This window comes from Pedococcus cremeus, assembly GCF_900111375.1.
GTDB lineage: Bacteria > Actinomycetota > Actinomycetes > Actinomycetales > Dermatophilaceae > Pedococcus_A > Pedococcus_A cremeus.
Map to the genome: position 1 here is coordinate 55,520 of NZ_FOHB01000002.1, position 57,015 is coordinate 112,534.

A 57,015-nucleotide genomic window follows, 5' to 3' on the forward strand; every position below is an offset into this window, starting at 1 on the left:
GCCAGCAGGCCGCCGGTCACGTGCATCGCGTGGAAGCCGGTGGTCAGGTAGAAGACCGAGCCGTAGGCGTCGGAGGCCAGCGTGACGCCCTCGTGGACCAGCTCGGAGTACTCGAGCACCTGCCCGGAGACGAAGATCGCGCCGAAGATGTAGGTGAGCACGTACCACTCGCGCATGCCCCACGAGCTGACGTTGAACAGCTTGGCGTCGCCCCGGTGGGCCTTGCCGTGCTCGGCCGCGTGCACGCCGAGCTGGCACCACACCGAGGAGATCACGAGGACCAAGGTGTTCACGGTGGCGAACGGGACGTTGAGGATGGTCGTCTTCTCGGCCCAGAGGTCGTGCGAGACACCGCGGATCGTGAAGTACATCGCGAACAGGCCCGCGAAGAACATCAGCTCGCTGGAGAGCCACACGATCGTGCCGACCGACACCATGTTCGGTCGGGTCACGGGACCGTGACCGGGGATCGACCCTACGGGGCCGGGGGTACCTGAATGCACTGCGGATGCTGTCGCCACGTGCGCCATTATTGCCACATCGGCATCGCGGCACACCCTCGACCCCCCGTTGGTCGCCGCCCCTGCGCCGGGAATGTGCGGGGAAGGCGCCGAGAACGTGACGAGAACGTGATGCTGAGCCTGCCGGGACGGTGTCCCGGAGCGCCTGGGGGAGGCCGTCCGGGGCCGGCCCGGGCCCCCGCTAGGATTCACCGCATGACCGCTCCGCACGCGTCCGCAGCCTCGTCCGCATCCTCGACGACGGCCCGTGACGGTTCCGCCGTCCGGCAGATCTCGGTGCTGCTCTACAGCGACGACGTCACCACCCGCGACGCCGTGCGCGTCAACGTCGGCCGCCGCCCGGCCCGCGACGTGGAGGTCGCCTCCTGGCGTGAGTGCGCCACCGCCGCCGCGGTCATCGAGGCGGTCGAGAACGGACACTTCGACGTGCTGGTGCTCGACGGCGAGGCCGCCCCGACCGGTGGCCTGGGCCTGTGCCGGCAGCTGAAGAACGAGATCTACAGCTGCCCCCCGATCCTCGTGCTGACAGGACGCCCGCAGGACGGGTGGCTGGCCACCTGGTCGCAGGCCGACCTCGCCGTGCCTCACCCGCTCGACCCGATCGCCCTCGCCTCCGCGGTCGCCGAGCTCGGGCGCCGCGGGCACGCGGCCACGGCCTGACGTCGATGGGTTCAGCGGCGCCGGCCACCTTCACGTGGCCGGACCTGCTCACCTCGCTGCTCGCAGGCACCGACCTCAGCACCGAGGCCGCTGCCTGGGCCATGGACCAGATCATGTCCGGCGAGGCCTCGCCCGTGCAGCAGGCGGGTTTCCTGGTGGCGCTGCGCGCCAAGGGTGAGAGTGTCGACGAGGTGCGCGGGCTGGCGGACGTGATGATCGCCCACGCACGGCCGATCACGGTGGCCGAGCCGAGCCTCGACATCGTCGGCACCGGCGGCGACCGGGCCCACACGGTCAACATCTCGACGATGGCGTCGATCGTCATCGCCGCGAGCGGCATCAAGGTGGTCAAGCACGGAAACCGGGCGGCGTCCTCGTCGTCCGGATCCGCCGACGTGCTGGAGGCCCTCGGGGTCAACCTCACCTTGACCCCCGACGAGGTCGCCCGCGTCGCCGAGCTCGCGGGCATCACCTTCTGCTTCGCCCAGACGTTCCACCCGTCCATGCGCCATGCGGCCGAGGCGCGGCGTGACCTGGGCATCGGCACCGCGTTCAACCTGCTCGGGCCGCTCACCAACCCGGCGCGACCGACGTATGCCGCGGTCGGCGTCGCCGACACCCGCCTCGCCCCACTGATGGCCGGGGTCTTCGCCGGCCGCAAGAAGGACGCCGCCGTGTTTCGGGGCGACGACGGGCTCGACGAGCTCACCATCAGCACCACGTCCCACGTGTGGTGGGTGCGCGACGGCGAGGTTCGCGAGCACGTGCTGGACCCGCGCGGCCTCGGCCTCGAGCTGCACCCCCTGGAGACGCTGCGCGGCGCCGATGCCGCGCACAACGCCGGGGTGGCGCGGGAGGTGTTCGCCGGCCAGCGGTCGCCCGTGCGCGACGCCGTGGTGCTCAACGCCGGCATCGCGCTGGCCCTCACCGAGCCCGACACCGGCACCACCGACGCCGACTTCCTGGCGGGGGTGCGGCGCGGGATGGACCGCGCCGAGCAGGCCCTCGACTCCGGTGAGGCGCTGCGCCGCCTCGACGCCTGGGCGCGGGCCAGCCAGCGCGACGACCTCTGAGCCTGCGCCCAGCCGCTCAGTGCAAGTGGGCGGCTCAGTGCAGGTGGGCCAGCCAGTGCGCCACCCGCACGGCGTCCCGGCGCCGCCGTTCGTAGCGCGCCCCCAGAGCGAGCAGCAGCGCGCCCGTCAGCCCCAGCGTGAGCCAGCGGGGGAGCCCGACGGCATACGGCGCGACCTGGCTCACCGCCACCACGACGGCAGCGACGGCACCCACCACGACGAGCGCCTGCTGGCGCAGGGCGACCCCGAGGGCGAGCACCGCGGAGGCGGCGACCAGGGTGAGCAGGGGCCGCACCGGGCTCGCGTCGTCGACGGAGGCCAGGGCCGACGGCAGCAGCCCGATGGCCGCGGCGGGCCCGAGGGTCACCCACGACGACAGACCCGGCGTCGTCCACCCCAGCCACAGGCCCGCCGCGAGCGCGAACGCGGCCGCGGGCACGGAGTAGGCCTCCGGCGTCGTGACGCCGGAGTCGGCGGCGAGCACCCACACGGCAGCCGACCAGGCCAGCGCACCCAGCACGACGACGTGACGGCGGTGCAGCAGCACGGCATACGCGACGGCGACCGCTCCCTCGAGGGCGAGCAGCAGCGAGAGGGTGCCCGCCCAGCCGTCCCCGAGTGCCCAGACCTGGGCGGAGGTCACCGTCAGCACGGCTGCCACCTCCAGGGAGACCTCCTCCGGACGACCGCGACGCCAGGCGGCGAGCGAGGCCAGGGCCAGCCCAACCGCTGACAGAGCGGCGACCAGCCACCCGTCGCCCAGCAGCTGGGCCGCCAGCCCGACGCTCGTGGCGCCGGAGAGCGCGGCGACGGCGCTGCCGACCGGCCGGACGTCGACTCGCACCACCGAGAGCACGGTCGCGGCCGCCGCGATCCCCGCCACCGCGACGGTCGCTGCCGTCTGTGAGCTCCAGTGCGCGGCCGCTGCGACGAGCCCGGCCAGGGCGAGCCCGCCCATCGCCAGCACCGCCCACCGGGTGCACGACCACCCCGCGCCGGGCCGTGCAGCGACCACCCCGAACCCGGTCGCCACCACCACCGAGACGGCGGCCGTGGTGGCGGGCCCGGCCTGCCCACCGATCGCGGTCACGGCCGCGGGACCGGCGAGGCCGACGGCGGCGGCGAGCGCAGTGACAGGCCACCAGTCCCACGACAGGGGCGCGGCCACCCAGGCAGCGGCTGCGCTGCCACGGCCGAGCCCGCGGTCACGAGCGCTGAGGACCTCGCGCAGGAGGGCCCAGCCACCGCCGCACAGGACTGCCAGCACCAGCACCGCCTCGGCGTCCGGTCGGGTCAGGCCGTCGAGGTAGAGGTCGTCGAAGGCGGCGGCGACGGCGACCACGAGGCCGAGCAGGAGGTACAGGACCGCGGGCACCACTGCGCCGGAGCGGACCACGCCGAGCCGCGAGGGCAGCCGCACCGCCGCGGCTGCGAAGACGGCGGCCCCGGTCAGGGCGACGGCGGCGAACAGGGCGGGGGGTTCGGTGGCCCAACCCAGGACAGCCGCCCAGGCCGCGGTGGCCGCCACGAGCGCGCCGACCCCGAAGAACGCCACGCGGCGGTCGCGGGCGTGCAGTGCGGCGAGGACCACCGCGACGCCCGTGGCGGTCACGGCCGTGTAGCCCCGCAGGTCGACCTGCTCCAGCCCGGCCAGCCCGAGAGCCCGCGCCGCCGCCACGTCGACCAGCAGCAGGCCGGCGGTGAGCGCTGCGAGCGCCTCGGCGCTGCTGCGCAGCCCCTGCCGTGACAGCCGCAGCGAACCGTATGCCGTCAGGCCGGTGAGCAGCGCCATGGCCAGCACCTGCCCGCCCACCCCGATGAGCTCCCAGGCGACCGCGAGGAAGACGAGCGCGGCGACGAGCACCAGCAGCACGCCCACCCCGAGCAGCACCTGCTGCCCGCTCCACCGCGGGCGGGACGCCGTGCGGACCGGGTGGCCGACCGGCGCCGGGGCAGGCGCTGAGAGGACCGGCCCGCCGAGGCGCTGGGAGCGCAGCGTCGTCAGCAGCTGCTCGCGCTCACGCGTCAGGTCTGCCAGCCTCTGGTCGACCTCCCAGAGCCGACCGGCGAGCGGACCCCGCAGGGGCAGGTGACAGGTGGGGCACTGATCGGACCCCTCGGGTGGAAGCGGGGTCCCGCAGGACGGGCAGGGGACTGCGGGTGTCATCGACGTTCCTCCTGGCTCACGGGCGTCACGCCCTCTGGCAGGAGTGTCGGGCCACCGGGTCTGCCCGGCATGAGGCTTTCTACTCAGATCCCCCGATCGGCCGGGGACCAGGTGCGGCCCTACGCGTCGTCCAGGCCGAGGCTGAACGCTGCCTCGAGGTCGTGGCGGGAGTAGGTGCGGAAGGCGATGTGGGTCGAGGTGCCGGTCACGCCGTCGACCTTGTTGAGCCGGTCGGCGATGACGTCGGCGAGGTCCTCGTGGGCTCGGACCCGCACCATGGCGATGAGGTCGACGTCGCCGGCCACCGAGTAGACCTCGCTCACGCCGTCGAGCTCGGCGATGGCCTGGGCCACCTCGGGGATGCGGTCGACTTCAGCGTTGATGAGGACGATGGCGGAGATCACGGGGCCCACAGTAGTGGGGAGGTGAGCGCGGGTGCTCAGGACGCGGCGACGAACCCGGCCGCCTCGTGTCGCGAGACCGCCTGCGGCTCGAGCTGGGCCCGGGCCGCGCCCGCGCCGCCGACGGGGCAGGTCCACTGCCCCTCGAGGTCGACGAGGCGCACGCCGGGGGTCTCCAGCCAGCGCAGGATCTTCTCCGACTCCTCCGCCGTGGCGGCGGGAGCCGGTGAGGGTGCCGGGCGGACCGCCTCCGCACTGGCGCGCAGGGCCTCGACGTAGGGCATCGGGTCGGCGCCGCGAGGCGCGATGCTGCTGCCGGCCAGGCGGCCGTGGCGGATGCAGACGAGCTCCCACCCGCCGAGGACGGCGGGCCGGGCGGCGACGATCTCGGCGCTGGAGGCCAGCGGGGCGATCCGCTGGGTGCGCGCCATGCCGCGCACCAGCGACAGCAGTCGGTCGCGCAGCATGCCGGCGTCCTCGAACCTCTCCTGCTCGGCGAGCGCCACCATGCGCCCCCGCAGGGCTGTGACGACGTCGCGGCTGTCGCCGCCGAGGGCGGCCGCCGCGCGGGCCGCCACCGCGGCATACGCCTCCACGCTCTGCGCGCCGGTGCACGGCGCTCCGCAGCGGCCCATGTCGGCGAGGGCGCACGCGCTGACCGGCTTGGTGGGGGAGAGCCGCTGCACGCACTGGCGCAGGGGGATGACCTCGTGCACCGCGGCGATCGCCGCCTCGGCGGATGCCCGGTTGGAGAAGGGCCCGACGTAGCGGGCCCCGTCGGCGCGCACCTCGCGCACCATGCTCAGACGCGGGAACGACTCGACGGTGAGCTTGACCCACACCCCTCGCTCGGGGGCCTTGGAGCGGCGGTTGTAGCGCGGCTTGTGCTCGGCGATGAGGCGTAGCTCGCGCACCTCGGCCTCGAGGGTGGTGGCGCAGACCACCGGCGTGACGCTCTCGGCGAGCCGGACCATCTCGGCCATCCGGGTGCGCTGCTCGGAGGCCGTGAAGTAGCTGCGCACGCGGGTGCGGATGTTGACCGACGTGCCGACGTAGAGCACCCGGCCGTTGCCGTCCTTGAACAGGTAGACGCCCGGCGCGGAGGGCAGGTCCTGGGCGAGGTAGCGCTTGCGACGGGTCGCCGGCGACACCCGCGAGGTGTAGCTGCCGAGCTCCTCGAGGGTGTGCACGCCGAGGTTGCCCACCCGGCCGATGAGGGCGTGCAGCACGTCGACGGTGGCGCGGGCGTCGTGCAGCGCCCGGTGGTCGGGCGTGGTGGGGGAGCCGAAGAGGGCTGCCAGCGTCGAGAGCTTGTGGTTGCGGGCCTCGTCGCGGGGCACCAGCTGACGGGCGAGGGTCACGGTGTCGAGCACCTCGAAGCCGGGCCAGCGGTTGCCGGTGCGGGCGGCGGCCGCCTTGAGGAAGGAGATGTCGAAGCCCGCGTTGTGCGCCACCAGCACCGTGCCCCGGGCGAACTCGAGGAAGGCGGGCAGGGCGGTCTCGATGCGCGGGGCCGTCGCGACCATGGAGTCGGTGATGCCGGTGAGCACCTGGATGAACGCCGGGATGGGGGCGCCGGGGTTGACCAGGGACTGGAACTCGCCGAGCACCTCGCCGCCGCGCACCTTGACGGCGCCGATCTCGGTGATCGACGACTCGGCGGGGCTGCCGCCGGTGGTCTCGAGGTCGACGACGACGAACGTGACACCCGAGAGCGGGGTGCCGAGGTCGTCGAACGTGCCCTGGACCATCTGCATGCGCCAGACGGTATGCCGCGGCGCCGACAGCCCGTCGCAGGCGCGCCACGACCGCTCCGGAGAGGGACGGAAGCGGTGCGCGACCGCCGGCGGGGACCGTTGTCGGGCATGTGTCGGGCACTGTGCCGGGCAACGGGCCGGGCACCGTTGTCGGTGGTCGTCCCTACGGTGGTGGGCAGTCACAAGGAAGGGGTGATCACGGTGATCATCGACTGCACGTCCTGCCCGGTCCCCGAGCTCCACTGCGGTGACTGCATGGTGACGGCCCTGCTGGAGCCGCCGGCCGCCGACCTGCCGCTCGACGCCTCGGAGCGCGCTGCGGTGACCCTGTTCGTCGCGTCGGGTCTCGTGAGCCCCGAGGAGGCCGCCGGCCTGCGGGCGCGGCGCGAGCCCTACAGCGGGGTGCGCGCCGTCGGCTGACCCCCACCCGCTGCCTACGATGGCCGCGTGACGACGACGGGCGGCCGCTGCCGCAGCAGGGTGGCCGCCGCCGTGGCGGTCACCGCGCTGGCTGCGAGCGTTCTTGCCGGGTGCACGGGGACCGTCGTCGAGCGCGAGCGCACCACGGCGTCCCCGAGCGCGACCGCGACCTCAGCGGCCGGCACCCCGTCGGTCGACCCGGAGGCCGCCCGCGTCGAGGCGCTCACGCAGCTGCTCGACGAGCGCGCCGCGGCCGTCCTCGCCCATGACCGGGCCCGCTTCACCGCCACCCTCGACGACCCAGGGTCCGGCTTCGGGCTGCGCCAGCTCCAGGTGTTCGACAACCTCGTGCGCCTGCCGCTCGGCACCTTCGCCTACGGCACCCCCGAGGCAGCCGCGGCCCTCGGCACCGACCGGGCCGCAGAGGTCGGCCCCGACGCGTGGGTGGCCCGCGTCGAGGGCCGCTACACCCTCAGGGGCTGGGACCGCCGGCCGCGCACCTACGAGACGCACCTGACCGTGGTCCACCGGCCCGACGGCTGGAGGCTCGCCGACGACTCCGACGGCGGCACGCAGGCGCAGCTGTGGGACCTGCCCGACCTGAAGGTGGTCTCCAGCCGGCGCACGCTCGTGGTGGCCAGCGGGAAGGTGCGCGACCTCGAGAGCTACCTGCGCCTCGGCGACCGTGCGGTGCGGGCCGTCGAGCAGGTCTGGACGCGCCCGTGGGGCGCCAGGCTCGTGGTCGTCGTGCCCGCCACCGCCGCCGAGATGGCCGACCAGCTGGGCCAGTCCACCGGCAGCGTCGAGCAGGTGGCCGCCGTCACGGACGGAGCCCTCGACAGCGACGGCCGGGCGGGGTCGGACCGGGTCGTGGTGAACCCGCAGGCGTTCGCCCGGCTGCAGGCCACCGGACAGCAGGTCGTCCTCAGCCACGAGACGACGCACGTGGCCGTGCGCGCCTCGACCACCAGGCCGGTGCCCCTGTGGCTCTCGGAGGGCCTGGCCGACTACGTCGGCTACCGGGCGGTCGACCTGCCCCGCACCACCATCGCCGCGCCGCTGCTCGAGCGGGTGCGGCACAGGAACGGCCCGCGGGCCCTGCCCACGGAGCGCGACTTCGACCCGTCGACCTCCACCATCGCCCCGAGCTACAACGCCGCCTGGCTGGCGGTCTGCCGCATCGTCGACCAGCACGGGGAGAAGGCGCTGGTCCGGTTCTACCTCAACGCCGCCAGCCGCCCGAGCGCGTCGGCGCCGCCGGGTGACCCGGAGCAGAACACCCGCAAGGCCTTCACCGCCGTCCTCGGCACCACCGAGCCGGCCTTCACGCGTGGGTGGCTGTCCTACCTGCGGAGTCTGGCGCGGACCTGACCGCCGGCCGAGCCGCGAGCGCCAGCGAGACGACGACCAGGGCGCCCGCGAGCCAGAACTGGTTGTAGAACGCCTGCTTGTTCACGAGGTTGGCGACGAGCAGCACCAGGGCCAGCCACCGCAGCACCTCGGCCAGCGGCGGCTGCCGGCGCCACACGACGGCGACCACGGCGCCGAGGGTGCCGAGCACCACGAGCCCGGTGACCCAGAAGGGCAGCGTGACGCCGAAGCTGTTGAGGGCGAGCAGGTAGAGGGTGTTGGCGAACTTCAGCGGCGGGAACGAGACGAGCAGGGTCACGGTGTCGTGCAGGAAGTCCGGCGGACTGGCGAGGAACCACGGCGCGATGAAGAGGCCGGTCAGCGCCCCGGTCGCCAGCGTCCGGCGCACACCGAACGGTCGCCACACGAGCAGCACCGGCAGGAGCACGGCGAGGTGCTGCTTGCTCGCGCAGGCGAGGGCCAGTGGGACCACCGCCCACCACGCCGACCGCTTCGTGCCCCGGTCGACCAGCACGGCCCACCACACCAGCCCGGCGAGCAGCAGCGGCTCGGTCCACGCCTGGTCGAGCTGGGTGAGCGTCCCGGGCGCGAGGAGCAGCAGCGCGACGACCGCCGCGCCCCGCCACCGCGGGCCGGGAAGCGAGGAGTATGCCGCGTGGCCGCGGGGGAGCCGGGTGGCCAGCACCCACGCGCCGGCTGCCGCGACGAGGGTCCACGCCAGCAGCGCCCAGCGCACGTCGCCGGCCAGCCACCTGCCGGGGGCGAGCAGCACGGTGGTGAACGGCAGGTAGGTGAAGGCGTCCTGGATGCCGGGGGAGCCGGTCCAGGTCATGTCGTAGAAGTTCTCGCCGCGGGCCAGGGCGTCGCTGGCCTGCTGCAGGGTGACCCACACGTCGATCTTCGGCGCCGGGTCGCCGACGACCGCGGTGGCGCCGGCCACGGCATACGCGGTCACGCTCGCGACGAGGGCCGGCACGGCCGCCCGCGCCCGGCCCGACCACAGCAGGGCCCCGGCCGCCAGGGCGCCGACCACCAGCGCGGTGGTGGCGACGGCGAGGGCGGTGTCACCGAGGTAGGAGAACAGCGGTACCACGAGGGTGGCGAGCGCGCTGCCGGCCAGCATGCCGGTGACGGCCGGCGGGGTGGGCTCGACCGTGGAGCGGCGCCACTGCCACGCGGCGAGCGCCAGCGCACACGCCGTCAGCACCAGCACGATGGGCACGCGGAAGCGCACCACGCTCCACTGCAGGACCACGAAGTACGCGAGCCAGGCCACCGCGAAGGCGGCGGCCCGGCTCTGCGAGGGGCGGGAGGGCATGGCTAGACCGTAGAGGTCGGCAGGCGAGGTCGCTCCGGTGGCCTCGACGCGTCGGTCAGGCGTAGATGGCCTCGACGTCGTCGTGGAAGTCCTTCAGCACGATGTTGCGCTTGAGCTTCATCGACGGCGTCAGGTAGCCGTTCTCCTCGGTGAAGTCGCCCTCGAGGATGGCGAACTTGCGGATCGACTCGGCCTTGGAGACCGCCTTGTTGGCGTCGTCGACGGCGCGCTGGATCTCGGCGCGGACCACGTCGTTGGTGCGCGCCTGCTCGAGCGTGACGCCCTCGACGCCGTTGTTCTTCGCCCACGCCGGGTACATCTCCGGGTCGAGGGTGACCAGCGCCGCGATGAACGGCTTCTGGTCGCCCACGACGATGCACTGCGAGACCAGCGGGTGGGCGCGGAGCCGGTCCTCGAGGACCGCGGGCGCGACGTTCTTGCCGCCGGCGGTGACGAGCAGCTCCTTCTTGCGGCCGGTGATCCGCAGGTAGCCGTCCTCGTCGAGCTCGCCGATGTCGCCGGTGTGGAACCAGCCGTCCTGGATCGCGGCCGAGGTCGCGTCGTCGTTGTTGTGGTAGCTGGCGAAGACGTTGTTGCCCCGGATCAGCACCTCGCCGTCGTCGGCGATGCGGATGCCGACGCCGGGCAGCGGCGGGCCCACCGTGCCGATCTTCACCCGCTCCGGGATGTTCACGGTCGCGGGCGCGGTGGTCTCGGTGAGCCCGTAGCCCTCGAGCACGGTGACCCCGATGCCACGGAAGAAGTGGCCGAGCCGGGTGCCGAGCGGGGCGCCGCCGGACACGGCATACAGCACCTGGCCGCCCATGGCGGCGCGGAGCTTGCCGTAGACGAGCCGGTCGAAGACCGCGTGCCGCAGCCGCAGGCCCAGCCCGGCGCCGCCGTTGTCGAGGGCGGTCGACCACGCGATGGCGGTGTCGGCCGCGGTGGCGAAGATCTTGCCCTTGCCCTCGGCGGTCGCCTTCTGCTCCGCCGAGTTGTAGATCTTCTCGAACACGCGGGGCACCGACAGGATGAAGGTCGGCTTGAAGTTCGCGAAGTCGGTCAGCAGGTTCTTGATGTCGGCGCTGTGGCCCATCCGGGCCTCGCCGTCGACGCACAGCACCTCGATGAAGCGCGCGAACACGTGGGCCAGCGGGAGGAACAGCAGGGTTGAGGCGCCCTCGCGCCGCACGACCTGCTCGAGGCGTCGAACGGCGTTCTCCGACAGCGCCATGAAGTTGTCGTGGGTCAGCTGGCAGCCCTTGGGCCGGCCCGTGGTGCCCGAGGTGTAGATGATCGTGGCGACCGAGGTGCGGTCGACGCCCTCGCGGGCCGCCTCGAGGGCGGCGTCGTCCACGCCGGCACCGGCCTGCGCCAGTGCGTGGATCCCGCCGGCGTCGACCTGCCAGACGTGCTCGAGCTCGGGGAGGTCGTCACGCACCTCTGCGATGGTGGCCTCGTGGGCAGGGGTCTCGACGACGATTCCCCTGGCCCCGGAGTCCTTGAGGATCCAGAGCACCTGCTCGGCGGAGGAGGTCTCGTAGATGGGGACGGGCACGGCGCCCGCGGTCCAGGCGGCGAAGTCGACGACGGTCCACTCGTAGCGGGTCTTGCACATGATGCCGACCCGGTCACCGGTGCGGACCCCCGCGGCGACCAGGCCCTTGGCCACCGCCCGGACCTCGTCGTGGAACTGTGCGGCCGTCACGTCGACCCAGCGGCCGTCGGCCTTCTTGGAGAAGGCCACACGGTGAGGGTTGCGGGCCGCGTTGCGGGCCGGCAGGTCGGCGAGGCTCCCCTCGGTCGTGGGCTCGACGAGAGGGGGGACGACGTGGTCCTGCACTGGGTCTCCTTCGACGTGGTGGCGGCCTGCACCGCACTGTACCCACCGGTAGGGTCCGGGTGGGAGCCCACGTCCCCGTGTCCCGGGCCAACCCCCCGCCAGCCTCGGCCGGTCCGGCCGCTGCCCCGCGTGGCACCCTGCAGGCATGACAGCCGCCCGCGTCGACATCGTCGACGACACCTACCTGCGCGTCGCTCCGGCCGTCGTGCGCGGCTGGTTCGACGACGAGGAGCGGTTGATGCGGCTGTGGCCCCACCTCCAGCGCACCCTCGTGCGCGACCGGGGGGTCAAGGGGCTGCGCTGGACGGTCGACGGAGCGGTCGTCGGCGAGATGGAGGTGTGGATCGAGCCGTGGTGGGACGGCGTGATCCTGCACCACTATGTGCGGGGCACGCGCGGTCGCGGGGCCCCTGCCGATGTGGCCCGTCGTCACCAGCTGCGCTGGAAGAGAGCGGTCCACGCACTCAAGGACCGCCTCGAGGAGGCCACGCTGTAGCCTTCCGGCCATGGCCGACCGCACAGAGTCCAGCATCGAGATCGCCGCCAAGCCGGGCGAGGTGCTCGACGTCATCGCCGACTTCGAGAGCTACCCGGACTGGGCTGCCGAGGTCAAGCAGGTGACCGTGCTGTCGGAGGAGGGTGACGGCTGGGCCGACCAGGTGCGGTTCACCCTCGACGCCGGGGTCATCAAGGACACCTACGTGCTCGACTACGAGTGGGACATCCGCAAGAACGGCACCGGCGTGCTCTCGTGGCAGCTCATCGAGGGCACGGTCCTCAAGGCGATGAACGGCTCCTACACGCTGACGGCTGCCGCCAAGGAGCTGACCACGGTGACCTACCGGCTCGCGGTCGACGTCAAGGTCCCGATGCTCGGCATGCTCAAGCGCAAGGCGGAGAAGGTCATCATCGACACCGCCCTGAAGGAGCTCAAGAAGCGCGTCGAGGGCTGAGGCGCCGGGTACCAGGCTCGTCGCCACCGGCTCCCATCGACCACCAGGGTCCACCACATGCGCGTCATCCTCTTCACCGGCAAGGGCGGGGTGGGCAAGACCACCACGGCCGCGGCCACCGCCGTGCGTGCGGCACGCGCCGGCATCAAGACCCTCGTCATGTCGACCGACGCGGCCCACTCGCTCGGTGACGCCCTCGACGTCGACCTGGCCCACCACGGCGGCAGCCAGACCGAGCCGCACGGCACGGGGCCCCGACGACCGGTGCCGGTCGAGGTCGAGCCCGGCTTGTCGGCCCTGCAGATCAGCGCCCAGCACACCGCCGACGGCGGCTGGCGCCTGGTGCACGACTACCTGATGTCGGTGCTCGCCACCCTCGGCATCGAGGCGGTGGTCGCCGAGGAGCTGACCTCCCTGCCGGGGGCCGAGGAGGTCGCCGCCCTGCTCGAGCTGCGGACGCAGGTCGAGTCCGGCGACTGGGACCTCGTGGTGGTCGACTGCGCACCCACGGCCGAGACGCTGCGGCTCCTCGCCCTGCCCGAGGCGCTCGCGTGGCACCTCGACCGCCTGCTGCCGGGCCAGCGCGGCCTGATCCGCTCGCTGCGTCCCGCGGCGGCGGCCGCGGTCGGTGTCCCACTGCCCGACCCCGACGTGGTGGAGGTCGTCACCGGGTGGCACCGACACCTGCGCGAGCTGCAGCGGCTGCTCACGAGCGACCTCACCTCGGTGCGGCTGGTGCTGACCCCGGAGCGGGTGGTGATCGCGGAGTCGCGGCGCACCTGGACCTCGCTCAGCCTGTACGGGTTCGTCGTCGACGCGGTGGTGGTCAACCGGGTCTTCCCCGACGCGGCCGGGGACGCTGGCGACGGCACCCCGCCCGACCCGTGGCGCAGCGCGTGGAACGAGGCGCAGCAGGCCGGCCTGGTCGAGGTGCGCGAGTCCTTCGCGGGGCTTCCCGTCGTGGTCTCGCCCTACCTCGCCCGGGAGCCGATCGGGCCCGACTCGCTCGACGAGCTGGCGGCGGCCCAGGACCCCGACGGCTCCGGGGTCTCCACCCTGCTCGAGCCGGTGGCGCACCGTGGGCTGACCGTCACCCGCGCCGCCGACGGCTTCACTCTCTCCCTGCCGCTGCCGCTGGTCACCGCTTCCGACGTCGCCCTCCAGCGGCGCGACCAGGAGCTGCTGGTGGCGGTCGGCGACCACCGCCGGGTGTTGACACTGCCCGCAGCCCTGCAACGATGCGACGTCCGGAGTGCCTCAGTCCGTGAGGGCATGCTGCGGGTGCGGTTCGTCCCGAACGAGGAGGTGTGGCCCCGTGGCTGAGCACGGCCGACAGGAGCGCGAGCCGGTGGGCTCCGTGGCCGAGGAGACGGCCCGGCTCGTCGAGGCGCTCGGCGGATGGGCGGAGGGCCTGCGCGCGCAGCACGCCGACGCCCGTCCCGACGCGGACGCTCGCGCCGACGCGGAGCCGGCCGGCGCGCGCCCGGACGACAGGCAACCGGACGACGGACGACCGGCCGACGGGCAACGGCGCGATCGGCGACCGGACCACGAGGACGCCGCCGGCGGAGACACCGCCCGGTGCGAGCACTGCGGCGTGAGCTCCCGGGTGGGGGAGGCACAGGCGTGCCGGCTGTGCCCGGTCTGCCAGGGCATCGCCCTCCTGCGCACCGTGCGGCCGGAGACGGTCGAGCGGCTCGCCGACGTCGCGGCCGCCCTGTCGGGCGCGTTGCGGGACCTCGCGGCCGACCGCTTCGGCCAGCCGCCGCCGACCCCGCAGCCCTCGCCACCTCGTGGACAGCGGGTGCAGGACATCGTCGTCGATGACGAGGATGACGACGACCAGGGCGCCCCGCCCCGCAGGACCGACCCATCCCGAACCAGGCAGGAGAGCACAACACCGTGACGGCCACCATCGGACTCGACATCGGCGGCACCAAGATCGCGGCGGGACTGGTCTCGGCGGAGGGCACCATCCTCGCCGAGACGCGGTGTGACACCCCGGCCCAGGACCCGGACCGCATCGCCCACGACGCCGCGACCCTCATCGCCGAGCTGGCGGGCGGCACCGACCAGGAGGTCGTCGGGGTCGGTGTGGCCTGCGCCGGGTTCGTCAACCGCACCGGGTCGCACGTGCTGTTCGCACCCAACCTCGCCTGGCGCGACGAGCCGCTGAAGCAGCGGCTGGAGGCCTTGGTCCGCTACCCGGTCACCATCGAGAACGACGCCAACGCCGCGGCGTGGGGCGAGTTCCGTTTCGGCGCGGCGCGCGAGGCCGACGACATGGTGCTCCTCACCATCGGCACCGGCGTCGGGGGCGGCATCGTCAACGACAGCAAGCTGCTCCGCGGCGCGTACGGCGTCGGCGGCGAGCTCGGCCACATGCGCGTGGTGCCCGGCGGCATCCGCTGCGGCTGCGGGAACCGGGGCTGCTGGGAGCAGTACGCCTCGGGCAACGCCCTGCTGCGGGAGGCCAGGGAGCTGGTCTCGTCCGGCACGCCGCACGGCGCTGCGCTCGCGGACGCCTGCGGAGGCGACCCCAAGAACCTGCGCGGACGCGACATCACCGAGGTGGCGCAGGGCGGCGACCCGGCTGCGGTGGAGCTCATCGCGGACCTCGGCACGTGGATCGGTGAGGGGGCGGCCTCCGTGGCGGCGATCCTCGACCCCGAGCTCATCGTCATCGGCGGCGGGGTCGCCGAGGCCGGTGACCTCCTGCTCGAGCCCATCCGCGCGGCATACGCCCGGCAGCTCACCGGCCGCGGCCACCGGCCGATGGCCCACATCGTGCCGGCCACGCTGGGCAACGACGCCGGCCTGATCGGAGCGGCGGCGATCGCGGCCGAGGGGATCGGCGAGGGCCCCCGACGGGGGATCACGGAGTGACGGCCGAGCAGCAGCCGGCCCTCAGCATCGGCATCGACATCGGCGGCACCAAGGTCGCCGGTGGAGTCGTCGACAACGAGGGCGCGGTGCTGCACCGCGCCCGGCGCGACACCCCGCACCGCTCGAAGAAGCCCGGTGTCGTCGAGAACACCATCGTGGAGGTCGTCGACGAGCTGCTCGAGGTGGTCGGGCCCGGCGCGGTCGTCGCGGTGGGCATCGGGGCCGCGGGCTTCGTCGCCGCGGACCGGGCGACCGTGGTCTTCGCCCCCCACCTGTCGTGGCGGCACGAGCCGCTGCGTGACGCGCTCCAGCGCCGGGTGCCCGTGCCGATCTTCGTCGACAACGACGCCAACGCCGCCGCCTGGGCGGAGTGGCGCTTCGGCGCCGCTCGCGGCGAGACGCACGTGATGATGGTGACGCTCGGCACCGGCATCGGCGGGGCGCTGCTCATGAACGGGCAGGTGGTGCGCGGCCGCTTCGGCATCGCCGGCGAGTTCGGCCACATGCAGGTCGTGCCCGGCGGGCAGCGCTGCGAGTGCGGCAACCGGGGGTGCTGGGAGCAGTACGCCTCCGGCAACGCCCTTGTGCGCGAGGCGCGCTCGCTCATGACCGCCAACAGCCCCATCGCCAGTGACCTGCTCGACCGGGTCGGCGGCGACCCCGCCAACCTCACCGGCCCCCTCATCACCGAGGCGGCGCAGGCGGGCGACCAGACCGCCGTGGAGCTCCTCGCCGAGATCGGGTCGTGGCTCGGTGTCGGCATCGCCAACCTCGCCGCCGCCTTCGACCCAGGCCTGTTCGTCATCGGCGGTGGCGTGAGCGCGGCGGGTGACCTGCTCCTGGGTCCGGCCCGCGAGACCTTCCGCAAGCACCTCACCGGTCGCGGCTACCGGCCCGAGGCCGGCATCGTCGCGGCGCAGCTCGGCAACGAGGCGGGCCTCATCGGCGCCGCCGACCTCGCCCGGGTGGGCGCGGGCGCGGACCCCGGGGTCGGCGCGGGCGCGGACCCCGGGGTCGCTGCCGACCCGGTGGTCCGGGGCTGAGGCGGGGGAGCGACGTGGGCAGCATCCGGGTGGCCTCCTACAACCTGCGCGACTTCAAGGACGACCCCGCCGCGGCGGCTCGCGTCATCCGCGCGATCGACCCCGACGTGCTGTGCCTGCAGGAGGTGCCGCGCCGGCTGTTCTCGTCGTTCCGGGTCGCGGCGTTCGCGGCCCGGTGTGGCCTGTACTGGTCGGGGCGGCACCGCGGCAGCGGCGGCACCACGATCTTCACGTCGCTACGCGTCCAGGTGGCCGAGTCGCGTCACCACCGCCTGCGGGTGGCGCGCCTGCAGCGCACCCGGGGGTATGCCGTCGCCCGCGTCGCGTCGCCGGGTCACCAACCGCTGGTCGTGGCCAGCGTGCACCTGAGCCTCGACGCCACGGAGCGCGAGCGGCACGCAGGTCAGGTCCTGCGGAGCCTCTCCGGCGGCGGACCCGTCGTCCTGGCAGGGGACCTCAACGAGGGTGAGACCGGCAAGGCGTGGCAGCTGTTCGCCGCCGGGCTCCGGCTGGTCTCACCCACCACGCCGACCTTCCCGGCCCGCAGCCCGCGCCGGCTGCTCGACGTGGTCTTCGCCTCCCCGGAGGTGGCGGTGCTGCCGCACGCCGACGTCGACCTCCCGGAGGCCGACCTGGTGGCGGCCACTGACCACCGCCCCGTGTGGGTCGACCTCGAGACGCCGACGGTCTGACGGTCGCGGTTCAGGGACGGGTGTCGGTGGGGTCCACCACGCCGAGCCGCTGGAGGGGCGAGCGGACGGCCTCGCCGAGCAGGCCCGGCGGGAGCGCGGTGTCCGACCCGGGCCGCCACGCCATGTCGAGCTCGACCGGTGGCCCCTCGACGACCGCGACGTGCGGGGCGTACCGGTGCACGACCTCCGCCAGTACCGGCGCCTGCGAGGCGGCCGAGCGAGCCACGCGTCGGTAGGGCAGGGCGAGGAAGGTCGTCAGGCTCGTCAGCAGGGTCTCCCGCAGGGCGGGCGCCGCGGCCGAGAGCTGCTCCACCTGCTGCCGGTCCTGCTCCGACAGGGGCGGCGGGTCGGCCAGCCGGACGGCGAGCGCCCGCTGCGGCCTCGCCCGCACCCCGGACTGCCGGTCGAACACGCGCCGTTCGGTCACGGTGCAGAAGACGAGCTCGGCAACCTGGGGCCAGGCGATGGCGCGTCCGGGCTCCCGGTCGGTGCCGGCCAGCCAGACCCCGCCCGGCCCGACCAGCACGCTGGGGGCACGGGACTGGCGCCACTGCACGATGGAGGCGTACCCGCAGGCAGCCGACAGCACACCGAAGATCAGGAAGCCGGCGAGGGCGAAGTGCCTCAGGGCCTGCAGTGCCCCCGCCGCCGCCATCGCTGACGCGAGGGCGAGGACGACCGGTGAGGCGGGCGGCCCGTACAACGCGGCGCTGGGTCCGGCTCCTGGAGGTCCGGTCACGGACTCGGGCGGCGTCAGGTCACGGGCGCGCATCCACGACGACTGCTGCGCGACGAGCCGAGGTCTCATGGCCCGGGAAACTAGTGGCGCAGCCCCCGACCGACGGCGAAGTCGCGCGCGATGCCAGCCGAACGGTTGAGGTCGGGCGGGAGCGGCTAGACCCGGGCTCCGTCGTCGTGGTCGTCCTCGTCGCGGCTCTTGGGCTGGCGCAGCACCAGCAGCACGAAGCCCATGACGGTGAGGCCGAGCGAGCCGAGGACCCACCAGGTGCTGAGGTCGGCGCTGTGGAAGATCACCTGCCACAGGAGCAGGAGCGGCCCGGCGACGAGGCCGACGACGATGCCCCAGAAGTGGAGGTCCTCCTGCGGCGGCAGCGGCGCCGTGGGGCCGGGGTGGAAGTGCTCGTCCTCGTCGTCCCCCGCGTCGTTCCCGTCACGGGCACCGGTGCCGCCGTCGGTGCGGCCGGGCACCGCGCTCGTCGTGGCCCCCCGCCAGACCGGGATGCTGTCGCCCAGCGGGGAGGGGGTCCCGCGCAGCGGGGACGGGTTGACGCCGAAGGGCCGTGCAGGCGGGGTGGCTCGGTCGGGTCCCGACGCCGACCCGGGCGGGTCAGCGGTCGGGTCGTCGAGGTCGTCGAGCCCGGCGAGGTCGGCCGGCGGCTCGTTGGTCTGGGGCGCGTCGGGGCCGCGGTCCGGCAGGGGCGCCACGTCGTCCCAGTGCGCGATGATGTCCGCGAACTGGGCGTCAACGTCCCTGTCGCTCATGGTTCTCCGTCCTGACCCGCCGCCGGCGTCGTCTCTCCCCGCGGTGGCTAGGAGCTGAGCCGTTCGCTGCTGAGCCGCTCGATGAAGGCCACCGACTCCTCGAAGATACGCGGCGCGTCATTGTCGAGGGTAGCCACGTGGTAGCTCTCGTGCAGCAGGATCTCGGTGACGTCCTGGCTCGAGATCTGCGACAGGATCAGCTCCGAGCTGGCCGCCGGGACGACGTGGTCCTCGGTGGAGCGCAGCAGCAGCACCGGCTGGGTCACCTCGGGCAGGTCACGCACGACGGTGCGCCACGCGACGAACTGCGAGTGCGCGGCGTGCACCGCCGCCCGCTCGTAGGCGAGCTCGGTCACGCCCGGCTTCTTGATGTCGCTGCCGATGGGAGCCGCGCTCGGCATGACGTACTTCAGGACCGGGATGAGGCGCAGCCGCCAGTCGTTGAACTTCACCGCCGGGTTGACCAGCACCAGCCCGGACACCCGCGGTCCGTGCTCCTCGGCGATGGCGAGTGCGAGGGAGCCTCCCATCGACAGGCCGCCGACGAAGACGTGGCTGCAGCGCTCGCGGAGCTCACGGAACTCACGGTCTGCCACGGCATACCAGTCCTGCCAGCGGGTGCGGTTCATCTCCTGCCAGGTGGTGCCGTGACCGGGCAGGCGGGGCACCCGCACCGTGAAGCCCGCCTCGGCGAGGTGCTCGCCCCACGGGCGCATGCTCTGGGGGTTTCCGCTGAAGCCGTGGATCAGCAGGACGCCCACGTCTGAGCCGTCGTGGGCATAGGGCTCTGCGCCGGGCAGGACGGGCACGCGGACTCCTGTGGGACGGGCGCCGGCACGGCGCGCGATCGGTCGCGCGCATCCTCGCACGGGGGCATGGTGACGTCGATAGTGTCGTAGAGTTCAGCGCGTCACAGGAGGGAGGTGCCACGTTGTTCTACTGGGTTCTGAAGACCGTCGTCCTCGGACCGATCCTCAAGCTGCTCTTCCGACCGTGGGTCGAGGGGGAGGAGAACATCCCCGAGGACGGCCCGGCGATCCTGGCGAGCAACCACCTCTCGTTCTCGGACTCGATCTTCCTGCCCCTGGTGATCGAGCGACGGGTCACCTTCCTGGCCAAGGCCGACTACTTCACCGGCCGGGGCGTGAAGGGCCGCATGACGGCCGCCTTCTTCAAGGGCGTCGGACAGCTGCCCATCGACCGCAGCGGTGGCCGCGCGGGCGAGGCGGCGCTGCGCTCCGGCCTGAAGGTGCTGCGCCGCGGCGAGGTGCTCGGCATCTACCCCGAGGGAACCCGTTCCCCTGACGGCCGTCTCTACCGTGGCCGCACCGGCGTCGCGCGGATGGCGCTCGAGGCGGGCTGTCCCGTGCTGCCGGTGGCGATGATCGGCACCGACAAGGCCCAACCCACCGGCAAGGTCGTGCCGAAGATCATGCGCATCGGCATCCGGATCGGGAAGCCGCTGGACTTCTCCCGCTACGAGGGCATGGAGGACGACCGTTTCGTCCTGCGCTCGATCACCGACGAGATCATGTACGAGCTGATGCTGCTCTCGGGGCAGGAGTACGTCGACATGTACGCCACCTCGATGAAGGACCGCATCCTCGCCGCGGCCAAGAGCAAGGCCCGCGAGCTGCAGGAGGCCGCCCGCCCGGGTGCCGCCGTCAAGGAGCTCGAGGAGGCGCTCGACGCCGCTGAGGGCAAGCTCCGCCGGCGCGAGCCGAAGGTCGACGACGCGGCCGCCGACATCGACGAGACCACCCCCGACGGTGGGCATGGCGACGAGCAGCCGGACGGCCGCGACGTGCCGCCCGACGAGCGCGCGGCCAGCTGAGCCGGCGGTGACCGACCGCGGGCAGCCCGACGAGCGGCCGGACGAACGGTCGGACGAACGGTCGGACGAGCCGGGTGTCGTCGAGGCGTTCTGGAAGGGCATCGACGTCCTGCGCCCACTCGCGCTCGCCTACGCCGTGTATGCCGCGTGGAGCCGGCAGGAGCAGATGGTGCGCCCCGAGGTGGCGTGGGCGGTGCTCGGCGTGCTGGCGGCCTGGACCGCGTTCCTCGTGGTGCACCGTCGTCGCACGCTGACCCTCGTCCTGGTCGAGCTGGCACTGGCCGCCGGCGCCATCCTCGCGACCCGTGTGGTCGACCGCGAGCCGGTCATCCATGCCGGGTCGCCCACTCTGCCCACGTTCTGGCCGGCGGCGGCGGTCGTCTCGGCCGCGGTGCTGCTCGGCCGCAAGGGCGGCTTCCTCGCCGCCCTCGTCATCGGCGTGGTCGACCTGCTCGAGGTGCAGGACCCGACCTTCCACACGGTCAACAACGTCGTGCTGCTCCTCCTCATCGGCACCCTCATCGGGTATGCCGTGGACCTCGCCCGCGAGGGGCATGCCAAGCTGCGGGCGGCCCTCGCGCTGGAGGCGCGGGTGCGCGAGCGCGAGCGCCTGGCGCGCACCGTGCACGACGGCGTGCTGCAGACCTTGGCTTTCATCAACCGGCGCGGCGGCCAGCTCGGCGGCGAGGCCGCCGACCTCGGCGGCATGGCGGCCGAGCAGGAGCGCCGTCTCCGCGCCCTGGTGACGGCCACCGAGGCCGACGAACAGCTCCCGCCCGACGGCGAGGTCGACCTGCGGGCGCTCCTGTCGCGGCACGCCGGCGAGCGCGTGCAGGTGGTGGCCCCTGCCGACGCGGTGCTGGTGCCGGCGCCGACCGCCACCGAGCTCGCGGCGGCAGTGGGCGCGGCCCTCGACAACGTGCGCCAGCACGCCGGCGAGGGCGCGCAGGCGTGGGTGCTGGTCGAGGACGAGGGCGACACCGTCGAGCTCACGGTCCGCGACAACGGCGCCGGTATGCCGCCCGGCCGGCTCGACGAGGCCGCCGCCGACGGCCGGCTCGGCGTGTCGTCGAGCATCCGCGGCCGGCTGCGCGATTGTGGGGGCGACGCGGAGTGGGTCGTCCGCGAGGGATCGGGAGTGACGGTGCGGATGCGGGCGCCCAAGCGCGCGCCGCACCCGGCGAGCGGGGGAGAGCGGGTATGACCGAGTCAGTGGACGGGGTGGCCGGCGGCGACCGACCGGTGACGGTGGTGGTGGCCGACGACCACCCGCTGTGGCGCGACGCCGTGGCGCGCGACCTCACCGAGGCGGGTCTGTCGGTCGTGGCGACCGCCAGCGACGGGCCGGGCGCGGTCAACCGGACCAAGGCGACCCGCCCCGACGTGCTGGTGCTCGACCTCAACCTGCCCGGGCTGGCCGGCCACGAGGTCTGCCGGGCCGTGGGTGGGCTCGAGACCCGGGTGCTTATCCTCTCGGCCAGCGGCGAGCACCAGGACGTGCTCGACGCGGTCAAGGCCGGGGCGACCGGCTACCTCGTGAAGTCGGCGTCGAGCCCGGAGATCATCGAGGCGGTGCGGGCCACGGCGCGCGGCGAGGCGGTGTTCACGCCGGGCCTGGCCGGGCTGGTGCTGGGCGAGTTCCGCCGCATCTCCAGCGAGCCGCCGCAGGAGGCCGGCCGGGAGGTGCCGGAGCTGACCGCCCGCGAGACCGAGGTGCTCAAGCTCGTGGCGACCGGCATGTCCTACAAGGAGATCGCCGCCGAGCTGTTCATCTCGCACCGCACCGTGCAGAACCACGTGCAGAACACGCTCGGCAAGCTGCAGCTGCACAACCGGGTCGAGCTCGTCCGGTTCGCCATCGCCCGCGGGCTGGAGACGCCGACCGCCTGACGCCGTTCGCGCGAGCCCAGCCGGCGGCCTCAGTCCCTGGCCGCGGCGAGCACCTGCTCGCGCAGGATGTCGGCGTGGCCGCCGTGCTGGGCCAGCTCGCGGAGCATGTGCAGGTAGACCCAGCGCAGCGGGAGCGGGCCGCGCCGGTTGCCGTGCAGCAGGTCGTCGAGCCCCAGGTCGGCCGTCGCGCGCCGCGAGGCCTCGCACGCCTCGCGGTGCGCCTGCTGCACCGAGGCGATGGTGTCGCCGTCATCGAGCACGAACGACTCGTCGGGCGTGTCCGGGATGCCGATCTCGGAGCGGGGGCGGCAGGTGACCCCCTCGTCGAACCACACCTTCTCGACGAAGGTGGCGTGCTTGACCAGGCCGAGCAGCGTCGTGCGCGACGGCACGAGGGAGCGCCGGGCCTGCTCCTCGGTCAGCCCGTCCAGGCAGTCGTGCAGCACCTGGCGGTGCTCGTCGAGGAACACCTCGAGCTGGGCGCGCAGGGGTTGGTGGAAGACGTCCTCGGCGAGGGTGGTGGGAAGGTTGGACACGACGCGCAGCATCCCAAGCGGGTCCGTCAGCGGCAAGGGAGCGTCCCAGGGCGGCCGAGGCTAGGCAGGGTACATGCGGTGCCGTTCGGCGTCGGTGACCGAACCGCAGCGCTCGCAGCGCTTGAAGCGCTCGCCTTCGGTGCCCCTCTGCACATGCCACCGGTGGCCCAGGAGCTTGCACACCACGAGTGACCGGTTCACGTCTCGAGGATCCCGCTCCATGGTGCCGTGGACCTCCGCCGCCTGACGTGCCCGTCGCGTGCGTGTCGACCGCGCGAGATCGGCACGATGACGTACGGCTGGCCACCGCTGGGGGACGGGGATGCCGTCGGTGCGGTCCCGGCATACGGGCCCCGGCAGGGGCGGTGACGGCGGAGACCTATCCTTGACCACGTGAGCACCCCGCACGCCTCCGACGCCCTCGCCAGCCTCGCGGCCGGCGCCGACCTCACCGCTGCCCAGCAGCCGGACTGGCCGGACGCCGCGCAGCTTGCCGACGCGATCGCGACGCTGGCGACCTATCCGCCACTGGTGTTCGCCGGTGAGTGCGACGTGCTGCGCTCGCGGATGGCGGCGGCCGCACGCGGTGACGCGTTCGTGCTCCAGGGCGGTGACTGCGCCGAGACCTTCGCCAGCGCCACGGCCGACAACATCCGCGACCGGGTGAAGACGATCCTGCAGATGGCCGCCGTGCTGACGTACGGCGCGTCGGTGCCCGTGGTCAAGATCGGTCGAATGGCGGGGCAGTACGCCAAGCCCCGCAGCAGCGGCAACGAGACCCGTGAGGGTGTGACCCTGCCGGCCTACCGCGGTGACATGGTCAACGACTACGAGTTCACCGAGGCCGCCCGCACGCCGGACCCCCAGCGCCTGGTGCGGGCCTACCACGCGAGCAGCGCGACCCTGAACCTCGTGCGCGCCTTCACCACGGGTGGCTTCGCCGACCTGCGGCACGTGCACGACTGGAACCGCGGCTTCGTCGCCAACGCCGCCAACTCGCGCTACGAGCGGCTGGCCCGCGACATCGACAAGGCCATGAAGTTCATGCAGGCCTGTGGCGCCGACTTCGAGGCGATGAAGACGACCGAGTTCTTCTCGGCGCACGAGGCGCTGCTGCTCGACTACGAGCGCCCGCTGACCCGCGTCGACAGCCGCACCGGTGACCTCTACGACACCTCGGGCCACTTCATCTGGATCGGCGAGCGCACCCGCGACCTCGACGGTGCCCACGTCGACTTCGTCTCCAAGGTGCGCAACCCGATCGGCGTGAAGCTGTCGAACAAGGCGCACCCGGACGACGTCCTGCGCCTGATCGACAAGGTCGACCCCGACCGTGAGCCGGGCCGGCTGACCTTCATCACCCGCATGGGTGCCGGGACCGTGCGCGAGGCGCTCCCGCACCTGGTCGAGAAGGTCACCGCCTCCGGCGCGCTGGTGACGTGGATCTGCGACCCGATGCACGGCAACACCTTCGAGTCGGCGTCGGGCTACAAGACCCGCGACTTCGAGGACGTCGTCGAGGAGGTCCGCGGCTTCTTCGAGGTGCACCAGGGCCTCGGCACGGTGCCCGGCGGCATCCACGTCGAGCTGACCGGCAACGACGTCACCGAGTGCCTCGGCGGCAGCGAGAAGATCCTCGACGAGGACCTCAACAAGCGCTACGAGAGTGTCTGCGACCCGCGCCTGAACCACCAGCAGAGCCTGGAGCTGGCGTTCCTGGTCGCGGAGATGATCTCCCGCGACTGACGACGAGACCGACTGACGACGAGACCACCGAGCCGCACCACCTCACCCAGGGGGACACCATCAGCACGCCTGCCGTCGACCTGCTCTCCGACACGCTGACCCGCCCCACCGAGGGCATGCGGGCGGCCATGGCCTCCGCCGTGGTCGGTGACGACGTCTTCGGCGAGGACCCGACGGTCCGCGAGCTGGAGCAGCGCGTCGCCGGGCTGCTCGGCCACGAGGACGGGCTGTTCACCCCCACCGGCTCGATGGCCAACCAGCTCGGCATCCGGCTGCACGTCAAGCCGGGGGAGGAGCTGGTGGCCGACTCGCTCGCCCACGTGCTGCGAGCCGAGATGGGTGCTGCCGCAGTGCTCTCGGGCATCAGCTCGCGCTCCTGGGTGGGGCCGCATGGCCTGCTCGACGCCGCGCAGCCGCTCGCGCTGATGATCCCCGACGGCGGTGCCTACCAGGTCAACACGCGCCTGGTGGTCGTCGAGAACACCCACAACTTCGGCGGCGGCACGGTCCAGCCGCTCGAGCAGATCGAGGCCCTGCGGTCCGGCACCCGCGAGCGCGGTGTGGCCCTGCACCTCGACGGGGCGCGGCTCTGGAACGCCCACGTGGCCACCGGCGTCGCCCTCGAGACCTACGGCCGGCTGTTCGACACCGTCAGCGTCTGCCTCAGCAAGGGCCTCGGGGCGCCGGTCGGCTCGGTGCTCGTCGGCTCGGCGGAGCAGATGGCAGAGGCCCGCATCTGGCGCAAGCGGTTCGGCGGTGGGATGCGCCAGGTCGGCATCCTCGCCGCCGCCGGCCTCTGGGCCCTCGACCACCACGTCGAGCGGCTCGCCGACGACCACGCCCGCGCGCGCCGGTTCGCCGAGGCCGCCGCCGAGGCGGCGCCCGGCAGCATCGACCCCACCCGCGTCGAGACCAACATCGTCATCCTCGACGTCTCGGTCGCCGGCTGGACGTCGGCCGACTTCGTCGCCGCGGCCGCCGAGCGCGGCGTGCGCCTGTATGCCGTGTCCGGCACCGCCGTGCGCCTCGTCTGGCACCTCGACGTCGACGATGCCGGCACCGACCTGGCCGTCACCGAGCTGGTGCCCCTGCTGGCCAAGGGACCGCAGTAGCGCTCAGACCTCGTGGTGGAGCAGCTCGGCGGGTGGGTCCTGCTCCGCCGTCGTCTCCGGTGTGCGGCGTCCGAGCAGCTCGACGACGTACATCGCCGTCAGCACCAGGGCGCCACCGCCGAGCATCCGTGCGGTCAGCCGCTCGCCGCCCGCCAGCACGGCGAAGAACGCCGCGAACACCGGTTCGAGGGTCATGACGATCGCCGCCCGCGTGGCGGGAAGGTGTGACTGCGCCCAGGTCTGGGCCCACAGGGCGACAGCCCCCGCGACCAGGGCCATGTAGAGCAGCGAGGCCCACTGGCCGCCGTCAGACGGCAGCGTGAGGCCGTCGGGCACGGCGGCGACGGAGCACATCAGGGCGATCACGAACGCCTGCACGGTCGCCAGGCCGGTGGCGGTGTGGGCCCTGCTGAAGCGGCCCAGGCCGATGATGTGCAGCGCGTAGAGCGCCGCGGAGGCCAGGGTCAGCGCCTCTCCGTAGCCGACCGCCAGCCCGCGCAGCGACAGCACGGCGAGCCCGGCCGTGGCGAGCCCGACGGCCACCCACGTGGAGGGCGCGATCCGGTCGCGGAAGATCAGGGCGCCGAACACCGGGGTCAGGACGACGTAGGTGCCGGTGACGAAGCCCGAGACGGAGGCGTCGGTGTGCTCCAGCCCGGTGGTCTGCAGCAGCTGGGCAGCCCCGTAGAGCACGCCGAGTCCGATGCCGGTCAGCAGGTCGGCGCGCGACAGTGCAAGCGTCTGGCGGCGGAACACCGCGAACATGACCACGGCCGCGATGGCGAACCGCACGGCGAGGAAGTCGGCCGACGGCACATGCACCACGAGGTCGCGGATGAGGAAGAAGGTGGAGCCCCAGACCGCGGTCACGCCCATGAGCAGCAGCGTGGCGAGGCGCGCCGAACGGGCCGAGGAGCGCGCGGCAGGGCGAGCCGTCATCGCGGGAGCACCGGCTCGGCTCAGACCACGACGAGGGTAACGGTGCTGCCCTTGGGGGCATCGGCGTTGGCGCCGGGGTCCTGGCTGCGGACGGTGCCGAAGATGCCGCCCATGAAGCTGTCGACCTTGACCTTGAAGCCGGCGGCCTCGAGGATCTTCTGGGCCTCGTCGATCTGCTTGCCCTGCACGTCGGGCACCTTGACCATCTCGGGGCCCTTGGACACGACCAGGGTGACCTTGTCGCCCCGGTAGAGGGTGCCGGTGGCAGGTGACTGGGAGATCACGCTGCCCTTGGGCACGTCGGTGCTGAACTCCTGCTTGGTCGCATCGACCTGGAGCCCCGCGTCGGTGAGGGCGCCCACGGCCTGGTCGGCGGGCTTGCCGGTGAAGTCCTGGACCTCGATGGGCTGCCGCCCCTTGCTCACCACGATGTTGACGGCGGCGCCGCGCTTGAGGGCGGTGCCGGCCTTGGGGGTGGTGGAGACGATCTGCCCGGCAGGGACCTTCTCGTCGAAGGCCTGGCTGGTGTTGCCCAGCGACAGCCGCTTCTCCTCCAGCCGGGCCTTCGCCTCGGTCTCGGTGCTGCCGACCAGCTCGGGCACCGTGTAGCGCTCGGGGCCCTTGGAGACCGTGAGGGTGACGGTGGTGCTGCGGCCGACCTCGGCCCCGGCCCCCGGGTTGCCCGAGATCACCGTGTCCTTGGCCACCTTCTCGTCGAAGGCGTTGACGCGCTTGGCGTTCAGGTGGGCGGCCGTCAGCTCGCGCGTCGCCTGCTCGTAGGTCTTGCCGGCGACGACGGGCACGACGGTCGGCGAGCCCGGGCCCATCGTGAAGTACCACAGCCCGGCGGCGACGGCGGCGAGCAGTACCAGTGCGGCCACGACCCACCGCCAAGGACCGCGGTCGCGCCGCTCCTCGGCGCGCTGGTCGGCCCGATCGGACCGGCTGACCACCTGGGTGTGCGCGGCGTCGGCGGCACCGGCACCTGCTGCACCCGCGCCGAGGGGGAGGGCGGTGGTGCGGGCGACGGGGACCGTGCTGGCACCCCCGGCCGCGGCCGCCGCGCCCTCGGGGCGGTGGTCGAGCTCGGTGGGGCTGAGGGCGCGCCGGGTGTTGCGGACCTCGGCGAGGAAGCCGTCGGCGTCAGCCGGCCGCTGGTCGGGGTCGCGGGAGGTCGCGTGCGCCACGAGGGCGTCGAGCTCCGGCGGCACGTCGGCCACGCGCGACGACGGCACGGGCACCGAGCCGTGCACGTGCTGGTAGGCCACGTGGATGGGGGTGTCACCGGTGAACGCCTTCTCACCGGTGAGCATCTCGAACAGGATCAGGCCCGCGGCATACACGTCGCTGCGGGCGTCGGCGATGCCGCGCTCGACCTGCTCGGGGGAGAGGTAGGCGACCGTGCCGAGCAGCATGCCGGTCTGCGCGGCGGTGGTCTGCGTGGTGACGGCACGGGCGAGGCCGAAGTCGGCGACCTTGACGGTGCCGTCCTCGCGGAGGATGACGTTCTCGGGCTTGACGTCGCGGTGGATGATGCCGGCCCGGTGCGCGGAGGCGAGCGCCTGCAGCATGGGGTCGAGGAAGTCGAGAGCCGCGCGGGGCGTGAGCGGGCCCTCGGCCTGCATGACCTCGCGCAGGGTCTGGCCGGGCACGTACTCCATGGCCAGGAAGATGGTGCCGTCGTCCTCGCCCTGGTCGAAGACGGCGACCACGTTGGGGTGGGACAGCCGGGCGGCCGAGCGGGCCTCGCGGCGGAACCGGCTGACGAAGGTCTCGTCGGCGGCGAGGCCCGGACGCATGACTTTCAGCGCCACCTCACGGTCGAGGCGGGTGTCGAGGGCGAGGTAGACCGTCGCCATGCCGCCGTCGGCGATGTGCGACAGGACGCGGTATCGCCCGTCGAGCACATGCCCGACGAGGGACTCGGTCACACCAGAGGACACCCGGAGAGTCTACGGAGGTTTGGGGCCGATCCCCGACAGCCACCCCCCGGTGGGGCGGTTCGTGCCGGGGATCAGCGGCCGGATCGTTACCTCGGACCGCTCACATGCGGGCCCGGTGGGCCTTGACGGCGGCGACGTAGCGCTTGGTGTCGGCGTACATGCCGTGGTGCTGCACGGAGTAGAGCCCCTGGTAGTAGCCGGCGATGGCCTGGTCGGTGTTCTTCGCCGAGCGGGTGAGCGAGCGCAGGATCACGACACCGGCGGTGACGTTGTCCTGGGTGCGCAGCAGGTTGAGCCGGCGTCCGGCCATCTGGGAGGCCCACTCGCCGGAGGAGGGGATCACCTGCATGACGCCGATCGCGTTGGCCACCGACACCTGGCGCTGGTTCCAGCCCGACTCCTGCCAGCTGACGGCCAGGGCCAGGCGCGGGTCGACGCCGTGGCGCCGGGCGGTGCTGACGATGATCTGGCGGGTCTGGGCCCGGCTGGGGACCGCGGCACGGGCCAGGTGGTCGCGGTTCCTCGCAGCCGCCCGCACCACCGCGTTCGGGTACGTGCGTCCGGCGAACGTGTTGCTGCTGTAGGCGGGCTTGGCCTTGGCGCGGGCCGGGACCCGCAGCTTCTGGCCCACCTGCAGGCTGTGCGGGTTGCGCAGCCTGTTGAGCTTGACGAGCGCGGCCTGCGTGGTGCCGAGCCGCACGGCGATGGCGCTCAGGGTGTCGCCGGAGCGCACGTTGTAGCGACCGGTGGCAGCGGGCCTGTGGGCGGCGGCCTTCTTGCCCTTGACCTTGAGCACCTGGCCGGGGTGGATCACGCTGCGCGTCGAGAGGTGGTTGAGCTTGAGCAGGGTGCCGAGCGGCATCTTCGCGCGCTGGGCGATGGCGCCGAGGGTGTCGCCCGACTTCACCCGGTACCGCGCGGTGGCGTAGGTGTGGGAGGCGGTGCGGCGGGCGCCCGAGGACGCGGAGGAGCCGCCACCGGAGCCCGGGAGCCGCAGCTTCTGGCCGACGTAGATGGTGGAGCTGGCCCTGAGCTTGTTGCGCTTCAGCAGTGAGGCGAGCGAGACGTGGCGCTTGCTGGCGATACCGCTGAGCGTGTCACCCGAGCGCACGGTGTAGGTGGTGCGCCGGATCTCCGCGGCTCTCCTCTTCGCGGCCGCGACGCGGGCCGCCTTGGCGCGGGCGGCTGCCTGGGCGGCCATCTTCGCGGTGCGCGGCACCGTCAGGCGCTGACCCACCTGGAGCATGGCGCCACCGGCGCGCAGGTGGTTCTTCTGCACGATCACGCCGTTGGTCGTGCCGTAGCGGACGGCGAGGTCGGCGACCGTGTCACCGCTGCGGACGACGTGGGTGGTCCAGCCGTGCGGGGCCGGCCTGCTCCTCTGGACGATCGCCGTCTGGGGCAGCGCCGCCGGCGACGTGGCCGGCAGGTGGGCGAAGACCGGAGACATGGGGGAGTCCTTTCAGCGCGCCCCCCGCGAGACGTGGTCGTCCAGCCGCTGGTCGGACCGGTCGCCCCCTGTGTCTCGGCGGGCTGGTGAGGCTCGTGTGGTCAGTGAAGTCGCGTGGGGTCAATACAGTCGCGTGAGATCTGTGTTGTCAGTGTGGCTGGTGTGAAGGTACACCACATCTCGAGCACTCATATCGACTTACATCGATGTAATTTGATTTGCCGCCGTTCGCTGGCAGGCTGTTCCGCGTGACTGACGAGGCCCTGAACACCCCCGCCGAACCGGCGACCGAGCCCAGCGAGACCCCCCTCGAGGAGCTCGTCGGCGAATGGCTGACCGTGCCCGACGTGGCCGAGCGGCTGGGCGTGCCGCTGTCGGCCGTGCGTCGGATGATCGAGGACCGCGAGCTCCTCGCCGCCCGCCTCGGCGAGCGCCGCGTGGTGCACGTGCCCGCCCGCTTCCTCGACGAGAAGGCGATGCCGCACCTGAAGGGCACCTTCACCGTGCTCACCGACGGTGGGATGGACGACGAGGAGATCCTGCGCTGGCTGTTCACCCCCGACGACACGCTGCCCGTCCAGGGTGCGCCGGTCGACGCGCTGGCCTCCGGGTTCAAGACCGAGGTGCGCCGGCGGGCGATGGAGACCGCCATCTGACCCGATGCCGTCCGGCCCACCGCCCGCGGTGGGCCGACCCGGTATGCCGCAGTGGCGGCATACCGGGTGTCTCGCCTCAGGCGGAGCGGGCCGTCGAGAAGTCGATGAGCGCGTCGAGCACGTCGAGCGCCTCCCCGGCCAGGTTCCCAGTCGACTTCAGCGCCAGCCGTGCGGCGTCGGCGAGCCCGGCGATCTCGGCCTCGACCGCGTCGACGGCTCCGGAGGAGACGATCACCTCTCGCATCTCCTCCACGCCCTGCGCGTCGAGGTCGGGGCGGCCGAGCCCGGCGTCGATGACCGCTCGGCCGCGCTCGTCGGCACCCTCGAGCGTGTGCGCGATGAGCACGGTGCGCTTGCCTTCGCGCAGGTCGTCGCCGGCCGGCTTCCCCGTGGCCGCAGGGTCGCCGAAGACGCCCAGGAGGTCGTCGCGCAGCTGGAAGGCGTGGCCGAGGTCGAGGCCGTAGCGGGAGAGGGCGACGAGGTCGGGCTCGCTCGCCCCGCCGGCGGTGGCACCGATGAGGAGCGGGTGCTCGATGGTGTACTTCGCGCTCTTGTAGCGGATGACGCGGCTGGCGCGCTCGACCCGCTCCGCGGTGGTGAGGCCGTCCCACGAGCGCGCCGACTCGACCACGTCGAGGAACTGGCCGCCCATGAGCTGCGTGCGCATGCGGTCGAAGACGGCCCGGCCGCGGGCGAGGTGCTCGGCGGGCAGGCCGGAGGTGGAGAACAGCTCCTCGGTCCAGTTGAGGCAGAGGTTGCCGGCCAGGATGGCGCCGGCCACGCCGAAGCGGTCGGCGTCCCCGGACCAGTCCTCGTCGTTGTGTCGCGCAGCCAGCGCCCGGTGGGCGGCGGGGAGGCCGCGGCGGGTGTCGCTGTCGTCCATGACGTCGTCGTGGATGAGGGCGGCGGCCTGGAAGAACTCCATGGCGGTGGCGAGGCGGATCAGTCCGGGGGAGTCGGGCTGGCCCGCGGCCCGGTAGCCCCAGTACAGGAAGGCGGCGCGCAGCCGCTTCCCGCCGGAGAGCAGCGCGCGCACGGCGGCCAGCAGCTGCTCCGTGTCGGGCCCGACCTCGGCGAGCACCGCCGACTGCGAGGCCAGCTCGGCGTCGACGCACTCCTGCACACGGCTGCGCAGGTCGGCGGCATCGAGCGGGTTGCCCACGGCATCTCCTCACGGGCGGTGGGCCGTCGGTGGTGGTCCGTGCTGTCCCGTGGCGGCCCGGCGGGTCTCAGGATGTGTTGACCTGAGCCTAACGTGCGGCCAACTCAACTACGCTCGCCGCATGGCACTCGGACAGCCCTCCCGGCTGCGTCGACCGGAGAACATCACCCGGTCGATCCCGCGGATGCTCGCTGCCCAGCGGCCGTCGATCAGCTTCGAGTTCTTCCCGCCGAAGGACGACGCGTCCGAGGCGGTGCTGTGGGAGGCCATCCGCCGGCTCGAGCGGGTGCGCCCCGACTTCGTCTCCGTCACCTACGGAGCCGGGGGCACCACCCAGGACCGCACGGTGCGCGTCACCGAGCGCATCGCCCGGGAGACGACGCTGACGCCGCTGGCGCACCTCACCTGCGTGAACGCCTCGGTGGCGCAGCTGCGCCAGGTGGTGGGGCAGTATGCCGCGGCCGGAGTCCGCAGCATCCTCGCCCTGCGGGGTGACCCCCCGGGCAACGTGCGCGGCCCGTGGGTCGCCCATCCCGAGGGGCTCGACCACGCCGAGGACCTCGTGCGGCTCGTCCGCGGCCTCGGGGACTTCACCGTCGGTGTGGCCGCCTTCCCCGACGTGCACCCCGAGTCGCCGAACCTCGAGCACGACGTCGAGGTCCTCGTCCGCAAGCACGCGGCGGGTGCGTCCTTCGCGGTGACGCAGATGGTCTTCGACGCCGACTCCTACCTGCGCCTGCGCGACGCCGTCGCCGCGCGCTGCGACCTGCCGATCACGCCGGGCCTGATGCCGGTGACCAACTTCAAGCAGATCGCCCGCATGTCCGAGCTCATGGGCACCCCGCTGCCGCCGGCCGTCGTCAGCCGGCTCGAGGCGGTCGCCGACGACCCGCAGGCGATTCGCGAGGTGGGAGTGCAGGTTGCCACCGAGCTCGCCGAGCGCATGCTGGCCGAGGGTGCTCCGGGCCTGCACTTCATCACCATGAACCGGTCGACGGCGACTCTCGAGGTCTACGGCAACCTCGACCTGCCGGTGGCCAGCGTCGAGAACGCCGGCTGAGCGCGTTAGGCGCGCGGAGCGCCGGCTGAGCGCGCGAGGCGGGCCCGCGGCATACCGGCTGGGCCCGAAGGGCCTCAGGGCACGGGCTGGAGCTGTTCCACGAGCGGGACCACGTCGGCGATCGAGTCGAGGACCCGCGTCGGCTGGTAGGGGAACCGGTGCACCTGGTCGGGACGGGTGGAACCGGTCAGCACGAGGAGGGTGCGCAGGCCGGCCTCGAGGCCGCTGATGATGTCGGTCTCCATGCGGTCGCCGATCATCACGGTCGACTCGGAGTGGGCGTCGATGCGGTTGAGGGCGCTGCGCATCATGAGCGGGTTCGGCTTGCCGATGAAGTAGGGCTGCGCACCGGTCGCGGTCGTGATGAGCGCGGCGACCGATCCGGTCGCGGGCAGCGTGCCGGCCGGTGACGGGCCCGATGGGTCGGGGTTGGTCGCGATGAAGCGAGATCCTTTCTCGATCAAGCGGATCGCTGTGGTGATCGCTTCGAAGGAGTAGGTGCGGGTCTCGCCGAGCACGACGTAGTCCGGGTCCCGCTCGGTGAGCGTGTAGCCGATGTCGTGCAGCGCGGTCGTGAGGCCGGCCTCTCCGACGACGTAGGCGGAGCCGCCCGGTCGCTGGTCGTCGAGGAACTGCGCGGTCGCGAGAGCCGACGTCCAGATCGACTGCTCCGGCACGTCGATCCCACTGGCGCGCAAGCGCGCTCGCAGGTCACGCGGGGTGAAGATCGAGTTGTTCGTCAGCACCAGGAAGCGGCGACCGGTCGCGATCAGCGCCTTGATGAAGTCACTGGCCCCGGGGATGGCACGTTCCTCGTGGACGAGCACGCCGTCCATGTCCGTGAGCCAGCACTCGACCGGTCGGGGCGTCGTCATGGCGTTCATTGTGCCCGTGGGCTGGTCACGGTGGGGGATGGCGCCGCCAACCGGGACGGGAGGACGCTGGTGGGCGTCGAAGGAGGTGCTCACCATGTCCCTCACCACGAGCACGATCGCGACGATGCTGCCGGTCACGGACACCGATCGCGCCAAGGAGTTCTACGCGGACCGGCTCGGTCTGCCGTTCCAGGGGGCCAACAGTGCCGGGGAGCTGATGTTCAGCCTGGCCCACGGCGACGCACTGGTGCTGCTGCCCCGCGAGGCCGGCACCCAGTCCAAGAGCACGGCCATGAGCTGGCAGGTCACCGATGTCGAGAAGGAGATGACCGAGCTCGAGTCGCGCGGCATCACCTTCGAGGACTACGACCTGCCCGGTCTGAAGACCGTCAACCACATCGCCGAGATCGACGGTGACCGGGCCGCCTGGTTCCTCGACCCCGACGGCAACGTCCTCTGCATCCACCAAGGAGCGATGCAGGGGGCCACGACGGCGTGAGGTTGTGAGGTCGGCTGGCGGGAGGCCGTGGGCTCGGCTTCGGTCACCGAAGCAATGACGTGGGCAGCTGGGCCGTCAGCGGACCAGCCTGTCACGAAGCCGGTCAGCCCCGTGGGCTCTCCGGAAGTAGGCCTCGGTCATGACCACGCCCTTCGACGGCGGGCCATCCGGAATGGCCCTACGCGGTGCTGCCCTCGTGGCCTGCTCGTCGGGCACCTGGCATTCCCACGACCTCACTGCCGCGAAGGATGTCAACCCCGCCGCCATCACCACCGCGAAGCCGGCGGCAAGAGTGGCCTTGTATCGCGTCCCCACGGGGTCAACCTAGGCGCAGGCACTGCCTCACGTGCCGCGACGGATGCAGGTTCTCGAACGAGTGGCACAGACCTCGCTATCAAGCAGATCAACGGTGCTCAAACCCTTCCATTCAGGACCTCTTCGCGATAAACTCGAACATACGTTCGAAGCGGGGGGAACCGATGAGCGGGACGGTGTCAGCCACAGCAGGGGTCTTCAGCCCGGCTGCCGTGGAGTGCGCCGACCTGCCTGACCTGCTGGGTGCGGTGGCGCGCCTCTCGCAACGGGACGTTGCGGCGTTGTCGGCCCGGGACGCCGAGGGGTACGTGTTGGCCTGCGACCGGCTCCGGTCGGCCCTCGATGCGCGGCGGGCGGTGGCGATGGACACCCTGGCCGCCCACCTGGATGAGGACCTGCAGCGGCGCGCCCACGACCAGCGGCGCGGCGGAGTGCCGGCGCACCCGGGGCCGGAGCTGCACGGGTTCGTCGCCTCCATGCTCGCGCCGGGGCTGCATTGCTCGACCCGGACCGTGCAGCGGCGGCTGGAGGCCGACCGGCGGCTGGTGTGCACGACCGCGTCGACGCACCAGGCGTTGTGGGACGGCGACCTCGACCTGCCCCGCGCGGACGCGGTCGCCGAGGCGGCACGCTCGGTCGACCCCGACCTGTGGGCCCGGTTCGAAGCGCTCGTGCTGGAGACCACCGTCGATGAGGTCACCGGCGAGATCACCCTGGTCTCGGACGAGGTGCGGCGGATGAGCCGCTCGGCGTTCGCCCGCCGGGCCGCCCGGATCGCCCGCACCCTCGACCCGGCCAGCCAGTGCCGGGCCGCGAAGCAGGCCCGTGACCAGCGGCGGGTGGTGATCCGCCCGGACCGGCACCAGCCGGGCATGGCCGTCTGGACCGCGCACCTGCCGACCGACGTCAGCCAGCAGATGGCGGCCGCGGTCGACGCCCTCGCTGGCTCGTATGCGAAGGCCAACCCCGGCACCAGCATCGACTCCCGCCGCGCCGACGCCCTGACCGCCCTCGTCCTCGGCAACGCCGAGGTCAAGACCGTGGTCGAGCTCCTCATCCCGGTCCTGCCGACGCCTGACCAAGCCACCCGCACCCGAGGGGCGCTGGGTCAGCTCAACCCCGTCACCGCCACCCTCACCGACGGCCCGGTCCCCGAGGGCACGATCCCCGAGGGCACAACCTCAGATGGTGCAGCGAGGCACGACACGGTGGCGTGGGTGATCCCCGGCCAGGTCGACGACCCGCGCCACGGAGCCCTGGCCCCCGACGTCATCGCCCAGCTGTTGGCCGACCCCGACGTCATCCTCCGCCTGGCCCGGCTCGACCCGGACGGGTCGATCACCCAGGACCCGACCGCGTACCGGCCCAGCGGCTCCACCCGCCGCCGCGTGCGGGCCCGGGACGGGAGCTGCCGGTTCCCCGGCTGCCACACCCCCGCCGCCCGCACCGACACCGACCACGTCACCGCCCACCCGCACGGATACTATTGCAGGTCTGGACCGCCCCCGACGGCCGCACCTTCACCACCCACCCCCGCCCGCACGACCTGCGCGACGACCTGAACCACCCCGAGCACCCCGACCCCGAAACCGGGCACCAGCTGCGCCGCGGCTGGTACCCCGGCCTCCCACCCGGCCTGTCCCTGACCGACCTCGTCACCGCCGAGGCCCAACTCCCCGACGACCCACCCGACCCCGACCTCCACCCCGAGGCCGTCGGCACCCCACCCCCACCGATCGACTGGACCGAGCTCGACCAGCACCGGTCAAAGACGCGGCGGCCCGAGTCGGCCCTGGAACGTCACCTGATGGACCTGCTCACCGCCTGACCGGCAGGGGGCTGAGCGCCAGCGGTCGAGTTCGCGCGAAGGGTGTGCCGGTGCGGGCTGGGTGGGACTGGCCGGAGCGCGGAGCGAAGCGGGGTGCGGGCACTGCCAGCTCTGGTCCAGTGGGCGGCCAAAGCGGGCCACGAGGTGCCAGAGCTGCTTGACCGTCTGTGGGTGGAACGACCCTGTTCTCGCGGCGTCGCCGATGACCCGGGCGTCGAGGCGGCCCTGCTCGGCGACCTGGTGGCCCAGCTCGACGGCTGCCGGGCCCCGGTAGCCATGGTGCCGGTCGAGCTCGTGGACGGTCAGGACGCGGCCCTCGTGCCACTCGACGGGTACGCCGAGCTCCTCGGCGATGGCCTCGATGCGGGTGTCGCGGTAGCAAGGGTCCAGGACGAGGGCCTCCACGTCGTGGACGAGGTCGACCGTGCCGTGGACGTGAGCCTCGATGTAGTCATCGAGCAGGTCGCCGTCGCCGTCGTCGGCCGCTGGGTCACCCTGCGCGGCATCGAACTCGTGCGCGAGGCGAAGCAGGTCGAACCGGTGCGCCGTGCCGAAGTCCGTGGGTTCCATGAAGGAGTCGGGGAAGCAGAAGGTGGTCCGGCCGAGCGTGTGCTCCGCAAGGCGCAGGTGGGCGGACCCGAACCTCGGCGCGCCGCCGAGGCTGCGGCGCCGGTGGTTCAGGGCGCCGTACTTCGGCCGTTCTGACACCGGCGCGTCGTTGTAGGCGCCCCCGAACAGGCGCTCCTCCCACAGCCAGCGGTTACCGCCGGGATGGGCGGTCAGGCCACCGTTGCTGGTCCCGGTCTCGAACTGGGAGCGGTAGACCCCGTCACGCACCATCGCCTCGAGGGTCAGCAGCTCTCCGGCGACTCGGTCAGGATGGAAGTTCAGCGTCACTCGTAAGGAGCGGTCCAGCGGTTGGCCGGTGCTCACGGCATCCACGTGCGCGACGGCAGCGGTCACCCAAGCGGTCGGTTCGTGTGTACCGGACATCTCTGTGTGGTCAGGCGACTTCGATGGCCTGGCCGGCGGTGACGCGCAGCAGCTCCTCGTACGTGGTGCGGAAGACCGTGTGGGTGTGTCCGGCTGCGGCCCACACGTAGGGGTAGCGGCTGAGTGAGACGTCGACGACAGTACGAACGGGGCTGGTGTGCCCGACGGGTGCGACGCCGCCGATGGCGAACCCCGTGGCGTTGCGGACGAACTCGGCATCGGCGCGGTCGATGGTGGCGATACCCGTGAGGTCGGCCACCTTGGCGACGTCGACACGGTGGGCGCCCGAGGTGAGCACAAGGAGCGGGGTGATGGAGCCGTCCGGGTCGTGGGCGCGAAACACCAGCGAGTTCGCGATCTCCGCGGGGGTGATGCCGAGGGCCGCGGCTGCAGCGGGAGCGGTGCGGACGGCGTCTGGGAGGGCAACCACCTCGGGGTGCACGTCATGGACCGCCAGCGCGGCCAGGACCCGCTGCACGGCGGGATGCCCCAGCGGGCCTTCCTGGGTCTCTGCAATGCCCTCTGCCATGGCGTGAGCGTAGTGATCAGGAGGGGGCAATGGTGGGTTCCCGCGCGGGCTGACCGGTTGCGCCCGTTCCTCCTGGACGACCTGTGCCGTTCCTCTTGACGGCCTGTCCGAGGCCCGGTGTACAGTCGTTTCATTCGAACAAACGTTCGAACAAGCCGGATCCCGGTCCGGACTCTCGACGGCAGTGGTGTCCCGTGAGGTCCCCATTGTCGACCTGAGGTCCGACACCGGAAACCGGTACGGCTCTGGCCCTGCGACAGGCGCCTCGACCCCGCCCCGCAGGGCCAGGGCCCACCCCATCGAACCCTGGAAGGAGTCTGCCGTGGTGCGCCGATACGAAGAGCCCATCGAGGTCCGGGCCGCGGGCGAGCAGGCCGCTCCAGACGGGGCCTCAGCCGGAAGCCCGGGAGCACCCGCTGCCTTCCTCTGGAGGGGCCGGCTCTACGTCGTCCGCCAGGTGCTCGACCACTGGAAGGAGCGCCGGCCGTGGTGGCGCGACGCTCTCGACGAGCGCCGCGTCCCGGCAGCCGTCCCGGCAGCCGTCGCGGCGACGGGCTCAGGCGCAGCCGGCGCCTCCGACGCCGCCGCCTGCCCCGATCGGAATGCGGCGGGTGCGGTTGGCACGGCGGGTGCGGTTGGCACGACGGGCACGACTGGTGCGGCCTTCGACGTCCTCGGCGGTGCCCGTGAGCGCCAGGTGTGGCGTGTCGAGGCCAGCGCTGGGCGGATGGCCGGCACCGGGGTCTACGACCTCGGCGTCGACCCGGCACCCGGCCAGTGGCGCCTGCTGCGCGTCGCGGACTGAGGGGAAGCAGCGACCACCATGAGCCTCTCCGTCACCTCCACCGCCGTTCCGTCGGCAGCCTCGACGCTCGAGCTCGTCGAGCGGGCACGGGCCGACCTCCTCGAGGCCTGCCACAGCCGCGACGTCGCCGAGCGCTACCGCCAGTCACGCCTGGGGGCGATGCGGGCTGCTGCGGCCCTGGTGTCCGCCCGGTCGCGGGGCGCCAGGGCCAGTGGCCCGCAGAGCCTGTGGGACCTGGTGCCGGCAGCCGCGCCCGAGCTGACCGAGTGGGCCGAGTTCTTCGCGGTCGCCACCGCGCACCCCGGCCATTCAGGGCGGGCTGCGGTCACCGCCCGGGAGGCCGACGACCTGCTCCGGCAGGCCGAGACCTTCATCGGGCTGGTCTGCCGGAGCCTGGGCCTGCCCGTCACGCCCTCGCACCACGACGTGCTCGTCCCCACGGTCTGGGCGTGAACGGTGACTTCGCCCACCTGCACGTCGCCTCGGGGTTCTCGATGCGTTACGGCACCGCGACCCCGGCGGCGCTGGTGGAGCGCGCAGCCCAGCACGACCAGCCCGTCCTCGCGCTGACCGACCGCGACGGCCTCTACGGGGCGATCCGGTTCGTCCAGGCCGCCACGGCCGCCGGCATCGCACCGGTCCTGGGCGTGGACCTCGCCGTCGAGCCCGACCCGCCGCAGCAACCTCCTCGTCGCGGAGCTGGGGCCACCACCCGCGGCGCGATCCGTGACTCGGGCCGACGCAGCGACGACGCGGCATACGGGCGCGAGCCGAAGCGGCCACGCACCCCGGTGCGCGGGGGAGCCGACCGCGACCCTCGCCATCCCCGGGTCACGGTGCTCGCCCGCGGCCGCGGGGCCGGGGTGCCGGCAGGCGCAGGTTGGGCCTCGCTGTGCCGCCTGGTCACCGACACCCACCTGCGCGGCGAGCGGGGCCAGCCGGTGTCGACGCCGGGCACCATCGCCGCCCGCTGGGCGGTGGGCGCGGGCAGCGACGAGCCGAGCCCGCTGGTGGTGCTGCTCGGCCCCAGCTCCGACGTGGGACGGGCCCTGCTGGCCCGGCGACCCGACCGGGCCCGGGCGCTGCTGGCCGCCTGGCAGCGGGTCCTGCCACCCGACGCGCTGGCCATCGAGGTCGTGTGTCACGGCGGTCCGGAGGGCACCCCCGCCTCCCGCGGGCACGCCGCCCGGCTGCTGGGCCTGGCCGACGAGTGCGGGGTGCCCGCGGTGCTGACGGCGGCGGTCCGCCACGTCGACCCGGGGGAGAGCGCCGTGGTCGACGTGCTCGACGCGGCCCGGCGCCTCGTCGTGCTCGAGACCCGCCACCTCGACCGCGTCACCGACGCCGCCCACCTGGCCAGCAGCCCGGCGATGCACGCCGTCGCCCGGGAGGTCACCGGCGACACCGCCCGGGCCGACGCGCTGCTCGCCCGCACCATGGCCACGGCGCTGGAGTGCGTCCAGGACGCGCGGCGTGACCTCGGCATCGGTGCCGTCCACCTGCCCGAGCCGTTCGCCATCGGCATCGAGCCGGGCACCGACCCCCAGTCGGTGCTCGAGGAACGCTGCCGGGCCGCCGTGTCGACCCGCTACCCCGACGTGGGCGAGCGGGAGCGCCACGACATCGAGACCCGCCTGACCGAGGAGCTGAAGGTGGTCGCCGAGCTCGGCTACCCGACCTACTTCCTCACCGTCGCCGCCGTCGTCGACCTCATCAAGGAGATGGGGGTGCGGGTGGCGGCCCGGGGCTCAGGGGCGGGGTCCCTGGTCAACTACCTCCTCGGCATCAGCGGGGTCGACCCCATTCGCTACGACCTGCTGATGGAGCGGTTCTGCTCGCCGCTGCGGGCCGAGCTGCCCGACATCGACATCGACGTCGAGTCGGCCCGGCGCACCGAGGTCTACGAGCGCATCCTCGACCGGTTCGGCGGCGACCGGGTCACCTGCGTGTCGATGATGGACACCTACAAGGTCCGCCACGCGGTGCGCGACGTCGGTGCCGCCCTCGGCCTGCCGCCGCAGGAGGTCGACGAGATCGCCAAGGCGTTCCCGCACATCCGGGCCAGGGACGCCCGCAACGCCATCGCCGACCTGCCCGAGCTGCGCAGCCGCGGCCTCGGCAGCCCCCGCCTGAAGCTGCTCTTCGACCTCGTCGAGCGGCTCGACGGCCTGCCCCGGCACATCGCGCTGCACCCGTGCGGGGTGGTGCTGTCCAACAGCGGCCTGCTCGACCGCACCCCGGTCGAGGCCAGCTGGCTGGGCTTCCCGATGAGCCAGTTCGACAAGGACGACGTCGAGACCCTCGGCCTGCTCAAGCTCGACGTCCTCGGCATCCGCATGCAGTCGGCGATGGCCCACGCGGTCAAGGAGGTGGCCCGGGTCGAAGGGGTCGAGGTCGACCTCGACGACCAGGCGCAGGTGCCCCTCGACGACGAGGCGACCTTCCGGCTGGTCCGCACCGCCCACACCCTCGGCTGCTTCCAGATCGAGAGCCCCGGCCAGCGCGAGCTCATCGGCAAGTTCGGCCCGGAGCGCTTCGAGGACCTCGTCATCGACATCTCGCTGTTCCGGCCCGGCCCGGTCAAGTCCGACATGATCACGCCGTTCCTCGAGGCCCGGCACGGCTGGAAGCCGGTGGAGTACCTCCACCCCACGCTCGTGCCGGCGCTGGAGGAGACCGCCGGGGTCGTCGTCTTCCACGAGCAGGTCCTCAAGATCGTCGCCGAGACCACCGGCGTCACCCTCGCCCAGGCCGACGAGGTGCGCCGGGCCATGGGCACCCCGAAGGGACAGGAGGAGGTCGAGGCCTGGTGGCGGCCCGCGGCGAGGGCCCGCGGCTACGCCCCGGCCGACGTCGACCGCATCTGGGAGGTGCTGAAGTCGTTCGCCTCGTTCGGGTTCTGCAAGGCCCACGCCGCCGCCTTCGCGCTGCCGACCTACCACTCGGCGTGGCTGAAGACCCACCACCCGGCGGCCTTCCTCTCCGGAGTGCTCACCCACGACCCGGGCATGTACCCCAAGCGGCTGATCCTCGACGACGCCCGCAGCCTCGGCATCGCGGTCCTCGGCCTCGACGTCAACGCCTCGACGGGGGAGTACCACGTCGAGAAGGTCGACCTGTGGGACGAGCCGCCCCCACGGCTCCTGGATGACGACACCTGCCGCGACCGCTCCTGCGGCCACTCTCACGGCGCACCCGTCCACCCCGACCTGCCGGACGGCCGCGCCTACGGCATCCGCCTGTCGCTCGCCGACGTCAAGGGCATCAGCGACGCCGAGGTGGAGCGCATCGTGGCCGGCCAGCCCTACGTCAGCCTCGCCGACTTCTGGAACCGCGCCCACGTCTCCCGCCCAGTCGCCGAGCGGCTGGTGCTCGCCGGCGGCTTCGACTCCCTCTACGGCATGACCGCCGGCACCGGTGGCCTCGGCCGGCGCGGCCGGGTGACCCGCCGCGACCTGCTGCTGCACGTCTCCGAGCTCGACCGGTGGTCGCGTTCGGTGGCCAGCTCCAGCCGCCGGGTCACCCCGCGCAGGGGAAGGACGACGACCAGCGGGTATGCCGCGGGGGCGGCTCCCCAGAGCGCGCCGGCGAACGAGGGTGGCCCGGCCCCCGGCGTCGACGTGCGCGGGCTCGCGTCGAGGCAGTCGCAGGCGGCCCTGCCGGTCACGGCCGCGGCGGAGCAGCCGGCCCAGCTCACCCTCGACCTCGGCGACAGCCCCGAGCTCACCGCCGGCACCGGCCTGCCCGAGATGACCGGGCCTGAGCGGGTCCGGGCCGAGCTCGACATCCTCGGCCTCGACGCCAGCGGCCACGTCGTCTCCTTCTACGAGCCGATGCTGCGCGCCCTCGGGACCACCCGCAGCCGCGACCTGCTCGCCACCCGCAGCCGCTCCACGGTGTGGGTGGCCGGGGTCAAGGTGGCCACCCAGACCCCGCCGGTGCGCTCCGGCCGCCGGGTGGTCTTCCTGACCCTCGACGACTCCACCGGCCCGGTCGACGCCACCTTCTTCGAGGACGTCCAGGGTCCCTACGCCGAGGTGGTGTTCCACTCGTGGATGCTGCTGGTCCGCGGGGTCGTGCGCCGCACCGGGGCGCGGGGCATCTCCATCCGGGCGACCGGAGCCTGGGAGCTGTCCCGGCTCTGGGAGGCCTGGGCCACCGGTGGGCTCGACGCCGTCCTGGCCGCCATCGACGCCGACGAGGCCGATGCCCTGCACCAGTACGAGCAGCACGAGCTGGCAGCGCAGGACGAGGGGGGTGGTCGCCGGGTGCTGGTGCACGCCTCGGGGTTCCGGCAGTCGCCCTACGCCGACATCAAGCCGGCCGGTGGCGACGTGCAGGGCAGCCGGCGTCTCGCCGCCGGGGGCGTGGTGCCCGAGGACCTCAGCCCGCCACGGAAGCTGTGGCACTCCAGCCCGGGCAGCTCGGGGCACTAGGGTGGAGCCGACCGTGCAGCCGTCGGGCCGACGGCCGACGCACCGACAGGCGTCCTGCCCACAGGCGTCCTGCCGACAGCCGACGCACCGCCCGCCGACCGACCGAAGGAGCCAGCCGTGGCCGAGGAGCACCGACGCGGGCGCCGGGGCAGTGTCGAGACCTCGCTGCGCACCTCGGCGGTCTGGTCCTCCGTGCTCGACCTCGTCACCCGCCGGGAGGCCGACCTCGGCCGGCCGCTGCGCGTGCTCGACCTGGGCGGCGGCACCGGTGGCCTGGCCGTCCCGCTGGCCGAGCGCGGCCACCACGTCACCGTCGTCGACCCCAGCCCGGACGCCCTCGCGTCCCTGTCGCGGCGCAGCGCCGAGGCCGGCGTCGCCGAGCGGATCACTGCGCTCCAGGGCGACGCCGACACCCTCGGCGACCTCCTCCGCGGGGAGCCGGTCGACCTCGTCTGCTGCCACGGCACCCTCGAGGTCGTCGACGACCCGGCGGCCACGCTGGGCTCCGTCGCGTCGGTCGTGGCCCCGGGCGGCTACCTCAGCCTCGTCGCGGCCCAGCGGCTCGCGGCCGTGCTCGCCCGGGTGCTGGCCGGCCAGTTCACCCAGGCCCACGCCGCCCTCACCAGCGACGACGGCCGCTGGGGCGCCGGTGACCCGCTGCCCCGGCGGTTCGACGCCCACGCCCTCACCGCCATGGTCACCGCCGCCGGCTTCACGGTGCGCGACTCCCACGGCGTGCGCCTGTTCAGCGACCTCGTCCCGTCGGCCCTCGTCGACTCCGAGGCCGACCGCCTGGCCCTGCTGCAGCTCGAGCAGGAGGCCAGCCGGCACCCCGACTTCGGCTTCCTCGGACAGCTCGGTGCGTCGCTGCACATCCTCGCCAGCCGCGACTGACCCCGTGGCGCGCTCGGCCATCGGGCGAGGTGCGGCGTGAGCCGGCGCCAGTTCGCGCTGCCCGAGCGCACCTCCGACACCCCGCTGGACGACAGCGGCTGCACCGTCCTGCACGTCGACATGGACGCCTTCTACGCGTCCGCGACCCTGCTCAGCCACCCCGACCTGGTCGGCACGCCGGTCATCATCGGCGGGGGAGGCAACCGCGGTGTGGTGCTCTCGGCCACCTACGAGGCGCGCCGGTTCGGGGTCACCTCGGCCATGCCGATGGCCCGGGCCCGCCGGCTCTGCCCGCAGGCAACGGTGCTGCCGCCCGACCACCGCCTCTACAGCCGGATCTCCGACGCGGTCATGGCGACCTTCGCCTCCGTCACGCCCTTCGTGGAGCCGCTGTCGCTCGACGAGGCGTTCCTCGATGTGGCCGGTGCGGTGCGCCGGCTGGGGTCGCCGGCGACGATCGGCCAGCTCATCCGTGACACCGTCGCCGACGAGCAGGGCATCACCTGCTCGGTCGGGGTGGCGCCCACCAAGTTCGTCGCCAAGCTCGCCTCCGGCCTGGCCAAGCCCGACGGCATGGTGGTCGTGCCGCGGGCCGAGGTCGTCGGCTTCGTCCAGCAGCTGCCGGTCGGAGCCCTGTGGGGCGTCGGCGACCGCACCGAGGAGGCCCTGCTGCGGCTCGGCCTGCGGACCGTCGCCGACATCGCGCACACGCCCGTGGCCACCCTCAAGCGGGCCATGGGGGAGGCGGCCGGGGCGCACCTGCACGACCTGGCCTGGGGGCGCGACCCCCGCGGCGTCGAGCCGGTGCGGCGGGAGCGGAGCATCGGCTCGGACGAGACCTTCGCCCACGACGTCGACGACCCGGCCTACATCCACCGCCAGCTGCTCAAGCTGAGCGACCGCACCGCGGCACGGGTCAGGGCGGCCGGGCTGATGGGCCGCACCATCTCGATCAAGGTGCGGTTCTCCGACTTCACCACCATCACGCGGTCGAAGACCCTGCGCGACCCCACCGACGTCAGCCGCGACATCTACGAGACGGCCCGGGGCCTCTTCGACGCCCTCGGGCTCCAGCGGGCTCGCATCCGCCTGGTCGGGGTGCGGGTCGAACAGCTCGTCGACGCGGGCGGCGCGCCCATCCAGGGGCTGCTCGACGAACCCGACCGCGGGTGGCGGGAGGCCGACCGCGCGGTCGACCGGGCGAGCGCCCGGTTCGGTGCCGGAAGCGTGCGCCCGGCCAGCCTGATCGATGATCGGCGTACCGGTTTCCCAAGACCCCCCGGGGACATATCCTGAACCTGACGCAGGCTGCTGACCGGCGACGACGGCGGTTCATCCGCAGGGGACGATTCGGCCCGCTCGTGCGTTGAAGACGATGGCATCGCAGGCAACACCGGGAGGTCACCGTGCCGCTGTCAGAGCACGAACAGCAGCTGCTTGAGCAGATGGAGCAGGCGCTGTATGCCGAGGATCCCAAGTTCGCCTCGCAGATGCAGGGCGCCGGCGCCAAGGCTGCGGCCCGCCGCCGGATGATCATCGGCGGAGTCGGGGTCCTCGCAGGTCTCGCGCTCGTGCTCGTCGGCGTCAGCACGACGATGTGGGTCGGTGCGGCAGGCTTCGCCGTCATGGTCGCCGCGGTCGTCTTCGCCCTCACGCCCCCGCGACGGGCCAAGATGGCCCTCGGCTCGGTTCAGCCCGACGGCAGCGTGCGCCGCAAGGCCCGCGGAGGCGGCATGCGAGCAGCCCGGGGCCCGGCAGGTCGCAGCTCGCGCGGCTCGGGCAGTCACGAGTCGTTCATGCAGAAGCTGGAGCACCGCTGGGACCGCCGCCGCGGCGGCGACCGCTGGTAGCAGTCGCGCCGCTGTGCACCGGTAAACCGGTGTCAACCGTGGGGTGACGTCAGCGGCTGGCGAGCACGCCGACCACCCAGGTGGTCGTGATGGCCAGCCCCGCGAGCAGCTCGATGCCGACACTGAGGAAGATCGCCCCGAGGGCGGTCTTCGTCGCGTTCCAGGCGGTCCGGGCGTCCCGCGACCGGCCGTGCTCGACCAGGTAGATCCCGAGGACGAAGCCCACCGCGGCGCCGACGACCGGGATGACGAAGAACCCCACCACCCCGAGCAGCACAGCCAGGGCGAGGGTGGACGTGCGCACGCCGGCCCGCCGCATCCGGCGGCCCGGGACGAGGTACTGCAGCGACACGCCAGCGGCATACAGGACCGCGGAGGCCGCGAACACCCACCACGACAGGGGGGTGGAGACCTCCCAGGCCCACAGGAGGACCCCGCCCAGCACCAGCAGGAGGCCGGGGAGTACGGGCACGACGATGCCCACCAGCCCGATGACGATGAGGGTCGCGGGGACCCAGATCTCCGTCACAGGTGGTGGGCTCGTGTCGTGGTGGCCGGTGCGGCGCGGTCAGCCGGCCCGGACAACCGGTCGGTGCCGCTCAGCGTCCGTCAGCGGCCCGTCAGTGCTCTTCGACGGCAGCCGAGGCCGGGGTCTCGTGGAGGCGGTTGCTTTCGTCGTGGATCTCGGCGCGCTCGCGCAGCTTGGGGAGGTGCTCCCGCGCGTGGTGGGCGCAGAACAGCAGCTCACCACCGCTGTAGAGGCGGGCGCGCACGTAGGCCTGGGCGCCGCAGCGGTCGCAGCGGTCTGCCGCGGTCAGGGAGGGTGCCAGTGCAGTGGTCACGTCAGCCTTCTCTCATCGTCTGGACCGCTGTGGTGCTGGGTGCGGTCCGTGTACTTCTGTTTGACGTCGTCCTTCTGTTGACGTCCGCCGACCGGGCGGGGTTGCTCCTTCTCGAAGGCGCTCTCCCGACCCGGCGATGGATGTAACAGTCAAGCACGGACAATCCTTCCCACTCCGCATTGGGCCGCGATGTGGTCCGCGTCATGTCGCGCCCGTTCGGCCGAACCGCGCCGTCCGAACAGGCGATGGGTGGCTACCCACCACCATCATCCTCAGGCACAAGAGGTGTTCGGTGCCGTCCACCGTCCCGGCTTGGGGGGCCCAACGGCCCCTTCGGGCTGCGCCCCCCGAGGTATGCCGCGTGCCTGCGCGGGGGCGTCCGCGCGCCGGGATAACCTGCCGTCACCGGCCTGCGACCTGTGCGCGGCCGCCGCAGCACGTGAGCAGAAGGGACCACTGTGGCCACCGCCACCGCCACCACCGCGAAGAAGGCCGCGACGAGCAAGTCCTCGTCCGACTACAGCGCCCACCACCTGCAGGTCCTCGAGGGCCTGGAGGCCGTGCGCAAGCGCCCCGGCATGTACATCGGTTCGACCGACAGCCGCGGGCTCATGCACTGCCTGTGGGAGATCATCGACAACGCGGTCGACGAGGCCCTCGCGGGGGAGTGCGACCACATCGAGGTCATCCTCTACAAGGACGGATCGGTCGAGGTCCGCGACAACGGCCGTGGCATCCCGGTCGACATCGAGCCCCGCACCGGCCTGACCGGCGTCGAGGTCGTCTTCACCAAGCTGCACGCCGGCGGCAAGTTCGGCGGCGGCTCCTACACCGCCTCCGGTGGCCTCCACGGCGTGGGCGCCTCCGTGGTCAACGCGCTCTCCTCACGCCTCGACGTCGAGGTCGACCGCGCCGGCAAGACCTACGCGATGAGCTTCCGCCGCGGTGAGCCCGGCTACTTCCCCGACGTGGCGACGGGGGAGAAGGACCCCGAGCACGAGTTCACCCCCTACGAGCGCTCCAGCGAGCTCGCCGTGGTCGGCAAGGCCAAGCGGGGCGTCACCGGCACCCGGGTGCGCTACTGGGCCGACCACCAGATCTTCCTCAGGGACGCCCGGTTCGACTACGACCAGCTCCTCTCCCGGGCGCGCCAGACCTCCTTCCTCGTCCCGGGGCTGACCCTGGTGATCCGTGACGAGCGCCGCCTGCCGGGCACCCCCGGCGCGGAGGGGCCGCACGAGGAGACCTTCCTGCACGACGGCGGCATCAGCGAGTTCGCCGAGTTCCTCGCCACCGACCCGGCGGTCACCGACGTCTGGCGGTTGCAGGGCACCGGCACCTTCACCGAGACCGTGCCCGTCCTCGACGCCAAGGGGCACATGAGCCCCACCGAGGTCGAGCGCGAGTGCGCCGTCGACATCGCGGTGCGGTGGGGCACCGGCTACGACGCCAAGCTCAGCTCGTTCGTCAACATCATCGCCACCCCGAAGGGCGGCACACACGTCACCGGCTTCGAGCAGGCCCTGTTGAAGGTCTTCCGCAAGCAGCTCGAGGTCAACTCCCGCCGCCTCAAGGTCGGCGGCGACAAGCCCGAGAAGGACGACGTGCTCGCGGGCCTGACCGCCGTGGTCACCGTGCGCCTCGCCGAGCCCCAGTTCGAGGGCCAGACCAAGGAGGTCCTCGGCACCAACGCCGTGCGCGCGATCGTCGCCAAGGTCGTCGAGACGGAGCTCACCGCGATGCTCACCTCGACCAAGCGCGGCGAGAAGGCCCAGGCCGCCCTGTTGCTCGAGAAGGTCGTCGCCGAGATGAAGTCGCGCATCAGCGCGCGGCTGCACAAGGAGACCCAGCGTCGCAAGAACGCCCTCGAGAGCTCCTCGCTGCCGGCCAAGCTCGCCGACTGCCGCAGCACCGACGTCGAGAAGTCCGAGCTGTTCATCGTCGAGGGCGACAGCGCCCTCGGCACCGCGAAGCTGGCCCGCTCGAGCGACTACCAGGCGCTGCTGCCGATCCGCGGCAAGATCCTTAACGTCCAGAAGGCCTCGGTCACCGACATGCTCAAGAACGCCGAGTGCGCCGCGATCATCCAGGTCATCGGGGCCGGCTCGGGCCGCTCGTTCGACCTCGACGCCGCCCGCTACGGCAAGGTCATCATCATGACCGACGCCGACGTCGACGGCGCCCACATCCGCACGCTGCTGCTGACCCTGTTCTTCCGCTACATGCGACCGCTCGTCGAGGCCGGCCGCGTCTACGCCGCCGTGCCGCCGCTGCACCGCATCGAGGTCGTCAACCCCGGCTCGAAGAAGAACGAGCTCATCTACACCTACTCCGAGGGTGAGATGCGCAAGACGGTCGCGTCGCTGAACAAGCGGGGCCGCAACATCAAGCAGCCCCTGCAGCGCTACAAGGGCCTCGGTGAGATGGACGCCGACCAGCTGGCCGAGACCACCATGGACCCGCGCCACCGCACCCTTCGCCGCGTCACCCTCAAGGACGCCGAGCTGGCCGAGCGCATGTTCGACCTGCTCATGGGCAACGACGTCGGGCCGCGCAAGGACTTCATCGTCGAGTCCGCCGCCGGCCTCGACCGCGAGCGCATCGACGCCTGAGCGCCGGCAGCCCCACCAAGGGCCGGTATGCCGCGGGGTCCCCGCGGCATACCGGCCCTTGCCGTTGCCGACGGGGTCGGGTTGCGCCACTGTGGTCGCCAGCACATCCCTGTCCCGCCCCGCGACGGCCCCACAGGAGGCACCGATGAGCTCGACGGCCCAGGTCGACACCGGTGAGGAGCACACCGAGCTCAGACGGGTCATGGGGCCCAAGCTGTTGCTGCTGTTCATCGTCGGCGACATCCTCGGCACCGGCGTCTACGCGCTGACCGGCAAGGTCGCCTCCGAGGTGGGCGGGGCGGCCTGGGCGCCGTTCCTCGTCGCCTTCGCCATCGCGATGATCACCGCCTTCTCCTACCTCGAGCTGGTCACGAAGTACCCGCAGGCGGCGGGAGCAGCGCTCTACACGCACAAGGCGTTCGGCGTGCACTTCCTGACCTTCATCGTGGCGTTCACGGTGATGTGCTCGGGGATCACGAGCGCGTCGACCGCGTCGAGGGCCTTCGCCTCCAACCTCGCCAAGGGCTTCGGCCTCGACAGTGACAACACCTCGCTGGTCATGGTGCTGGCGCTCGCGTTCATGGCCGTGGTCGCGCTGGTCAACCTGCGCGGGGTGGGCGAGAGCGTCAAGGCCAACATCGTGCTCACCCTCGTGGAGCTGTCCGGCCTGCTGTTGGTCATCATGGTCGGCTTCTTCGCGCTGACGGCCGGCGAGACCGACTTCTCACGGACCATGGTGTTCGAGAGCCCGAACGACAAGAGTGCCTTCCTCGCGGTGACGGCCGCGACGGCGCTCGCGTTCTTCGCGATGGTCGGCTTCGAGGACTCGGTCAACATGGCCGAGGAGACCCACGACCCGGTGCGGACCTTTCCCAAGATGATGATCACCGGCATCGGCATCACCGGCGTCATCTACATCCTCGTGGCGCTGTTCTCGGTGGCCATCGTGCCGGTCGGTGAGCTCGGCAAGAGCGAGACCCCGCTGGTGACCGTCGTCGAGACGGCCGCACCGTCGGTGCCGATCGACACCCTGCTGCCGTTCATTTCTATGTTCGCCGTCGCGAACTCGGCGCTGATCAACATGCTCATGGCCAGCCGGCTGCTCTACGGCATGGCCCGCCAGGAGGTCCTGCCGCCGGTGCTCGGCAGGGTGCACCCCACCCGGCAGACGCCGTGGGCGGCCATCGCCTTCACCACCGCGTTGGCCTTCGGCCTGATCCTGTACGTCTCGGGCGCGAGCACGTCGGCCACCGAGCTGCTCGGCGGTACCACCTCGCTGCTGCTCCTCGGCGTGTTCACCGTCGTCAACATCTGCGTGCTGGTGCTGCGCAAGGACGTCAAGGACCGGCCGCACTTCGTCGCCCCCACGGCGCTGCCGGCACTCGGCGCCCTGCTGTGCGCCTTCTTCGTCACGCCGCTCACCGGACGGGACAGCGCGCAGTACGAGATCGCGGGCTGGCTGCTGCTGATCGGCGTGGTGCTGTGGGCCATCACCTGGTTCGCCAACCGGGCGCTGCGGTCCAAGAAGACCTACATCCGCCACCCCGAGGACATCGGCGAGCGCGAGGGCGGTGTCAACTAGGTGGGCGACGAGCTGGACCTGCTGGCTCCTGGCGACGAGGCGGCTGCGGGGTCGGTGGCTGAGCAGCCCTGGTGGCAGCGCAGCGCCGTCTACCAGGTCTACCCGCGGTCCTTCGCCGACTCCGACGGGGACGGCGTGGGCGACCTCGAGGGGGTGCGGCAGCACCTCGACCACATCGCGAGCCTCGGCGCCGAGGCGGTCTGGCTCTCGCCGGTGTTCCCCTCGCCGATGGCCGACTTCGGCTACGACGTCAGCGACTACTGCGACATCGACCCGGTGTTCGGCACGCTCGAGGTCTTCGACGCCGTCGTGCGCGACGCCCACGACCGAGGGCTGCGCGTCGTGCTCGACTGGGTGGCCAACCACACCTCCGAGGAGCACCCCTGGTTCGTCGAGTCGCGCTCGAGCCGCGACAACCCCCGGCGCGACTGGTACGTGTGGGCCGACCCCGGTCCGGACGGCGGCCCGCCGAACGACTGGACCTCGGCGTTCCGCGCGGTCGGACCCGCGTGGACGCTCGACGAGCACACGGGCCAGTACTACCTGCACTCGTTCGCCCCCCAGCAGCCCGACCTCAACTGGGACAACCCCGAGGTGGAGCGGGCACTGCACGACACGGTGCGGTTCTGGCTCGACCGCGGCGTCGACGGACTGCGCCTCGACGCCATCATCAAGGTCGCCAAGGACCCGCTGCTGCGCGACACCGGCGCGGCAGGGCTCCCGCACCACGAGGACTGGGAGACCATCCACGACCGGCTGGCCCGTCTGCGCCAGGTCGTCGACGAGTACCCCGACCGGATGCTCGTCGGCGAGCTGTGGGCGCGCGACCTCCCGCGGTTCGTCACCTTCCTGTCCGGCACCGGCATGCACCTCGCCCACAACTTCGAGCTCGTCGAGCTGCCGTGGGACTCCGCCGCCTACCGCGACTTCATCGACCGCTTCGAGGCCGAGGCGGCGTCGGTGCCCGGCCTGTGGCCCTCCTGGTTCCTCGAGAACCACGACCTGCCGCGCGTCGCGTCGCGGTTCGGCGCCGCAGAGCTCGGTTCTCGTCGGGCACGCGGCATCCTCTTCCTCATCCACCTGCTGCGCGGGACGCCGTTCGTCTACCAGGGCCAGGAGCTCGGGCTGCCCGACGCGGTGGTGCCGCCCGAGCGCGTCGTCGACGTCGACGGCCGTGACCCCGAACGGGCCCCCATCCCGTGGGAACGGCCGTCCGTGGCGGGCGCGGGCGCCGGGTTCACGACGGGGGCGCCCTGGCTGCCGCTCGTCGAGGACGCAGAACGGCTGTGCGTCGCCGCGCAGGAGGACGACCCGGCGTCGACGCTCCACCTCACCCGGAGGATCGCCGCGCTGCGCCGGCGCAGCGTCGCCCTGAGCGGCGGCTCGCAGGTCACCGTCGACGCCGGGTCCGAGGTCCTCGCCTGGGTGCGGGAGGGCGCGGGGGAGCGCTACCTCGCGATGGTGAGCTTCGCCGCCACGCAACGCCGGCCGTCGTTCGGGCCCGACCTGCCGGAGGAGGGAGACGTCGTGCTGCGGACCTCACCGGAGTGGACGGCGCGTGAGGGCGCAGGGCCGTCGGTGCGGCTGTCCGAGCTGCTGGTGCTGGAGCCGGGGGAGGGCGTGCTGCTGCAGCTGCCGGCTACGGGTTAGCGGGGCGGCAGGGGGCAGCGGTCGAGCTGCGCACCACCAGCTCCACGGGGAGCACCAGCTCGTCCGGTGGCGGGGTGTCGCTCCCGAGGATCTGGCCCATGAGGATCTGGCCGGCCCGGCGGCCCTGCTCGTCGACGTTCTGGCGCACCGTGCTCAGGTCCATGACGTCGGCGAACGTGTGGTCGTCGATGCCCACCACGGACAGCTCACCCGGCACGGCGATGCCCAGGCGGCGGGCGGCGCACAGCACCCCGATGGCCATCTCGTCGGAGGCTGCCACGACGGCGGTGGGGCGGTGCGCACCGGTCAGCACCGGGACGACGTGGGCCGCTGCGCCCGAGGCGGTCCAGTCCGAGTCGACCAGCCACTCGGGCGGGCACGACAGACCCGCTGCCTCCATCGTCGCGAGGAAGGCTGAACGCCGCTCCAACGGGGTCTGCAGGTGGTCGCTGTCGTGGGGGACAACCCCCACGTAGGCGATCTCGGTGTGGCCGAGGTCGATGACGTGCTGCGCGGCGAGCACCATCGCAGCCGTGTCGTCGATGCGGACACACGGCCAGCCCCCGACTCGGTTGCCGACCGTGACGACCGGCAGCTCGAGGCGCTCGATGAGCTCGCGCTCGGCGTCATCCATGGGCACGTTCAGCACGACGACGCCGTCGACCCGCTTCCAGAGCATGCTCTGGGTCAGGCGCATCCGGCGACCCATGGGCTCGGCCTCGAGGTCGAACAGCACGACGTGGTGGCCGTGCTCGCGCAGGCTCTTCTCGATGCCGCTCAGCAGGGTCGCGAAGAACCAGCGGGTGAGGAAGGGGGCGACCACGCCGACGACCCGCGTGCGGCCGGACGCCAGGCTCGCCGCGGTGGGTGAGGCGACGTACTGCAGCTGCTCGGCGACCTGCAGCACCTTGGCCCGGGTCTGCGGGTTGACCCGGTCGAGGCCGCGCAGGGCACGCGAGACCGTCGCCACAGAGACCCCGGCGGCCTTGGCGACATCACTGATGGTGCTCATCGCACGGCTCTAGACGCCGGTGTTGCGTCGAGCGCGCCAGACCAGCCAGACGGCGACGACGAGCACCGCGAGGACCGCGGCAGAGAAGCCTGCCGGGTCCCCGCGGACCTCGAGGACGACCGTCTGGACCAGTGCCATGAAGGCGAAGAACCCGAGGATGCCGAGGAGCAGCTCGAGGCGCTGCGCCTTGGCGCGCGGGCCTCCGGTGCCGGTGCCGGGGTTGAACAGCGGCATGGTGGGTGGGCCGGCGGCGTGACCGCTAGCCCTTCACCCCGCCCGCCGTCAGACCGGAGACGATGGCCCGCTGGAAGAGCAGCACCATGATGATGAGCGGCACGGTGACGATCGTGCCGGCCGCCATGACCGTGGTGTACGGCTCCTGCCGCGGCAGCGCGCCGGTGAACTGCGCGATCGCCACCGTGACGGGCTGGGTGATGTTCGTGGAGAACTGCTGCGAGAGCAGGTACTCGTTCCAGGAGCTGATGAAGGCAAGGATCGCCGTCGTGAAGAGGCCGGGTGCAGCCAGGGGCAGCATGATCTTGCGGAACGCCTGCCCCTGCGTGCAGCCGTCCATGCGCGCGGACTCCTCGAGCTCCCATGGCATCTCGCTGAAGAACGCCGTCAGGGTGTAGACCGTGAGCGGGAGGACGAACGAGATGTTGGGGATGATCAGGGCCTGGTAGTTCGCGCCGTTGAGCCAGCCGATGTTGGAGAACAGCTGGAACAGCGGCGAGACCAGCGCGACACCGGGGAACATCGAGGCGCCCAGGATGGCGCCGAGGATGAGGAACTTGCCGGGGAAGTCCAGCCGGGCCAGCGCATAGGCGGCGAAGACGCCGACCAGCATCGCGATGGTCGTGGTCGAGATGCCGATGATCACCGAGTTCACCAGCGCCCGGCCGAAGTGGTTGCCCGTCGACGTGGAGAACGCCGCCTGGAAGTTCTGCATCGTCACGTGCGTCGGCCAGGGCGTCGTGTCGAACGTGTAGTCGACGTCGCGGAAGGCGGTGACCACCATCCAGTAGAACGGCGCGAGTCCCCAGATGATGAGCAGGGCGAGGCCGAGGTAGCCGCGCGCGTTCTGCCAGCGCTGGCTCTTGTGGCGGTACTGGTGCGTCTCGGTGTTCGCAGCGGCCGTGGTGGCCGGAAGTGCCTGCGTGGACATGTCACTCTCCTTCTGCTGCGACGGGCTGGCGGCGGAACCAGCGGCGCTTGGCTGCCTCCTTGCCCGGTGGGCGCTGGACGACGTCGGCGCCGAGGAAGCGCACGAAGATGAACGCCACGAAGGCGATGAGCAGGAAGACCAGGGTCGACAGTGCGGATGCGCTGTTGAAGCCGGCTCGGATCTGGTTGATCACGAGGATCGACAAGGTGGTCGTGGCGTGACCCGAGCCGCCACCGCCGTTGGTGAGGATGGCGGGCAGGTCGTAGATGCGCAGGACGTCGAGGGTGCGGAAGAGGATCGCCACCATGAGCGGCACCTTGATCAGCGGCAGCGTGATGCGCGTGAACGTCTGCCACTTGCTCGCACCGTCGATCTGGGCGGCTTCGTAGACGTCGGAGCTGATCAGCTGCAGTCCCGCGAGGATCAGAAGCGCCATGAACGGCGTGGTCTTCCAGACGTCGGCGATGATGACCGCGAACCGGGCGGGCCAGGCGTCACCGGTCCACAGGAGGGGTTTGATGCCGACCCCACCGAGCAGCTTGTTGGCGATGCCCTCGTAGGCGAAGATGAAGAACCAGAGCTTGGCGGTCACCGCGGTGGGGATGGCCCACGGGATGAGGATCGCCGCCCTGACGAGGCCACGGCCCTTGAAGGTGCGGTTCATGATCGTGGCGAACCACAGGCCGAGGCCGATCTCGAAGAACACGGTGACGACCGTGAAGAACAGGGTCACGAACAGCGCGTCGTAGAACTGCGAGCCCAAGGTGCCCGGTGGGCAGGGCTGGGTCGTGCCACCGGCCGCCGCGCACTGCTGGAGCAGCCAGTGCTGGTAGTTCTGCGTACCGGCGAAGCCGCCCTCGGAGAACATCCCGGTGGCCGGGTCGAGGCCGGAGTCCTTCTGGAAGGACATGATCACGGCCCGCACCAGCGGGTACATGATGACCACGGCCAGCAGGATCAGCGTCGGCGTCACCAGCAGCACGCCGCGACGGCCCTGGCCGGCGTTGAGACTCTTGGGGCCCCGCTTGCGGGACCGTGTGGGGGGTGCAGTCTGGGTGGCGGTGGTGCTCATCACGCCTCCTGGGTCGGCCGGCAGCCCGGTCCATTACGAGCGAAGGGGTGGTGTGGGGACTGCGGCGCAGCCGCAGCCCCCACACCGGTTGCCGAGGTCCGGCTCAGCCCTGCGAGGCGGACTGGATGGCGCTCTGCATGTCCTTGACCGCCTGGTCCACCGACTTCTCACCCTTCATGGCGGCGTAGGAGTTGTCCTGGATCGCCTTGGTGACCGAGGGGTAGAACGGGGTGACCGGGCGCGGCACCGCGTTCTGGATCGAGGTCAGCAGGGTCGGCAGGTAGGGAGCCTTCTTGACCAGCGCAGGGTCCGAGTAGATGGCCTCCACGACCGGGGCGAGCGAGCCCTTCTCCATGAAGAACTTCTGCTGCGCGTCCTCCTCGATGAACTTGAGGAAGTCGAACGCCGTGGCCTTGTGCTTCGAGTACACGCTGATGGCCTCGCTGTGGCCGCCGAGGGTCGAGGCGCCCGGGCCGCTGACGCCGGGGAGCGGCGCGACCGCGAACTTGCCCTTGACCTTCGAGGAGGCCTCGGTGCTCGCCAGGCTGTAGACGTAGGGCCAGTTGCGCAGGAACAGCAGCTTGCCCGCCTCGAAGGACTGGCGGCCCTGCTCCTCCTGGTAGGTGATCCCCTGCTTGGGGATGTCACCGTTCTTGTAGTGGTCGGCGAGCATCTGGAGGCCCTTGCGCGCCTCGGGGCTGTCGACAGCCGCCTTGCCCTTGTCGTCGACGACCTTGCCGCCGAAGGTGTTGATGGCCTCGGTGGCGTTGACCGTCAGCCCCTCGTACTTGGCGAACTGCCCCGCGTAGCAGTCCATGTTGTTCTTCTTGGCGATGTCGCACATCTTCCACATCTCGTCCAGCGTCTTCGGCGGGTTCGGGACGAGGTCCTTGCGGTAGTAGAGCATTCCGCCGTCACTGGCGAACGGGGCTGCGTAGAGCTTGCCGTTGTAGGTCGCCGCGGTGACCGGCGCCTTGAGCAGTTTGCTGGTGTCGAGGGCGAACTTGCCCTCCAGCGGCACCAGCCAGCCCTTGGCGGCGAACTCCGGCGTCCAGATGACGTCGACGGTCACGATGTCGTAGCTGGCGTCCTTGGCCTGCATGTGCTGCACGATGTCGTC

General features: G+C 72.4%; 54 protein-coding genes (2 of these 54 only partly in view). 30 read left to right on the top strand and 24 right to left on the bottom strand.

Translation table 11 applies throughout. The features are described 5' to 3' along the window. Nucleotides 1–530, bottom strand: partial view of an aa3-type cytochrome oxidase subunit III gene (gene ctaE, locus BMW78_RS03905; protein WP_091756675.1) — the 5' portion only. Its footprint begins 145 nt before the window's first position; only the first 530 of its 675 coding nucleotides appear in the window; its start codon is at nucleotides 528–530; its stop codon lies off the left edge, out of view. A gap of 186 nt (nucleotides 531–716) precedes the next feature. Between ctaE and BMW78_RS03910 the strand changes: the two genes are divergently transcribed. Both BMW78_RS03910 and trpD read left to right on the top strand, forming a co-directional pair. After that, nucleotides 717–1,181, top strand: a complete 465-nt coding sequence (locus tag BMW78_RS03910) for a response regulator transcription factor (protein WP_091756677.1) — start codon at nucleotides 717–719, stop codon at nucleotides 1,179–1,181. Between the two features lie 5 nt (nucleotides 1,182–1,186). Further along, complete coding sequence (gene trpD, locus BMW78_RS03915) at nucleotides 1,187–2,254, top strand: anthranilate phosphoribosyltransferase (protein WP_091756679.1); 1,068 nt, start codon at nucleotides 1,187–1,189, stop codon at nucleotides 2,252–2,254. A gap of 34 nt (nucleotides 2,255–2,288) precedes the next feature. Here the strand turns inward: trpD and BMW78_RS03920 are convergent, their stop codons facing one another. The 3 genes from BMW78_RS03920 to BMW78_RS03930 all read right to left on the bottom strand — a co-directional run bounded on the left by BMW78_RS03920 (nucleotide 2,289) and on the right by BMW78_RS03930 (nucleotide 6,579). Next, on the bottom strand, nucleotides 2,289–4,421 hold the full coding sequence (locus tag BMW78_RS03920; protein WP_091756681.1) for a zinc ribbon domain-containing protein: 2,133 nt from the start codon (nucleotides 4,419–4,421) through the stop codon (nucleotides 2,289–2,291). A 119-nt stretch (nucleotides 4,422–4,540) separates the two neighbouring features. Continuing rightward, entirely contained in the window at nucleotides 4,541–4,825 is a 285-nt protein-coding gene (locus tag BMW78_RS03925) for an Lrp/AsnC family transcriptional regulator (RefSeq protein WP_091756682.1), read from the bottom strand. A 35-nt stretch (nucleotides 4,826–4,860) separates the two neighbouring features. Beyond that, on the bottom strand, nucleotides 4,861–6,579 hold the full coding sequence (locus BMW78_RS03930) for a DEDD exonuclease domain-containing protein (RefSeq protein ID WP_091756684.1): 1,719 nt from the start codon (nucleotides 6,577–6,579) through the stop codon (nucleotides 4,861–4,863). A 192-nt stretch (nucleotides 6,580–6,771) separates the two neighbouring features. On the opposite strand from BMW78_RS03930, the gene BMW78_RS03935 reads away from it, so the two are divergent. Both BMW78_RS03935 and BMW78_RS03940 read left to right on the top strand, forming a co-directional pair. Continuing rightward, entirely contained in the window at nucleotides 6,772–6,999 is a 228-nt protein-coding gene (locus tag BMW78_RS03935) for a hypothetical protein (RefSeq protein ID WP_091756686.1), read from the top strand. Between the two features lie 27 nt (nucleotides 7,000–7,026). After that, nucleotides 7,027–8,370 carry a hypothetical protein gene (locus tag BMW78_RS03940; protein WP_143056135.1) on the top strand — a complete coding sequence of 448 codons (1,344 nt, stop codon included), beginning with the start codon at nucleotides 7,027–7,029 and terminating at the stop codon, nucleotides 8,368–8,370. Here the strand turns inward: BMW78_RS03940 and BMW78_RS03945 are convergent. Then, nucleotides 8,324–9,688, bottom strand: a complete 1,365-nt coding sequence (locus tag BMW78_RS03945) for a glycosyltransferase 87 family protein (protein ID WP_091756691.1) — start codon at nucleotides 9,686–9,688, stop codon at nucleotides 8,324–8,326. The two genes, BMW78_RS03940 and BMW78_RS03945, sit on opposite strands and share 47 nt — an antisense overlap. 55 nt (nucleotides 9,689–9,743) lie before the next feature. Next, nucleotides 9,744–11,531 (bottom strand): AMP-dependent synthetase/ligase, encoded by a 1,788-nt coding sequence (locus BMW78_RS03950; RefSeq protein ID WP_091756693.1) that lies wholly within the window; start codon nucleotides 11,529–11,531, stop codon nucleotides 9,744–9,746. Nucleotides 11,532–11,676: 145 nt separating this feature from the next. Between BMW78_RS03950 and BMW78_RS03955 the strand changes: the two genes are divergently transcribed. From BMW78_RS03955 to BMW78_RS03985, 7 genes are read left to right on the top strand one after another with little or no spacing between them, the layout of a single operon-like run. After that, nucleotides 11,677–12,027 (top strand): hypothetical protein, encoded by a 351-nt coding sequence (locus BMW78_RS03955; protein WP_091756695.1) that lies wholly within the window; start codon nucleotides 11,677–11,679, stop codon nucleotides 12,025–12,027. A gap of 10 nt (nucleotides 12,028–12,037) precedes the next feature. Continuing rightward, the gene (locus BMW78_RS03960; protein WP_091756697.1) at nucleotides 12,038–12,484 is read left to right on the top strand and encodes an SRPBCC family protein; all 447 of its coding nucleotides are present in this window, start codon (nucleotides 12,038–12,040) and stop codon (nucleotides 12,482–12,484) included. Between the two features lie 57 nt (nucleotides 12,485–12,541). After that, nucleotides 12,542–13,807, top strand: coding sequence for an ArsA family ATPase (locus BMW78_RS03965; RefSeq protein ID WP_091756699.1), 1,266 nt, complete (start codon nucleotides 12,542–12,544; stop codon nucleotides 13,805–13,807). After that, entirely contained in the window at nucleotides 13,800–14,390 is a 591-nt protein-coding gene (locus tag BMW78_RS03970; protein ID WP_091756701.1) for a hypothetical protein, read from the top strand. The genes BMW78_RS03965 and BMW78_RS03970 overlap by 8 nt, the downstream gene beginning before the upstream one ends. After that, entirely contained in the window at nucleotides 14,387–15,370 is a 984-nt protein-coding gene (locus BMW78_RS03975) for an ROK family glucokinase (protein ID WP_143056136.1), read from the top strand. Before BMW78_RS03970 ends, BMW78_RS03975 begins: the two co-directional genes overlap by 4 nt. Then, the gene (locus BMW78_RS03980) at nucleotides 15,367–16,413 is read left to right on the top strand and encodes an ROK family glucokinase (RefSeq protein ID WP_143056137.1); all 1,047 of its coding nucleotides are present in this window, start codon (nucleotides 15,367–15,369) and stop codon (nucleotides 16,411–16,413) included. Before BMW78_RS03975 ends, BMW78_RS03980 begins: the two co-directional genes overlap by 4 nt. Before the next feature lie 14 nt (nucleotides 16,414–16,427). Then, complete coding sequence (locus tag BMW78_RS03985; RefSeq protein ID WP_091757360.1) at nucleotides 16,428–17,105, top strand: endonuclease/exonuclease/phosphatase family protein; 678 nt, start codon at nucleotides 16,428–16,430, stop codon at nucleotides 17,103–17,105. A 10-nt stretch (nucleotides 17,106–17,115) separates the two neighbouring features. Here BMW78_RS03985 and BMW78_RS20655 read toward each other — a convergent pair whose 3' ends face one another. The 3 genes from BMW78_RS20655 to BMW78_RS04000 form a co-directional block, all read right to left on the bottom strand. Continuing rightward, a complete protein-coding gene (locus BMW78_RS20655) occupies nucleotides 17,116–17,913 on the bottom strand; it encodes a hypothetical protein (protein ID WP_177180262.1) in 798 nt (265 codons plus the stop codon). An 86-nt stretch (nucleotides 17,914–17,999) separates the two neighbouring features. Continuing rightward, nucleotides 18,000–18,608 (bottom strand): hypothetical protein, encoded by a 609-nt coding sequence (locus tag BMW78_RS03995; RefSeq protein ID WP_091756705.1) that lies wholly within the window; start codon nucleotides 18,606–18,608, stop codon nucleotides 18,000–18,002. 47 nt (nucleotides 18,609–18,655) lie between these two features. Continuing rightward, entirely contained in the window at nucleotides 18,656–19,417 is a 762-nt protein-coding gene (locus BMW78_RS04000) for an alpha/beta hydrolase (protein ID WP_091756707.1), read from the bottom strand. Nucleotides 19,418–19,539: 122 nt separating this feature from the next. On the opposite strand from BMW78_RS04000, the gene BMW78_RS04005 reads away from it, so the two are divergent. The 3 genes from BMW78_RS04005 to BMW78_RS04015 are packed head-to-tail and all read left to right on the top strand — an operon-like array spanning nucleotide 19,540 to nucleotide 22,332. Next, nucleotides 19,540–20,442 (top strand): lysophospholipid acyltransferase family protein, encoded by a 903-nt coding sequence (locus tag BMW78_RS04005; RefSeq protein WP_091756709.1) that lies wholly within the window; start codon nucleotides 19,540–19,542, stop codon nucleotides 20,440–20,442. Nucleotides 20,443–20,449: 7 nt separating this feature from the next. Next, a complete protein-coding gene (gene macS, locus BMW78_RS04010; protein WP_177180263.1) occupies nucleotides 20,450–21,646 on the top strand; it encodes a MacS family sensor histidine kinase in 1,197 nt (398 codons plus the stop codon). Next, nucleotides 21,643–22,332, top strand: coding sequence for a response regulator (locus tag BMW78_RS04015; protein WP_091756713.1), 690 nt, complete (start codon nucleotides 21,643–21,645; stop codon nucleotides 22,330–22,332). Before macS ends, BMW78_RS04015 begins: the two co-directional genes overlap by 4 nt. A gap of 29 nt (nucleotides 22,333–22,361) precedes the next feature. Here BMW78_RS04015 and BMW78_RS04020 read toward each other — a convergent pair whose 3' ends face one another. Beyond that, the gene (locus BMW78_RS04020) at nucleotides 22,362–22,868 is read right to left on the bottom strand and encodes a DinB family protein (RefSeq protein ID WP_245735647.1); all 507 of its coding nucleotides are present in this window, start codon (nucleotides 22,866–22,868) and stop codon (nucleotides 22,362–22,364) included. Nucleotides 22,869–23,261: 393 nt separating this feature from the next. Between BMW78_RS04020 and BMW78_RS04025 the strand changes: the two genes are divergently transcribed. Beyond that, on the top strand, nucleotides 23,262–24,614 hold the full coding sequence (locus BMW78_RS04025) for a class II 3-deoxy-7-phosphoheptulonate synthase (RefSeq protein ID WP_091756717.1): 1,353 nt from the start codon (nucleotides 23,262–23,264) through the stop codon (nucleotides 24,612–24,614). Between the two features lie 80 nt (nucleotides 24,615–24,694). Next, entirely contained in the window at nucleotides 24,695–25,726 is a 1,032-nt protein-coding gene (locus tag BMW78_RS04030) for a threonine aldolase family protein (protein ID WP_281247062.1), read from the top strand. A gap of 3 nt (nucleotides 25,727–25,729) precedes the next feature. Here the strand turns inward: BMW78_RS04030 and BMW78_RS04035 are convergent, their stop codons facing one another. The 3 genes from BMW78_RS04035 to BMW78_RS04045 form a co-directional block, all read right to left on the bottom strand. After that, nucleotides 25,730–26,665: a DMT family transporter gene (locus tag BMW78_RS04035; RefSeq protein ID WP_091756719.1), complete on the bottom strand. Its 936-nt coding sequence runs from the start codon at nucleotides 26,663–26,665 to the stop codon at nucleotides 25,730–25,732. A 20-nt stretch (nucleotides 26,666–26,685) separates the two neighbouring features. Continuing rightward, on the bottom strand, nucleotides 26,686–28,608 hold the full coding sequence (gene pknB, locus BMW78_RS04040; protein WP_091756721.1) for a Stk1 family PASTA domain-containing Ser/Thr kinase: 1,923 nt from the start codon (nucleotides 28,606–28,608) through the stop codon (nucleotides 26,686–26,688). Nucleotides 28,609–28,708: 100 nt separating this feature from the next. Beyond that, nucleotides 28,709–30,058, bottom strand: coding sequence for a LysM peptidoglycan-binding domain-containing protein (locus BMW78_RS04045; RefSeq protein ID WP_091756723.1), 1,350 nt, complete (start codon nucleotides 30,056–30,058; stop codon nucleotides 28,709–28,711). A gap of 248 nt (nucleotides 30,059–30,306) precedes the next feature. On the opposite strand from BMW78_RS04045, the gene BMW78_RS04050 reads away from it, so the two are divergent. Further along, nucleotides 30,307–30,714: an Rv2175c family DNA-binding protein gene (locus BMW78_RS04050; RefSeq protein WP_245735649.1), complete on the top strand. Its 408-nt coding sequence runs from the start codon at nucleotides 30,307–30,309 to the stop codon at nucleotides 30,712–30,714. A gap of 76 nt (nucleotides 30,715–30,790) precedes the next feature. Here BMW78_RS04050 and BMW78_RS04055 read toward each other — a convergent pair whose 3' ends face one another. Beyond that, nucleotides 30,791–31,876 (bottom strand): polyprenyl synthetase family protein, encoded by a 1,086-nt coding sequence (locus BMW78_RS04055; protein WP_091756725.1) that lies wholly within the window; start codon nucleotides 31,874–31,876, stop codon nucleotides 30,791–30,793. Between the two features lie 121 nt (nucleotides 31,877–31,997). On the opposite strand from BMW78_RS04055, the gene metF reads away from it, so the two are divergent. Beyond that, on the top strand, nucleotides 31,998–32,936 hold the full coding sequence (metF, locus tag BMW78_RS04060) for a methylenetetrahydrofolate reductase [NAD(P)H] (protein ID WP_091756727.1): 939 nt from the start codon (nucleotides 31,998–32,000) through the stop codon (nucleotides 32,934–32,936). 74 nt (nucleotides 32,937–33,010) lie between these two features. Here the strand turns inward: metF and BMW78_RS04065 are convergent, their stop codons facing one another. Then, nucleotides 33,011–33,811, bottom strand: coding sequence for an HAD-IIA family hydrolase (locus BMW78_RS04065; RefSeq protein WP_091757365.1), 801 nt, complete (start codon nucleotides 33,809–33,811; stop codon nucleotides 33,011–33,013). A gap of 94 nt (nucleotides 33,812–33,905) precedes the next feature. On the opposite strand from BMW78_RS04065, the gene BMW78_RS04070 reads away from it, so the two are divergent. From BMW78_RS04070 to BMW78_RS04085, 3 genes are all read left to right on the top strand, one after another. Continuing rightward, nucleotides 33,906–34,310, top strand: a complete 405-nt coding sequence (locus tag BMW78_RS04070) for a VOC family protein (protein WP_091756729.1) — start codon at nucleotides 33,906–33,908, stop codon at nucleotides 34,308–34,310. A 491-nt stretch (nucleotides 34,311–34,801) separates the two neighbouring features. Next, on the top strand, nucleotides 34,802–36,187 hold the full coding sequence (locus BMW78_RS04080) for an HNH endonuclease signature motif containing protein (protein WP_143056139.1): 1,386 nt from the start codon (nucleotides 34,802–34,804) through the stop codon (nucleotides 36,185–36,187). Beyond that, nucleotides 36,112–36,453 carry a hypothetical protein gene (locus tag BMW78_RS04085; protein WP_091756735.1) on the top strand — a complete coding sequence of 114 codons (342 nt, stop codon included), beginning with the start codon at nucleotides 36,112–36,114 and terminating at the stop codon, nucleotides 36,451–36,453. The genes BMW78_RS04080 and BMW78_RS04085 overlap by 76 nt, the downstream gene beginning before the upstream one ends. Here BMW78_RS04085 and BMW78_RS04090 read toward each other — a convergent pair. Both BMW78_RS04090 and BMW78_RS04095 read right to left on the bottom strand, forming a co-directional pair. After that, entirely contained in the window at nucleotides 36,391–37,386 is a 996-nt protein-coding gene (locus BMW78_RS04090) for a DUF3626 domain-containing protein (protein WP_245735650.1), read from the bottom strand. The genes BMW78_RS04085 and BMW78_RS04090 overlap by 63 nt on opposite strands. A gap of 70 nt (nucleotides 37,387–37,456) precedes the next feature. Further along, on the bottom strand, nucleotides 37,457–37,975 hold the full coding sequence (locus tag BMW78_RS04095; protein ID WP_091756739.1) for a YbaK/EbsC family protein: 519 nt from the start codon (nucleotides 37,973–37,975) through the stop codon (nucleotides 37,457–37,459). Between the two features lie 322 nt (nucleotides 37,976–38,297). Here BMW78_RS04095 and BMW78_RS04100 point away from each other — a divergent pair, with 322 nt between their 5' ends. The 6 genes from BMW78_RS04100 (at nucleotide 38,298) to BMW78_RS04125 (ending at nucleotide 45,960) form a co-directional block, all read left to right on the top strand. Further along, nucleotides 38,298–38,780 (top strand): DUF6504 family protein, encoded by a 483-nt coding sequence (locus tag BMW78_RS04100; protein WP_091756742.1) that lies wholly within the window; start codon nucleotides 38,298–38,300, stop codon nucleotides 38,778–38,780. Between the two features lie 18 nt (nucleotides 38,781–38,798). Next, the gene (locus BMW78_RS04105) at nucleotides 38,799–39,233 is read left to right on the top strand and encodes an SAV_6107 family HEPN domain-containing protein (RefSeq protein WP_143056140.1); all 435 of its coding nucleotides are present in this window, start codon (nucleotides 38,799–38,801) and stop codon (nucleotides 39,231–39,233) included. Next, nucleotides 39,230–43,216, top strand: a complete 3,987-nt coding sequence (locus BMW78_RS04110; RefSeq protein WP_091756744.1) for a DNA polymerase III subunit alpha — start codon at nucleotides 39,230–39,232, stop codon at nucleotides 43,214–43,216. The genes BMW78_RS04105 and BMW78_RS04110 overlap by 4 nt, the downstream gene beginning before the upstream one ends. Nucleotides 43,217–43,333: 117 nt before the next feature. Beyond that, complete coding sequence (locus tag BMW78_RS04115) at nucleotides 43,334–44,110, top strand: methyltransferase domain-containing protein (RefSeq protein WP_091756747.1); 777 nt, start codon at nucleotides 43,334–43,336, stop codon at nucleotides 44,108–44,110. Between the two features lie 36 nt (nucleotides 44,111–44,146). Further along, nucleotides 44,147–45,406 carry a DNA polymerase IV gene (gene dinB / locus BMW78_RS04120; RefSeq protein ID WP_091756749.1) on the top strand — a complete coding sequence of 420 codons (1,260 nt, stop codon included), beginning with the start codon at nucleotides 44,147–44,149 and terminating at the stop codon, nucleotides 45,404–45,406. A 110-nt stretch (nucleotides 45,407–45,516) separates the two neighbouring features. Further along, the gene (locus tag BMW78_RS04125) at nucleotides 45,517–45,960 is read left to right on the top strand and encodes a DUF3040 domain-containing protein (protein ID WP_091756751.1); all 444 of its coding nucleotides are present in this window, start codon (nucleotides 45,517–45,519) and stop codon (nucleotides 45,958–45,960) included. Nucleotides 45,961–46,009: 49 nt separating this feature from the next. On the opposite strand, the gene BMW78_RS04130 is transcribed toward BMW78_RS04125, so the two are convergent. Next, a complete protein-coding gene (locus BMW78_RS04130; RefSeq protein ID WP_091756753.1) occupies nucleotides 46,010–46,489 on the bottom strand; it encodes a DUF456 domain-containing protein in 480 nt (159 codons plus the stop codon). Between the two features lie 91 nt (nucleotides 46,490–46,580). Further along, nucleotides 46,581–46,802, bottom strand: a complete 222-nt coding sequence (locus BMW78_RS04135) for a DUF7455 domain-containing protein (RefSeq protein ID WP_091756755.1) — start codon at nucleotides 46,800–46,802, stop codon at nucleotides 46,581–46,583. Between the two features lie 458 nt (nucleotides 46,803–47,260). Here BMW78_RS04135 and BMW78_RS04140 point away from each other — a divergent pair, with 458 nt between their 5' ends. From BMW78_RS04140 to BMW78_RS04150, 3 genes are all read left to right on the top strand, one after another. Next, nucleotides 47,261–49,414, top strand: a complete 2,154-nt coding sequence (locus BMW78_RS04140) for a DNA gyrase/topoisomerase IV subunit B (protein WP_091756757.1) — start codon at nucleotides 47,261–47,263, stop codon at nucleotides 49,412–49,414. Nucleotides 49,415–49,559: 145 nt separating this feature from the next. Continuing rightward, nucleotides 49,560–50,996, top strand: a complete 1,437-nt coding sequence (locus BMW78_RS04145; RefSeq protein ID WP_245735651.1) for an APC family permease — start codon at nucleotides 49,560–49,562, stop codon at nucleotides 50,994–50,996. Continuing rightward, nucleotides 50,997–52,646 carry an alpha-amylase family glycosyl hydrolase gene (locus BMW78_RS04150; RefSeq protein WP_218144216.1) on the top strand — a complete coding sequence of 550 codons (1,650 nt, stop codon included), beginning with the start codon at nucleotides 50,997–50,999 and terminating at the stop codon, nucleotides 52,644–52,646. On the opposite strand, the gene BMW78_RS04155 is transcribed toward BMW78_RS04150, so the two are convergent. The 5 genes from BMW78_RS04155 to BMW78_RS04175 all read right to left on the bottom strand — a co-directional run. Then, nucleotides 52,636–53,658, bottom strand: coding sequence for a LacI family DNA-binding transcriptional regulator (locus BMW78_RS04155; protein ID WP_091756759.1), 1,023 nt, complete (start codon nucleotides 53,656–53,658; stop codon nucleotides 52,636–52,638). The genes BMW78_RS04150 and BMW78_RS04155 overlap by 11 nt on opposite strands. Nucleotides 53,659–53,667: 9 nt before the next feature. Further along, nucleotides 53,668–53,892 (bottom strand): hypothetical protein, encoded by a 225-nt coding sequence (locus tag BMW78_RS04160; RefSeq protein ID WP_091756761.1) that lies wholly within the window; start codon nucleotides 53,890–53,892, stop codon nucleotides 53,668–53,670. A 25-nt stretch (nucleotides 53,893–53,917) separates the two neighbouring features. Beyond that, the gene (locus tag BMW78_RS04165; RefSeq protein WP_091756762.1) at nucleotides 53,918–54,823 is read right to left on the bottom strand and encodes a carbohydrate ABC transporter permease; all 906 of its coding nucleotides are present in this window, start codon (nucleotides 54,821–54,823) and stop codon (nucleotides 53,918–53,920) included. A gap of 1 nt (nucleotide 54,824) precedes the next feature. Then, a complete protein-coding gene (locus BMW78_RS04170; RefSeq protein ID WP_091756764.1) occupies nucleotides 54,825–55,895 on the bottom strand; it encodes a carbohydrate ABC transporter permease in 1,071 nt (356 codons plus the stop codon). 103 nt (nucleotides 55,896–55,998) lie between these two features. After that, nucleotides 55,999–57,015, bottom strand: partial view of an ABC transporter substrate-binding protein gene (locus BMW78_RS04175; RefSeq protein WP_091756766.1) — the 3' portion only. The gene runs 273 nt beyond the window's last position; the window shows 1,017 of its 1,290 coding nt (coding positions 274–1,290); its start codon lies off the right edge, out of view; its stop codon occupies nucleotides 55,999–56,001.

Bases quoted from the DNA above. Each gene is read 5' to 3' on its own strand.
- BMW78_RS03910 (WP_091756677.1), top strand. From the start codon at position 717: ATGACCGCTCCGCACGCGTCCGCAGCCTCGTCCGCATCCTCGACGACG.
- trpD (WP_091756679.1), top strand. From the start codon at position 1,187: ATGGGTTCAGCGGCGCCGGCCACCTTCACGTGGCCGGACCTGCTCACC.
- BMW78_RS03920 (WP_091756681.1), bottom strand. From the start codon at position 4,421: ATGACACCCGCAGTCCCCTGCCCGTCCTGCGGGACCCCGCTTCCACCC.
- BMW78_RS03930 (WP_091756684.1), bottom strand. From the start codon at position 6,579: ATGCAGATGGTCCAGGGCACGTTCGACGACCTCGGCACCCCGCTCTCG.
- BMW78_RS03945 (WP_091756691.1), bottom strand. From the start codon at position 9,688: ATGCCCTCCCGCCCCTCGCAGAGCCGGGCCGCCGCCTTCGCGGTGGCC.
- BMW78_RS03955 (WP_091756695.1), top strand. From the start codon at position 11,677: ATGACAGCCGCCCGCGTCGACATCGTCGACGACACCTACCTGCGCGTC.
- BMW78_RS03960 (WP_091756697.1), top strand. From the start codon at position 12,038: ATGGCCGACCGCACAGAGTCCAGCATCGAGATCGCCGCCAAGCCGGGC.
- BMW78_RS03965 (WP_091756699.1), top strand. From the start codon at position 12,542: ATGCGCGTCATCCTCTTCACCGGCAAGGGCGGGGTGGGCAAGACCACC.
- BMW78_RS20655 (WP_177180262.1), bottom strand. From the start codon at position 17,913: ATGAGACCTCGGCTCGTCGCGCAGCAGTCGTCGTGGATGCGCGCCCGT.
- BMW78_RS03995 (WP_091756705.1), bottom strand. From the start codon at position 18,608: ATGAGCGACAGGGACGTTGACGCCCAGTTCGCGGACATCATCGCGCAC.
- BMW78_RS04015 (WP_091756713.1), top strand. From the start codon at position 21,643: ATGACCGAGTCAGTGGACGGGGTGGCCGGCGGCGACCGACCGGTGACG.
- BMW78_RS04035 (WP_091756719.1), bottom strand. From the start codon at position 26,665: ATGACGGCTCGCCCTGCCGCGCGCTCCTCGGCCCGTTCGGCGCGCCTC.
- BMW78_RS04045 (WP_091756723.1), bottom strand. From the start codon at position 30,058: ATGTCTCCGGTCTTCGCCCACCTGCCGGCCACGTCGCCGGCGGCGCTG.
- metF (WP_091756727.1), top strand. From the start codon at position 31,998: ATGGCACTCGGACAGCCCTCCCGGCTGCGTCGACCGGAGAACATCACC.
- BMW78_RS04065 (WP_091757365.1), bottom strand. From the start codon at position 33,811: ATGACGACGCCCCGACCGGTCGAGTGCTGGCTCACGGACATGGACGGC.
- BMW78_RS04070 (WP_091756729.1), top strand. From the start codon at position 33,906: ATGTCCCTCACCACGAGCACGATCGCGACGATGCTGCCGGTCACGGAC.
- BMW78_RS04095 (WP_091756739.1), bottom strand. From the start codon at position 37,975: ATGGCAGAGGGCATTGCAGAGACCCAGGAAGGCCCGCTGGGGCATCCC.
- BMW78_RS04105 (WP_143056140.1), top strand. From the start codon at position 38,799: ATGAGCCTCTCCGTCACCTCCACCGCCGTTCCGTCGGCAGCCTCGACG.
- BMW78_RS04145 (WP_245735651.1), top strand. From the start codon at position 49,560: ATGAGCTCGACGGCCCAGGTCGACACCGGTGAGGAGCACACCGAGCTC.
- BMW78_RS04155 (WP_091756759.1), bottom strand. From the start codon at position 53,658: ATGAGCACCATCAGTGATGTCGCCAAGGCCGCCGGGGTCTCTGTGGCG.
- BMW78_RS04160 (WP_091756761.1), bottom strand. From the start codon at position 53,892: ATGCCGCTGTTCAACCCCGGCACCGGCACCGGAGGCCCGCGCGCCAAG.
- BMW78_RS04165 (WP_091756762.1), bottom strand. From the start codon at position 54,823: ATGTCCACGCAGGCACTTCCGGCCACCACGGCCGCTGCGAACACCGAG.
- BMW78_RS04170 (WP_091756764.1), bottom strand. From the start codon at position 55,895: ATGAGCACCACCGCCACCCAGACTGCACCCCCCACACGGTCCCGCAAG.